The 57,671-nt window shown below is 69.1% G+C and carries 49 protein-coding genes and 1 tRNA gene (2 of these 50 cut by a window edge); 37 read left to right on the forward strand and 13 right to left on the reverse strand.

Annotation, left to right across the window (positions count from 1 at the left end):
* Together ASF30_RS16865 and ASF30_RS16870 are read left to right on the forward strand one after the other, a co-directional pair.
* Window positions 1–396, forward strand: the final stretch of a protein-coding gene (locus ASF30_RS16865) for an AMP-binding protein (RefSeq protein WP_055909338.1). 807 nt of this gene lie to the left of the window's left edge; only the last 396 of its 1,203 coding nucleotides appear in the window; the start codon falls outside the window, past its left edge; its stop codon occupies window positions 394–396.
* Between the two features lie 120 nt (window positions 397–516).
* Entirely contained in the window at window positions 517–1,530 is a 1,014-nt protein-coding gene (locus ASF30_RS16870; RefSeq protein WP_055909341.1) for a 1,4-dihydroxy-2-naphthoate polyprenyltransferase, read from the forward strand.
* Here ASF30_RS16870 and ASF30_RS16875 read toward each other — a convergent pair.
* Window positions 1,507–1,848, reverse strand: coding sequence for a DUF4229 domain-containing protein (locus ASF30_RS16875; RefSeq protein ID WP_082467989.1), 342 nt, complete (start codon window positions 1,846–1,848; stop codon window positions 1,507–1,509). The two genes, ASF30_RS16870 and ASF30_RS16875, sit on opposite strands and share 24 nt — an antisense overlap.
* Window positions 1,849–1,969: 121 nt before the next feature.
* Here ASF30_RS16875 and ASF30_RS16880 point away from each other — a divergent pair, with 121 nt between their 5' ends.
* The 3 genes from ASF30_RS16880 to ASF30_RS16890 all read left to right on the forward strand — a co-directional run bounded on the left by ASF30_RS16880 (window position 1,970) and on the right by ASF30_RS16890 (window position 5,066).
* A complete protein-coding gene (locus ASF30_RS16880) occupies window positions 1,970–2,374 on the forward strand; it encodes a PLD nuclease N-terminal domain-containing protein (RefSeq protein WP_055909347.1) in 405 nt (134 codons plus the stop codon).
* Window positions 2,367–4,112, forward strand: a complete 1,746-nt coding sequence (menD, locus tag ASF30_RS16885; protein ID WP_055909348.1) for a 2-succinyl-5-enolpyruvyl-6-hydroxy-3-cyclohexene-1-carboxylic-acid synthase — start codon at window positions 2,367–2,369, stop codon at window positions 4,110–4,112. Before ASF30_RS16880 ends, menD begins: the two co-directional genes overlap by 8 nt.
* Window positions 4,113–4,178: 66 nt before the next feature.
* Window positions 4,179–5,066, forward strand: coding sequence for a PPK2 family polyphosphate kinase (locus ASF30_RS16890; RefSeq protein ID WP_055909350.1), 888 nt, complete (start codon window positions 4,179–4,181; stop codon window positions 5,064–5,066).
* Between the two features lie 27 nt (window positions 5,067–5,093).
* Here ASF30_RS16890 and ASF30_RS16895 read toward each other — a convergent pair whose 3' ends face one another.
* Window positions 5,094–6,362, reverse strand: a complete 1,269-nt coding sequence (locus ASF30_RS16895; protein WP_235480373.1) for an isochorismate synthase — start codon at window positions 6,360–6,362, stop codon at window positions 5,094–5,096.
* Window positions 6,363–6,481: 119 nt separating this feature from the next.
* Window positions 6,482–6,769, reverse strand: coding sequence for a DUF427 domain-containing protein (locus ASF30_RS16900; protein ID WP_055909354.1), 288 nt, complete (start codon window positions 6,767–6,769; stop codon window positions 6,482–6,484).
* Between the two features lie 138 nt (window positions 6,770–6,907).
* Here ASF30_RS16900 and ASF30_RS16905 point away from each other — a divergent pair, with 138 nt between their 5' ends.
* The 3 genes from ASF30_RS16905 to ASF30_RS16915 all read left to right on the forward strand — a co-directional run bounded on the left by ASF30_RS16905 (window position 6,908) and on the right by ASF30_RS16915 (window position 10,135).
* A complete protein-coding gene (locus ASF30_RS16905) occupies window positions 6,908–7,618 on the forward strand; it encodes a class I SAM-dependent methyltransferase (protein ID WP_055909357.1) in 711 nt (236 codons plus the stop codon).
* Window positions 7,619–7,690: 72 nt separating this feature from the next.
* On the forward strand, window positions 7,691–8,752 hold the full coding sequence (locus ASF30_RS16910) for a polyprenyl synthetase family protein (RefSeq protein WP_055910416.1): 1,062 nt from the start codon (window positions 7,691–7,693) through the stop codon (window positions 8,750–8,752).
* 15 nt (window positions 8,753–8,767) lie between these two features.
* Entirely contained in the window at window positions 8,768–10,135 is a 1,368-nt protein-coding gene (locus ASF30_RS16915) for an FAD-dependent oxidoreductase (RefSeq protein WP_055909359.1), read from the forward strand.
* On the opposite strand, the gene ASF30_RS16920 is transcribed toward ASF30_RS16915, so the two are convergent.
* Entirely contained in the window at window positions 10,132–11,490 is a 1,359-nt protein-coding gene (locus tag ASF30_RS16920) for a transaminase (protein ID WP_055909360.1), read from the reverse strand. The genes ASF30_RS16915 and ASF30_RS16920 overlap by 4 nt on opposite strands.
* A 79-nt stretch (window positions 11,491–11,569) precedes the next feature.
* Between ASF30_RS16920 and ASF30_RS16925 the strand changes: the two genes are divergently transcribed.
* Window positions 11,570–12,568 carry an alpha/beta hydrolase gene (locus ASF30_RS16925; RefSeq protein WP_055909363.1) on the forward strand — a complete coding sequence of 333 codons (999 nt, stop codon included), beginning with the start codon at window positions 11,570–11,572 and terminating at the stop codon, window positions 12,566–12,568.
* 160 nt (window positions 12,569–12,728) lie between these two features.
* Here the strand turns inward: ASF30_RS16925 and ASF30_RS16930 are convergent, their stop codons facing one another.
* The 3 genes from ASF30_RS16930 to ASF30_RS16940 all read right to left on the reverse strand — a co-directional run bounded on the left by ASF30_RS16930 (window position 12,729) and on the right by ASF30_RS16940 (window position 15,059).
* Complete coding sequence (locus ASF30_RS16930; protein WP_055909364.1) at window positions 12,729–13,427, reverse strand: NUDIX domain-containing protein; 699 nt, start codon at window positions 13,425–13,427, stop codon at window positions 12,729–12,731.
* A 4-nt stretch (window positions 13,428–13,431) separates the two neighbouring features.
* Window positions 13,432–13,920 carry a YajQ family cyclic di-GMP-binding protein gene (locus tag ASF30_RS16935; RefSeq protein ID WP_055909368.1) on the reverse strand — a complete coding sequence of 163 codons (489 nt, stop codon included), beginning with the start codon at window positions 13,918–13,920 and terminating at the stop codon, window positions 13,432–13,434.
* A 122-nt stretch (window positions 13,921–14,042) separates the two neighbouring features.
* Window positions 14,043–15,059, reverse strand: a complete 1,017-nt coding sequence (locus tag ASF30_RS16940) for a LacI family DNA-binding transcriptional regulator (protein ID WP_055909370.1) — start codon at window positions 15,057–15,059, stop codon at window positions 14,043–14,045.
* Between the two features lie 179 nt (window positions 15,060–15,238).
* Between ASF30_RS16940 and ASF30_RS16945 the strand changes: the two genes are divergently transcribed.
* A tRNA-Tyr gene (locus tag ASF30_RS16945) sits at window positions 15,239–15,323 on the forward strand.
* A 102-nt stretch (window positions 15,324–15,425) separates the two neighbouring features.
* On the opposite strand, the gene ASF30_RS16950 is transcribed toward ASF30_RS16945, so the two are convergent.
* Window positions 15,426–16,127, reverse strand: coding sequence for a helix-turn-helix domain-containing protein (locus ASF30_RS16950; protein WP_055909374.1), 702 nt, complete (start codon window positions 16,125–16,127; stop codon window positions 15,426–15,428).
* Window positions 16,128–16,201: 74 nt separating this feature from the next.
* On the opposite strand from ASF30_RS16950, the gene ASF30_RS16955 reads away from it, so the two are divergent.
* Window positions 16,202–17,659, forward strand: coding sequence for an MFS transporter (locus ASF30_RS16955; RefSeq protein ID WP_055909378.1), 1,458 nt, complete (start codon window positions 16,202–16,204; stop codon window positions 17,657–17,659).
* Window positions 17,660–17,704: 45 nt separating this feature from the next.
* Here ASF30_RS16955 and ASF30_RS16960 read toward each other — a convergent pair whose 3' ends face one another.
* Complete coding sequence (locus tag ASF30_RS16960; RefSeq protein WP_055909381.1) at window positions 17,705–18,103, reverse strand: winged helix-turn-helix transcriptional regulator; 399 nt, start codon at window positions 18,101–18,103, stop codon at window positions 17,705–17,707.
* 110 nt (window positions 18,104–18,213) lie between these two features.
* On the opposite strand from ASF30_RS16960, the gene ASF30_RS16965 reads away from it, so the two are divergent.
* The 4 genes from ASF30_RS16965 to ASF30_RS16980 all read left to right on the forward strand — a co-directional run bounded on the left by ASF30_RS16965 (window position 18,214) and on the right by ASF30_RS16980 (window position 22,595).
* Complete coding sequence (locus ASF30_RS16965; protein WP_055909385.1) at window positions 18,214–19,089, forward strand: SDR family oxidoreductase; 876 nt, start codon at window positions 18,214–18,216, stop codon at window positions 19,087–19,089.
* Window positions 19,090–19,215: 126 nt separating this feature from the next.
* Window positions 19,216–20,031, forward strand: a complete 816-nt coding sequence (locus ASF30_RS16970; RefSeq protein ID WP_055909389.1) for an inositol monophosphatase family protein — start codon at window positions 19,216–19,218, stop codon at window positions 20,029–20,031.
* 224 nt (window positions 20,032–20,255) lie between these two features.
* On the forward strand, window positions 20,256–21,491 hold the full coding sequence (locus tag ASF30_RS16975) for a M23 family metallopeptidase (RefSeq protein ID WP_157497481.1): 1,236 nt from the start codon (window positions 20,256–20,258) through the stop codon (window positions 21,489–21,491).
* Between the two features lie 195 nt (window positions 21,492–21,686).
* Window positions 21,687–22,595, forward strand: a complete 909-nt coding sequence (locus ASF30_RS16980) for an endonuclease domain-containing protein (RefSeq protein WP_055909395.1) — start codon at window positions 21,687–21,689, stop codon at window positions 22,593–22,595.
* 95 nt (window positions 22,596–22,690) lie between these two features.
* On the opposite strand, the gene ASF30_RS16985 is transcribed toward ASF30_RS16980, so the two are convergent.
* The gene (locus ASF30_RS16985; protein WP_055909399.1) at window positions 22,691–24,433 is read right to left on the reverse strand and encodes a glycoside hydrolase family 13 protein; all 1,743 of its coding nucleotides are present in this window, start codon (window positions 24,431–24,433) and stop codon (window positions 22,691–22,693) included.
* Between the two features lie 230 nt (window positions 24,434–24,663).
* Between ASF30_RS16985 and ASF30_RS16990 the strand changes: the two genes are divergently transcribed.
* The 4 genes from ASF30_RS16990 (at window position 24,664) to ASF30_RS17005 (ending at window position 30,741) form a co-directional block, all read left to right on the forward strand.
* Window positions 24,664–25,899, forward strand: coding sequence for a sugar ABC transporter substrate-binding protein (locus ASF30_RS16990; protein WP_055909403.1), 1,236 nt, complete (start codon window positions 24,664–24,666; stop codon window positions 25,897–25,899).
* 91 nt (window positions 25,900–25,990) lie between these two features.
* Window positions 25,991–27,610, forward strand: coding sequence for a maltose ABC transporter permease MalF (gene malF / locus ASF30_RS16995; RefSeq protein ID WP_055909406.1), 1,620 nt, complete (start codon window positions 25,991–25,993; stop codon window positions 27,608–27,610).
* Window positions 27,610–28,584 (forward strand): sugar ABC transporter permease, encoded by a 975-nt coding sequence (locus ASF30_RS17000; RefSeq protein WP_082467993.1) that lies wholly within the window; start codon window positions 27,610–27,612, stop codon window positions 28,582–28,584. Before malF ends, ASF30_RS17000 begins: the two co-directional genes overlap by 1 nt.
* 150 nt (window positions 28,585–28,734) lie before the next feature.
* Window positions 28,735–30,741: a glycoside hydrolase family 13 protein gene (locus ASF30_RS17005; protein ID WP_055909409.1), complete on the forward strand. Its 2,007-nt coding sequence runs from the start codon at window positions 28,735–28,737 to the stop codon at window positions 30,739–30,741.
* Window positions 30,742–30,828: 87 nt separating this feature from the next.
* On the opposite strand, the gene ASF30_RS17010 is transcribed toward ASF30_RS17005, so the two are convergent.
* Together ASF30_RS17010 and ASF30_RS17015 are read right to left on the reverse strand one after the other, a co-directional pair.
* Window positions 30,829–31,146 (reverse strand): PAAR domain-containing protein, encoded by a 318-nt coding sequence (locus ASF30_RS17010; protein ID WP_055909412.1) that lies wholly within the window; start codon window positions 31,144–31,146, stop codon window positions 30,829–30,831.
* Window positions 31,146–32,411, reverse strand: coding sequence for a COG1470 family protein (locus ASF30_RS17015; RefSeq protein ID WP_055909415.1), 1,266 nt, complete (start codon window positions 32,409–32,411; stop codon window positions 31,146–31,148). Before ASF30_RS17015 ends, ASF30_RS17010 begins: the two co-directional genes overlap by 1 nt.
* Window positions 32,412–32,580: 169 nt before the next feature.
* On the opposite strand from ASF30_RS17015, the gene ASF30_RS17020 reads away from it, so the two are divergent.
* The 18 genes from ASF30_RS17020 to ASF30_RS17100 all read left to right on the forward strand — a co-directional run bounded on the left by ASF30_RS17020 (window position 32,581) and on the right by ASF30_RS17100 (window position 56,004).
* Window positions 32,581–33,204: a response regulator transcription factor gene (locus ASF30_RS17020; RefSeq protein WP_055910422.1), complete on the forward strand. Its 624-nt coding sequence runs from the start codon at window positions 32,581–32,583 to the stop codon at window positions 33,202–33,204.
* A 163-nt stretch (window positions 33,205–33,367) separates the two neighbouring features.
* Window positions 33,368–36,622, forward strand: coding sequence for a hypothetical protein (locus ASF30_RS17025; protein ID WP_055909418.1), 3,255 nt, complete (start codon window positions 33,368–33,370; stop codon window positions 36,620–36,622).
* Entirely contained in the window at window positions 36,619–37,239 is a 621-nt protein-coding gene (locus ASF30_RS17030) for a DUF4255 domain-containing protein (protein WP_055909421.1), read from the forward strand. The genes ASF30_RS17025 and ASF30_RS17030 overlap by 4 nt, the downstream gene beginning before the upstream one ends.
* A 3-nt stretch (window positions 37,240–37,242) precedes the next feature.
* Window positions 37,243–39,294, forward strand: a complete 2,052-nt coding sequence (locus ASF30_RS17035; protein WP_055909425.1) for an ATP-binding protein — start codon at window positions 37,243–37,245, stop codon at window positions 39,292–39,294.
* Between the two features lie 106 nt (window positions 39,295–39,400).
* Window positions 39,401–40,156, forward strand: coding sequence for an eCIS core domain-containing protein (locus ASF30_RS17040; RefSeq protein WP_055909428.1), 756 nt, complete (start codon window positions 39,401–39,403; stop codon window positions 40,154–40,156).
* 15 nt (window positions 40,157–40,171) lie between these two features.
* The gene (locus tag ASF30_RS17045) at window positions 40,172–43,567 is read left to right on the forward strand and encodes a hypothetical protein (RefSeq protein WP_055909431.1); all 3,396 of its coding nucleotides are present in this window, start codon (window positions 40,172–40,174) and stop codon (window positions 43,565–43,567) included.
* Between the two features lie 117 nt (window positions 43,568–43,684).
* Window positions 43,685–45,241, forward strand: coding sequence for a phage tail sheath family protein (locus ASF30_RS17050; protein ID WP_055909434.1), 1,557 nt, complete (start codon window positions 43,685–43,687; stop codon window positions 45,239–45,241).
* Window positions 45,242–45,298: 57 nt separating this feature from the next.
* Entirely contained in the window at window positions 45,299–45,742 is a 444-nt protein-coding gene (locus ASF30_RS17055) for a phage tail protein (protein ID WP_055909437.1), read from the forward strand.
* The gene (locus ASF30_RS17060) at window positions 45,742–46,179 is read left to right on the forward strand and encodes a hypothetical protein (RefSeq protein WP_055910424.1); all 438 of its coding nucleotides are present in this window, start codon (window positions 45,742–45,744) and stop codon (window positions 46,177–46,179) included. The genes ASF30_RS17055 and ASF30_RS17060 overlap by 1 nt, the downstream gene beginning before the upstream one ends.
* Entirely contained in the window at window positions 46,176–46,334 is a 159-nt protein-coding gene (locus ASF30_RS23225) for a DUF6760 family protein (protein WP_157497483.1), read from the forward strand. Before ASF30_RS17060 ends, ASF30_RS23225 begins: the two co-directional genes overlap by 4 nt.
* A 3-nt stretch (window positions 46,335–46,337) precedes the next feature.
* On the forward strand, window positions 46,338–48,647 hold the full coding sequence (locus tag ASF30_RS17065; protein ID WP_055909440.1) for a hypothetical protein: 2,310 nt from the start codon (window positions 46,338–46,340) through the stop codon (window positions 48,645–48,647).
* Window positions 48,648–48,660: 13 nt separating this feature from the next.
* Entirely contained in the window at window positions 48,661–49,110 is a 450-nt protein-coding gene (locus ASF30_RS17070; protein ID WP_055909443.1) for a phage tail protein, read from the forward strand.
* 27 nt (window positions 49,111–49,137) lie between these two features.
* Window positions 49,138–49,890, forward strand: a complete 753-nt coding sequence (locus ASF30_RS17075; protein ID WP_055909446.1) for a CIS tube protein — start codon at window positions 49,138–49,140, stop codon at window positions 49,888–49,890.
* Entirely contained in the window at window positions 49,877–51,721 is a 1,845-nt protein-coding gene (locus ASF30_RS17080) for a VgrG-related protein (protein WP_055909447.1), read from the forward strand. The genes ASF30_RS17075 and ASF30_RS17080 overlap by 14 nt, the downstream gene beginning before the upstream one ends.
* Window positions 51,722–51,730: 9 nt before the next feature.
* Window positions 51,731–52,144 carry a GPW/gp25 family protein gene (locus ASF30_RS17085; protein WP_055909451.1) on the forward strand — a complete coding sequence of 138 codons (414 nt, stop codon included), beginning with the start codon at window positions 51,731–51,733 and terminating at the stop codon, window positions 52,142–52,144.
* A complete protein-coding gene (locus tag ASF30_RS17090) occupies window positions 52,141–54,096 on the forward strand; it encodes a putative baseplate assembly protein (RefSeq protein ID WP_055909455.1) in 1,956 nt (651 codons plus the stop codon). Before ASF30_RS17085 ends, ASF30_RS17090 begins: the two co-directional genes overlap by 4 nt.
* A 1-nt stretch (window position 54,097) precedes the next feature.
* On the forward strand, window positions 54,098–54,673 hold the full coding sequence (locus ASF30_RS17095; protein WP_055909458.1) for a phage tail protein I: 576 nt from the start codon (window positions 54,098–54,100) through the stop codon (window positions 54,671–54,673).
* Window positions 54,670–56,004, forward strand: a complete 1,335-nt coding sequence (locus tag ASF30_RS17100) for a zinc ribbon domain-containing protein (RefSeq protein WP_055909461.1) — start codon at window positions 54,670–54,672, stop codon at window positions 56,002–56,004. Before ASF30_RS17095 ends, ASF30_RS17100 begins: the two co-directional genes overlap by 4 nt.
* Window positions 56,005–56,042: 38 nt before the next feature.
* On the opposite strand, the gene ASF30_RS17105 is transcribed toward ASF30_RS17100, so the two are convergent.
* Window positions 56,043–57,671, reverse strand: partial view of an AfsR/SARP family transcriptional regulator gene (locus tag ASF30_RS17105; protein WP_055909464.1) — the 3' portion only. Its footprint extends 1,107 nt past the window's final position; the window shows 1,629 of its 2,736 coding nt (coding positions 1,108–2,736); its start codon lies beyond the right edge, outside the window — the gene reads right to left on this strand; its stop codon occupies window positions 56,043–56,045.

Here is a 57,671-nt window from a genome sequence, read left to right on the forward strand (position 1 = left end):
GAGCTCACCACCGGCGACGACGGCGGAGGCGGTACAGCAGACGGGGCGGTGCGCCTCCGCGTGCTCGGACGAGCCGACAACGTCATCATCTCGGGCGGCGTGAAGGTGTCGCTCGACGCCGTGGAACGCGCGGTGCGTTCCCTGCCCGGGCTCGAGGGAGCCGTCGTGGTCGGGGTGCGGCATCCGCTCTGGGGAGAGGTGCCCGCCGTGGCCGTCGCTGGAGACCGACAGCCGCATCCGTTCCTCGACGATGTGCGCGCGCAGGTGGGAGCAGAGCTGGGCGCCGCCGCTCGCCCTGCCGTTCTGGAGGAGCTCGACGAGTTGCCCCTCCTCGCCTCCGGCAAGCCCGATCGCCGGGCGATCATCGCGCGGCTGGGCGGCCGGATTGCAGGATGAGACGGCACAGAGCCGCGGATAGCGACTGTGTCGGCTGTGGTCCTGCATCCGTGCGCCCATTCCGCCCGTCAGCTCGAAGCGGAGGCGCCAGCAGCCCGCGCCATAGCTTCTGCCTTTAGGATGCACCTCGTGGCTCAGACTTCACGGCAGACCCCGCAGAACAACGGCGCAGCACACCCCAATGCGACGCGCTCCAACCCGTCGCGCAGCGGCAACCCCGCCAAGCGCGCCGCCGGAGTGCAGCATCCGCTCGGTCGAGTGACCTTCTCGGACTGGGTCGCTGGTGCGAGGCTGCGAACCCTCACGCTCGCGATCGGCCCCGTCGCTGCCGGAACCGGAGCCGCCGTCCTGCTCACGGACCCCGAGGTCGTGCACTGGGTGCGGGCGCTGCTCTGCCTCGCGGTGGCGCTCTGCCTGCAGATCGGCGTGAACTACGCCAACGACTACTCCGACGGCATCAGGGGAACCGACGCGCACCGTGTCGGCCCCGCGCGACTCACGGGTTCGGGCGTCGTCGAGCCCAAGCGCGTGCTCACGGTGGCGCTGGTGTTCTTCGGCCTCGCCGCCGTCGCGGGCCTGCTGCTCGTGATCGCCAGCCAGCAGTGGTGGCTGATCGCCGTCGGCGCCGTGGCCATCCTCGCCGCCTGGTTCTACACCGGGGGCAAGCGACCGTACGGCTACGCGGGTCTCGGCGAGCTCGTCGTGTTCATCTTCTTCGGACTGGTGGCCACGGCCGGCAGCACCTACGTGCAGGTGCTCGACGTGAACCTCGAGAGCTGGCTCGCCGGAGTGGCTCTCGGCCTGGTGGCCTGCGCCGTGCTCATGGTGAACAACATCCGCGACATCGCCCAGGACAAGGTCGCCGGCAAGCGCACCCTCGCGGTGCTCGTCGGTGCGCGGTGGGCGAAGGTGCTGTTCTGCGTGTTCCTGCTGGCACCGTTCGTGATCGTGGGCTTCCTCGCACTGCTCTACCCGATCGCGTGGTTCGTCCTGTTCGCGCTCCTGCTCGCCCTGCCGGCCTGCCTCATCGCCGTGACGGCCAAGACGCCTCCCGAGCTGATCCTCGCCCTGCAGCTGACCAGTTTCACCGGGCTGCTGATGGGGCTCGGACTAGGGGCGGCGTTCGCCCTCTGAGTCTGAGGCCGCCGAGCCGTAGCCGCCGGCGGGCGCAGACGGCGCGGCATCGGTCATCGCGGCATCGTCGATGGCAGCGTCCTCGCTCTCGTCGTCGGCGTTGACCAGCGGCTTCTCGCGGTGGCGGGCGTCGTAGATCGAGGTCGCCACCTGCTCACGCGGGCGGCGCAGGAAGATGTAGGAGAAGGCCAGCCCGAAGAGGGCGGCGACGATGGCCGAGACGTACCAGGGCACGTTCACCAGCATCAGCACCGCGAACGGCACGAAGAACGCGAGCAGTCGCAGGACGGTGTACGTCACCCAGGAGGAAGCCTTCACCCCCCAAGTCTACGATCGGCGGCTGGGTGCCCACTGCCTTCCGGCGTCGCCCCCGGACGGCGGTTGCGACGGAGTTCCGCGGTCCCCGGGATCCTGCAGGAAACCTGCCTAGACTTGCCCCATGACTCGTTTGCTCGTCGGCCTCGTTGTGGCGGCCGTCGTGTTCATGATCTATTCGATCATCGACTGCGCACTGTTCGACCGCCGCCGCGTTCGCGGGCTGCCAAAAGCCGTGTGGCTGATCGTCATCATCTTCGTTCCCCTCGTCGGTGGCGCGCTCTGGTTCCTGGTCGGCCGCGGCCGACGGACCTCCAGCGCACGCGGCCGTTCTCACACCGTCGCCCCTGATGACGACCCCGAGTTCCTCGGGCGCCTGAAGCGCGACGCGGCACAGGAGGAGCGCATCCGCCGGATGGAGCAGGAGCTCGCCGATCTCGATGAGCGTGCCGAGGCCGAAGACGTCGATCCCGACGTCGACCCCGACCACCGCACCGACGGCGACAAGCCCGGCCGAGCGGATGCCTGAGGCCGGAGCCCCGCACAGCCAGAGCCCGGCGTCGGATGCGGCTTTCGCGCTGCTCGGATCGTTCGCGAGCCTCGGCGTGCTCGACGTCGTCGTCTGCCCCGGATCCCGATCGCAGGCGCTCGCCCTCGCCGCAGCGGCGCTCGCCGATGAGGGAGCGCTCCGACTGCACGTGCGCCTCGATGAGCGCGGTGCCGGCTTCCACGCTCTCGGCCTCGCGGTCGAGACGGGCGTTCCCGCCCTCGTCGTGACGACCTCCGGGACCGCCGTCGCCAACCTGCATCCGGCCGTGCTCGAGGCGCACCACTCCAGGGTTCCGCTGATCGTGCTGAGCGCCGACCGGCCGGCCGAGCTCCGCGGCATCCGTTCGAATCAGACGACAGTGCAGCCCGGGATGTTCGGGGGCGCTGTCCGCCTCGACGTCGACGTGCCGGCTCCCGCCGGCCAGCACGATGAGCCAGCGAGTGCATCCGAGCTCGCTGTCCGTGCCGTGCAGGCGGCCACTGACACGGCGAATCCCGGCCCGGTGCACCTCAACCTGCAGTACCGCGAGCCGCTGTCGTCGGGCGACGTCCGCCCGGCATCGTCGTCGGCGTCGGCGTCGGCGTCGTCGTCGTCGGCAGCCGTCGTCGCGCCTGCCGTGTCGGAGCCCCGGACGACGGATGCCGCAACCGACGTCCGGTCCATTCCCCACGGCCCGCTCACCGTCGTGATCGCCGGGCACGGCGCCGGAGAGCTCGCCGAGACCACGGCCAGGGCCGGCGGCTGGCCGCTGCTCGCCGAGGTCTCGAGCGGATCCCGCTTCGGCCCCCAACTCGTGGTCTCGTATCGCGAGCTGCTCGCCGACGAGGAGTTCGGCGGCCGCATCGAGCGCGCGCTGGTGTTCGGGCATCCGACGCTCAGCCGCGAGGTTCCGGCTCTGCTCCGGCGCCCGGGGGTCGAGACCATCGTCGTGAACCCGGCGGCTGCCGAGGGCTACGACCCCGGGCGCACTGCCGTCTTCGTCACCGCTGTGAGCGTCGAGGCGCACGAACAGACTCCCGAGGAGCGCCGTTGGACCGGCCGCTGGGTGGCCGTCAGCCGCGCACTGCGTGATGCCGCGATCGAGGCCGATGCCGACGCGCTCGTGCCGCTGGGGTCGGGCGTGGATGCCCGGCGCGAGTTCCTCAAGGTCGAGCTCGCGGCCGTGAAGAAGCCGATCGACCGGCGGATGCTGGTGGAGGCCCTGTGGAACGCCACCTGGCCGCACGACAGGCTGGTGTTCGGGGCTTCGCGCCTCATCCGCGACGCCGATCGCACGGTGCCCGGCAAGCGCATCAGGGTGCACTCGAATCGCGGCCTCGCCGGCATCGACGGGACAGTCGCGACCGCCCTCGGCCTGGCCGTCGCGAGCCAGGCATCCGGAGCCCCCGGCATCACCAGGGTCCTGCTCGGCGACCTCACGCTGTTGCACGATGCAGGCTCGCTGCTGATCGACGACGGGGAGGTGCGGCCGCGGGTGCTGCTCGTGGTGGGCAACGACGGCGGCGGAACCATCTTCGACACTCTCGAGGTGGCCTCCAGTGCTCCGTCTGACGCCTTCGACCGCGTTCTCTACACACCGCAGACGGTCGACATCGCGGCACTCGCCGGCGCGTACGGATGGGAGTACCGCCGCGCCGAGACCCAGGGACGGTTGACGGATGCGCTGACAGCGCCGGTCACGGGACCGACGATCCTCGAGGTGCCACTGCCGCGCTGAGGCTTCGGCCTAAGGAGGCGGTCGCTTGCGACAACTCACCCCTGAGTCGTGACGCCGTAGGGCAGGATGGGAATCCGCGACGCAGGGAGGCATCAGTTGGCCGAGTTCGAGACGTTCTGGCGCGAGGATCCCGCGCCCCTGCTGCGCGTCGGTCCGGGGTTCGTCCTCGCCGACGCCGACCCGGCTGCGAGCCCGGGGTTCAGTGGACGCAAGCGTGATGCCGCCGAAGCCCTCGCCGACGGCGCCGGCGTGTTGTCGCGGTTGCAGGAGATGTTCTTCGCCGACAGCACGGCCGGCGGAACCCGGTCGGTGCTCCTCGTGCTCCAGGGGATGGACACGGCCGGCAAGGGCGGCATCGTGCGACACGTCGTCGGCGCCGTCGACCCCGGCGGCGTGCACTACCACGCGTTCAAGGCGCCGACCGAGGAGGAACTGGCTCACGACTTCCTCTGGCGGGTGCGGCGTGAGATCCCGCGCGCGGGCCAGGTCGGCGTGTTCGATCGCTCGCACTACGAGGACGTGCTCATCGGCTCGGTGCGCAAGCTGGCATCCGACGAGGTGATCGAGCAGCGCTTCCACGACATCGTCGCCTTCGAGGAGGAGCTGGTGGCCAACGGCACCGTCATCGTCAAGGTGATGCTGCACATCAGCTCGAAGGAGCAGAAGAAGCGGCTGGCCGATCGGCTCGAGCGACCCGACAAGCACTGGAAGTACAACCCAGGCGATGTGACGGAGCGACTGCTCTGGGACGACTACCAGGCCGCGTACCAGCGCGTCTTCGACGAGACGGCGACGACGGATGCCCCGTGGTTCGTCGTTCCGGCCGACCGCAAGTGGTACGCCCGCCTCGCCGTGCAGCACCTGCTCATCGACGCGTTGAACGCCATCGATCCGCACTGGCCGGCACCCGACTACGACATCGAGCACGAGAAGGCGCGGTTGGCGGCCAGCTAGGTGGCCAGCCGGTTTCGGCCGAACCCTCTACGCGAAGACCTCGACGATCGGCCGGAACTTGATGCGCGACTCGGCGAGCTCCTCGGCCGGCACGCTGTCCACGACTATGCCGCATCCGGCATATGCCCGGATGGAGTCGTCATCGCCCACTTGCGCGCAGCGCAGCGCGATGGCCCACTCACCGTCGCCGTTGGCGTCGATCCAGCCGACGGGCCCGGCGTAGCGACCCCGATCGAAGGGCTCGAGCTCGCCGATGATCGCGAGTGCCGCCTCGGTCGGGGTCCCGGCGACGGCGGCGGTCGGGTGCATGGCCGCCACGAGGTCGAGCGCCGTCGACCCGTCGTGGAGCACCCCCTCGACATCCGTCGCCAGATGCCACAGGTTCGGCAGCTGCAGCGTGAACGGGTGCGAGTTCTGCAGCCGTGTCGTGTGCGGCCCGAGCGTGGCGAGCACGCTCTGCACGGCGTAACCGTGCTCGGCGAGGTCCTTGGGCGACCGGGTGAGCCCTGAGGCGACCTTCTCGTCGGCCACGGCGTCGCGGCCGCGCGGAGCGGTGCCGGCGAGCACCCGGGCCGAGACCGTGCCGGCCTCCGAACGGACGAGGGTCTCGGGGCTCGAGCCGAGCATCCCGTCGACCGAGAACGTCCAGCAGTCCGGGTAGCCGAGGGCGAGCTCGGCGAGCACCCGCCGCAGGTCGCTCCCCGGCGGCACCGAGCCGACGAGATCGCGGGCGAGAACCACCTTGCGGGCATCGGATGCCGCGATGTGCCGAACGGCGGATGCGACGGCCGCCATGAAGTCCGACGGCGGCAACTCGCCAGGCCGGAAGGTCACGCGGTAGTCGTCGCCGAAGGCCGTGGCGACGGGCTCGCGGCCTGCGGCGGAGGTGGCGTCGGCGTCGACCGCGTCTGCGTCGATCCCTGACACCCGCGTCACCCAGCTGTGCGATCCGCGACGCCCCACGATGATCTCCGGCACTATGAGCACGCTCGTGGCGGCGGACTCGTCGGAGAAGCCGAAGGTGCCGAACGCAACGAGGCCAGTGCCCGGCAGCCCCACGGTGTCGTGCACCTGGGCGAGGCGGGCCACGTCGGCCCACGCTGCTGCGGCATCCGTGAACCGGGTGGGTCCGCTGAACTCCAGGCGCAGGGCCTCGCCGGCGCCGACGAAGCCCTCGCCGCGGCGCATCCACATGAGGGGAGAGCGCTGCTCGGCGAAGAAGAGGAGCGAGCGGATGCCGTCGACGGGGGTCGTCTCGATTCGCAATGCCCGCACCCGGGACTCCGTCGCCGTCACCATCTCAGCCTACGCGTCGCTCACCGCTCGCTGAGGCCCCGGCGAAGTCCGCGGTCGAAGCGCCATCTGCGCGCGCTTCGAGCGATCGTTTCGCTCGGCCCTCAGGGAGAGGTTGCGGGTCACGCGTCGACGACCTCGACTCCGCGCCAGAAGGCCACGTAGTCGGTGATGTTCTCGGCGGCAGGCAGCGGCGTCGGATAGGTCCAGGCTGCATCGGCGTTCTGGGTGCCGTCGACGGTCACGTGGAAGTAGCTGGCGGTGCCCTTCCAGGAGCACACCGTGTGGCGCTCGCTCGGGCTGAAGTACTGGGGGTCGAGGGCCGCGGCGGGGAAGTACTGGTTGCCCTCCACCTCGATGGTCTCGTCGGACTCTGCGAGGACTGCGCCGTTCCAGATGGCCTTCTTCATCACGTGCCTTTCGTCGGAGGGAGCGCTCGGTCGTGAAGCGCCATTCTCGACAACAGCATGCGAATGCATCCTGTTCCCGCCTGTCAGGGTGTTCGCAGCCCGGGACTGAACGGATCGGCCGCCGCCTAAACTCGAACCATGACGCGCGCCGATCTCCGCAAGCAGCCCGAGCAGGTCTCCGCGATGTTCGATGACGTCGCCGCGAGCTACGACCGCACCAACAACGTGCTGTCGATGGGCAACGCCGTGCTCTGGCGCCGCGCCACGACACGTGCCGTGGCGCCGGTGCGCGGTGAATCCGTGCTCGACGTCGCAGCTGGCACTGGAACGTCGAGCGCCTCGCTGGCCGCGAGCGGCGCCTACGTGACGGCCGCCGACTTCTCCCCGGGCATGATCGAGGTCGGTCGACGTCGGCAGGCCGGCGCGACCAACATCGTCTTCATCGAGGCCGATGCCACGAAGCTGCCGTTCGACGACGAATCGTTCGATGCCGTCACCATCTCCTTCGGCCTGCGCAACGTCGTGGAGCCGCAGAAGGCCATCGCCGAGTTCCTCCGCGTGACCAAGCCGGGAGGCCGGCTCGTCATCTGCGAGTTCTCGACTCCGCCGCTCGGCGTCGTGCGCTTCGGCTACGGGATCTACCAGCGCTACGTGATGCCGCCGCTGGTGAAGCTGTCGAGCTCGAACGACTCGGCCTACGACTACCTCAACGAGTCGATCAACGACTGGCCGGACCAGTCGACGCTGAGCGGCTGGCTGCGCGAGGCCGGCTACACGGATGTGGAGCACCGCAACCTCACCGCCGGCGTCGTGGCCCTGCACCGGGGCACGAAGCCCCAGACTCGCTGATGGGGCGGCGCTGAGGGGTCAACCGCCGGTTCGGCGCGATCCCCCAGCCGCACTGGGTAGGCTGAAGGGGTGATTTCCCCTGTCGTGCGCCGCGGCAGTGCGCTTGCCTCGCAGTTGGGCCTCAGCGACCGACTGCGCGCCACCCCCGCAGACCGCGACTTCTTCCGATCCGTCGAAGCCGGACTCGACGAGATCGAGCGCCGACTCAGCGAGCAGGTCGCCTTCGCCGACGAGATCGCCGACGTCACCACCCGATACCTGCTGAACGCCGGAGGCAAGCGGGTGCGTCCGATGCTCACCCTGCTCACGGCGCACCTCGGCGACGGCATCAACCGCGACGTCATCACGGCCGCCACGGCCATCGAGATCACCCATCTCGCCTCGCTCTACCACGACGACGTCATGGACGACTCCGACAAGCGCCGGGGCGTTCCGAGCGCGCAGACAGTGTGGGGCAACTCCGTCGCCATCCTCGCGGGCGACCTGCTGTTCGCGCGTGCCAGCCAGCTCATGGCCGGTCTCGGCGAAGGCGCCATCCGACTGCAGGCCACCACCTTCGAGCGCCTCGTGCTCGGGCAGCTGCACGAGACCGTGGGCCCTGACGACGGTCAGGACCCCGTCGATCACTACCTCGGGGTGCTCGCCGACAAGACAGGCTCGCTCATCGCCCTGGCCGCTCAATCCGGCGTGATCTTCTCGAACGCGCCGAGCGAGTACGAGCAGCCGATCGTCGATTACGGCGAGCGCATCGGCATCGCTTTCCAGCTCATCGACGACGTCATCGACCTGTCGCCGCAGCCCGAGGAGACCGGCAAGGTTCCCGGCACCGACCTGCGCGCCGGCGTCGTCACGCTGCCGCTGCTCCGTCTTCGTGAGGCCGCGCTGACGGATGCGGCATCCGCAGACCTCCTCCTCCGCCTCGAGGCCGGCGTCATCGGCCTGCTCGACGTCGACGAGGTCGCCGCAGACGCCCTCATCGCCGAGCTCCGCGAGCACCCCGTGACAGCGGCGACCCTCGCCGAGGCTCACCGCTGGGCGCACGAGGCCGTCGCCGGGCTCGACACCCTGCCCAACGGACCCGTCAAGAAAGCGCTCATCCGTTTCGCCGACACGATCGTCGAACGCAGCAGTTAGGAACGTCACCCCACGATGACCAAGCTCCGCCTCGCCATCGTCGGCGCCGGCCCTGCCGGAATCTACGCCGCCGACATCCTGCTCAAAGCAGAACGGAACTTCGACGTCTCGATCGACCTGTTCGATCACCTGCCCGCGCCCTACGGGCTCGTGCGCTACGGCGTCGCCCCCGACCACCCCCGCATCAAGGGCATCATCAACGCCCTGCGGGAGGTGCTCGACCGCGGCGACATCCGCATCTTCGGCAACGTGCGCTTCGGCGTCGACATCACGCTCGACGACCTCAAGAAGCACTACAACGCGGTGATCTTCGCCACCGGCGCCGTTCGCGACGCCGAGCTGCCGGTTCCCGGCGTGGAACTCGAGGGCTCGTACGGCGCCGCCGAGTTCGTCAGCTGGTTCGACGGCCACCCCGACTACCCGCGCGAGTGGCCGCTCGACGCCGAGTCCGTCGCCGTCATCGGTAACGGCAACGTGGCGCTCGACGTGGCCCGCATGCTCGCGAAGCACGCTGAAGACCTGCTGCCCACCGAGATCCCCGCGAACGTGCACGCCGGGCTCGCCGCGTCACCCGTGACCGACGTGCACGTCTTCGGTCGCCGGGGCCCGACATCGGTCAAGTTCACCCCGCTCGAACTGCGCGAGCTCGGCGAGTTGCGCGACGTCGACATGATCGTGCACGACGAGGACTTCGACTACGACGATGCCGCGCGCGCGGCCGTCAGCGGCAACAAGCAGGTCTTCGTGATCGACAAGACCCTGCAGCAGTGGCGCCAGCGCGAGGTCGGCCAGGCGTCACGACGCCTGCACCTGCACTTCTTCGCCAAGCCGCTGGAGCTCGTCGACGACGGCACCGGCCGGGTGGGCGCCATCCGTTTCGAGCGTACGGCGCCGGATGGCGAAGGCGGCGTCGTCGGCACGGGCGAGGTGCGGGAGATCCCGATCCAGGCGCTCTACCGGGCCGTCGGCTACTTCGGTTCCCCGCTACCCGGAGTGCCCTTCGACAAGAAGCGCGGAGTGATCCCGAACCACGAGGGCCAGGTGCTCGTGAAGGACGCCGAGTCTGGCCAGTCCCGGCAGATGTACGGCGTCTACGCCACGGGGTGGATCAAGCGCGGACCGGTCGGCCTCATCGGCCACACCAAGTCCGATGCGATGGAGACCATCAAGCACGTCATCAACGACCTCGGCAACTGGTGGAGCCCCGAGTCGCCGTCCGAGGAGTCGATCGTGGCCCTGCTCGACGAGCGCGGGATCGAGTACACCGATCTCGACGGCTGGCACAACCTCGACGAGCACGAGAAGGCACTCGGCGAGGCCGAGGGTCGGGTGCGCATCAAGGTCGTGCCGCGCGACGAGATGGTGCAGATCTCGAGGGGCTAGTCTCCTGAGACCAGCGGGCGGATGACGTCCCGCAGCGCGGCATGGTGCGCCGCCACGTCGTCGAGCGTCGTCGTCGGGCACATCAGCGCCATGTTGTGGAACGGCGTGAGCAGGATGCCGCGGTTGGCGAGGGCCAGGTGCAGGTAGTCCTCCAGCTCGGGGTCGGCTGCGGCTGCCGCATCCGTTCCGTTGCTCGGATACGGCGTCGCGAACCTGTACTCGGCCCGCGCACCCAGCTGGTTGATCGACCACGGCAGCTCGAACTCGGCGATGATCGCTCGGACACCGTCCGTGAAGGCCTTCGCGGTTGCGATCATTTCGTCGAAGGCGGCATCCGTCAGCACGTGCTCGAGAGTGGCTCGCATGGCCGCGACGGAGAGCGGGGAGCCCGCGAGGGTGCCGCCGACGCCGCCCATGTCGACGATGTCGAGGTCGTCGCGGTCCAGGATGCCCCGGGCGAGTTCGGCTGAGAGGCCGTAGGCGCCGCTCGGGATGCCGCCGCCGATGGCCTTGCCGATGACGACGACGTCGGGTTCGAGTCCCCAGGCCTGCGTTGCACCACCCGGCCCGGCCGAGAACGTGTGCGTCTCGTCGATGATGAGCAGGGCGCCGTACTTGCGGGTGAGCCGGCGCACCTCGTCGTGGTAGCCGGGCTCCGGCAGCACGATGCCGATGTTCGTGAGCGCCGGTTCGATGAGCACCGCCGCCACGTCGCCGTGCTTGAGCTGCTGCTTCAGTGAGCGCACGTCGTTGAACTCCGCCACGCGGCTGGTCTCGGTGACGGGCACCGGTGCGCCGACGTTGCCCGGGCGGTCCATGCCCTCGCCGTCGGGTCCGACGACGATCAGCGATTCGTCGACGCTGCCGTGGTAGCAGTAGGAGTGGAACAGGATCTTGCTGCGGCCGGTGAGTGCTCGCACGAGGCGGATGGCCCAGCGGTTGGCATCAGTCGCCGTCAGGGTGAAGCTCCACGCGTCCATGCCGAAGCGGCGGGAGAGCTCGGCGCCCACCCACTCGGCATCCGTCGTGGGCATCATCATGGTCATGCCGCCCTGTTCGTAGATGCGCCGACCGACGGCGTCGACGACGGGAGCGGGGGAGTGGCCGGCCATTGCGCCCGTATCGCCCAGCGCGAAGTCGATGTACTCGTTGCCGTCGATGTCGACCACGCGATTGCCGCGCGCGCTCTCCGCGTACAGCGGGAACGCGCCGGCCTTCTTGTTCATCCAGGTCATCGGCACGCGGCCGAACAGGTGTCCGGCATCGGCGTAGGCGGCCGCCGATCTCGGATTGCGTTCGGCGAACACGGCCGCCTCACGCTCGGACAGTCGCGCCAGTCGGCCCCGGTCGATCATGCGTGCTCCTTCGCTCGTGAGGGAACTCTACTGGCGAGGTCGGGACGCGCTCGGCAGGCCCGGCTCCTAGAGTGAAGCTGTGGTCAGATCGCACGGATGGCAGCCGGATGTGCTGGGGCGCGGGTACGAGCAGCTCACGCTGCCCCTCGCGGACGACTCCGAGGGCGAGGTCGTCGCCACCCTGGTGCGCCGCCGTGGCCTACCGCTCGAACTGCCGGGACACGGGCCGGCGCACGGCATCGACGTGCTCTACGTGCACGGCTGGTCGGACTACTTCTTCCAGACCCACCTCGCCGACTACTGGCACGACAAGGGCGCCCGCTTCTTCGCCCTCGACCTGCGCAAGTACGGCCGCAGCCTGCGCCCGCACCAGACGCCGGGGTTCGTCACCGATCTGGGCGAGTACGACGAGGACATCGAAGCGGCGCTCGCCGCCATGGGGCACTCGCCGCACGACGACCTGGGCGGGAGGTCTCTCGTGCTCATGGGCCACTCGACCGGAGGCCTGACCATGAGCCTCTGGGCGGCGCGGCATCCGCATCGCACTCGGGGCGTCGTGCTCAACAGTGCCTGGCTCGAGTTCCAGGCCAGTGCCATCGGGCGACAGGCCATCACCCCGCTCACCCGTGCCGAGGCCCGCCTCAACCCGCGCGCGCCGATGCCCAACGTCGACCTCGGGTTCTACACCCGGGCCGTCTCCAAGGCAGCCGGCGAGGGCGAGTGGGAGTACGACGACGCGTGGCGGCCGGTGCGTGGCTTCCCCGTGCACCCAGCGTGGCTGAGCGCCATCTTCTCCGGCCAGGCGCGCGTCGCAGCCGGCCTCGACATCCAGGCGCCGGTGCTCTCGATGATGTCGGACCGCTCCACCATCGCCCCGCGCTGGTCGACGGCGATGCGCTCGAGCGACTCGGTGCTGGTCGTCGACGACATCGCCGCTCGCTCGCTCAAGCTCGGCGGCACCGTGACCGTCGCGCGCGTTCCGGGCGCCCTGCACGACGTCTTCCTGTCGGCGCCGCCGGCCCGCGAGGCCGCGATGGCGGCAATCACGCGGTGGCTGAGCGGGTACGCCCCGAACTGATAGCGGCTCCGGATGCCGCGGGTCGCCCCGCGCGCCATTTCGTCGTGGACTGCACCGCCTATCGGGGGCGCGCTACCCCGCGAAATGGCGCAGGGCGGGAGGGCGCAGCCGCCGCTCATGCTGTCGCCGCTCAGGCTGTCGCCGCTCGGGCTGTCGGCGCTCAGGCCGACGGCGCGAACGGGCCGTGCAGCGCCGCCCATTGCAGCAGCATGATGGTCTTCGCGTCGATGATGTCGTCGCCGATGCGAGCCAGCGCCTCGTTGAACGGCACCTCGAGCACGGTGATGTCCTCGCCCTCATCGGCGAGGCCGCCGCCCGCTGCGCGGTCGGCATCGTACGGCGCAGCGTAGAAGTGCAGCTTCTCGGTGACCGAGCCCGGACTCATGTACACGTCGAAGACATGCTCGACGGCGCCGACCTGCACGCCGCTCTCCTCCTCGGCCTCGCGACGGATGGCGGTCTCGGCGTCATCGTCGTCGAGCAGACCGCCGACGGTCTCGATGAGGTTGCCGTCCTCATGCCCGTTCACGTAGGCCGGGAAGCGGAACTGGCTGGTCAGGAGCACAGTGCGATCCGCGCTGTTGTACAGCAGGATGGTCGCGCCGTCGCCGCGGTCGTAGGTCTCCCGCTCCTGGGTCGACCACGTTCCGTCGCTGTGCTGGAAGTCGAAGGACGTGACCCGGGTGACGTACCAGTTCGAGGTGAGCAGTCGCACGTCGCGGATGCGCACCCGCGGGTTGCCGGAGAGGTCGAGCCCCACCCGGTCGAGTCCGGTGCGCCCGCGGCGGTCGGGGGCATCGACGCCGGGCACGCCGAGGATGCCGGCATCGGGCCCGGCGCCGGCTGCGGCATCCGTCATCGAGTCAGCGGAAGTTGACGAACTGGAGGGCGACCTCGAGGTCCTTGCCCTTGAGCAGGGCCATGGTGGCCTGCAGGTCGTCGCGGCTCTTGGACGAGACGCGCAGCTCATCGCCCTGGATCTGGCTCTTGACGCTCTTGGGAGCCTCGTCGCGGATGATCTTCGAGACCTTCTTGGCGTTCTCGCTGTCGATGCCGTTCTTCAGGGCGATCTCGATGCGGAACTCCTTGCCGGACGGGTACGGTTCGCCGGTGTCGAGCGAGCGCAGTGTGATGCCGCGCTTGATGAACTTCGACTCGACCACCTCGAGCACGGCCTTGACGCGCTCGTCGGTGGCGGCCTTCAGCAGGATCTTCTCGCCGCTCCATTCGACCGAGGCGCCGACGTTCTTGAAGTCGTAGCGCTGCTCGACCTCTTTGCGCGCCTGGTTGACGGCGTTCTCCGCCTCCATCTTGTCGACCTTGGAAACGATGTCAAACGTGGAATCAGCCATGCTGCCAGCCTACCGATCCCTGCTCCCGCTGATCGAGTAGTGCCCGACGAAGTCGGCCACGTATCGAGATCCGGTCGGCGGGGCCCATGCGCGTCGCCGGCGGCGGCGCCACTCGATCGAGGTCAGGTCGACGGCCGCGCCGTGCTGGAGCGCACCTTCAGGGCGAACGGCAGCGGCGTCGTCGCCGGCAGCTCCGCGAGCGGCGAGGGCGCCAGTTCTTCCATGAGCATCTCGGCGGCCTTCTCGCCCTGTCCGCGTGGGAACTGGGCGACGGTGGTGAGGCCGAAGAAGTCCGACAGGTCGTGGTCGTCGATGCCGACGATCGACACGTCGCGCGGCACGACCAGGCCGAGGTCGCGGGCCGCCAGCAGCGAGCCCATCGCCATCTCGTCCGACGCGGCGAAGATCGCGGTCGGCCTGTCGTGCGGAACGCCCAGCAGCTGCTTCGCCGCGTGGTAACCACCCTTGATGGTGAAGTCGGCCGGCGCGAACAGCGACGGGTCGATCTCGACCCCGGCATCCGTCAGCGCATGCTCGTAGCCGAGACGCCGGTTCGTGGGCAGGTGGAAGTCGAGGTCGAACTCGAGGGTGCCGCCGATGTGGGCGATGCGGGTGTGCCCCAGCCCGAGGAGGTGCTCGGTGGCCAGGCGTGCGACGGCCGTGTCGTCGACGGTGAGGGTGCGCACGCCGGGGATCGGGCCGCCGACGCCCACGAGGGGCTTCCGCAACGCGTGCAGTCGCGTCACCTCGCTCTCGGTGAGCTCGAGGGAGATGGCGATCACCGCATCCACCCGCTGGCGCAGCAGGAAGTGCTCGAACACACTGCGCCTCTCGTCGCCGTCTCCGGAGAGGTTGTACAGGGTGAGGTCGTAGCCGTGACGCAGGAGCGACTGCTGGGCGCCTTCGAGCACCGAGGAGAAGAACCACCGGTTGAGGAACGGCACCACGACGCCGATGTTCCGGGTGCGACCGGATGCCAGGCTCGAGGCATTCGACGACACCACGTAGTCGAGCTCGAGGGCCGCGGCCTCCACCTTGAGACGGGTGGCAGGAGAGACGTGAGCGTTGCCGCTGAGGGCGCGCGAGACGGTGGCTGTCGAGACCCCGGCGAGCCGGGCGACCTCTTCGATGCCGGCCATGAACGTGCCCTTCGATTCGTCTGCCCGTGAATCCTATCGGCGTACGGCACGCCCGGGCCGACAGGGCGTCCGGGCAACCCGCCCTGCGGCGGCATCCGTCGATTTCACGACTGGCGATCTGCCGGTTATCCTTGTCACGCGTCTTCGGTCATGTGGTTGCATGTGGTCGGGTGCGCTTCGGCGAGTTACCCAAGCGGCCAAAGGGATCTGACTGTAAATCAGACTGCTCAGCATTCGGGGGTTCGAATCCCTCACTCGCCACCAGAAGCCCCGGCGGATCCTCGGATCCGGCCGGGGCTTTCTCGTGCTGCCGGATGCCGTTTCTCGTGCTGCCGGATGCCGCGGGGCGTCGGGCTGGATGGCCCGTCAGTCGTGCCAGGTGCCCATCCACTCGTCCCAGTGCGGTCCTCGGCCCAGGGAGTCGCCCGACTGCGCCTGCTCGTGCAGTCCGCGCATGGCGAACCCGAGGTAGCGGAGGTGGAGTGCGTCGGCATGCGCCCGGGGGAACGGGAGCGCCGGGCGCAGGTGCAGCAGGAGCTGCATCACGTCGGCCGTCGTGAAACCGTCGGGCACCATGCCATCGGCGCGATCACGCTCGACCAGTGCTTCGAGGTTGGTGCGTAGATCCTCCGATGCCGCGGCGAGCTGCGGCGAGATCGGCCCCCCGCCACCCGGCGGCTGCAGGATGGGACCCGTGGCGCCGGCGATCTGCCGTGCGAGGAAGGTGCCGACGGCTCCAGCCGGCATGGCGCCGGGCTCGTCGCCGGCCTCTTCAGTGGAGGAGTGGACGGGCACGCCGTCGGCTGCAAGCCGAACCTCGCGGGCCAGGGCAGCGGCTTCGGTGACGGCGTGAACGCGGAGCGCCTCGACCAGCGCCTCCTTCGTCGGGTAGCGCCGATAGATGGAACCGACACCGACACCGGCGTGGCGGGCGATCTCGGCCATCGATGCGTCGTGACCGCGGGCGGAGAAGACCTCGCGGGCCGCCGTGAGCACGGCGGAATCGTTCGATCGGGCCTCCCGCTGCCGCCCGGGCAGGGGGCGGTCGGTGGCTGCGGGGTCCGGCATGACCTCAGTGTAGATGAATGCTATTCTGAAACGGAACGGAGATTCCGTTCCGTTTCATTTCGAGAGCGAGCACCATGTCCACCGCGAACATCGCCACGGTTCCGGCCGCGAGAATCACCGACGCCACGAGGGCCGACCCCGTCGTCACCGACACTGCCGGACCGAGCCGTCCCGGCCGCTTCACCTTCGCGCTCAGCGCTGCGGTCTTCGCGTTCTCGCTCATGCAGACCCTCGTGGTTCCCGCCCTGCCGACCATCGGGCGCGACCTCGGCGCGACGAGCCTGGGCACCGGATGGATCCTCACGGCCTTCCTCCTGGCCGGTGCGGTCTTCTCGCCCGTCGTCGGCAATCTCGGCGACAGGTTCGGCCACCGCAAGGTCATGCTCACGGCGATGCTGGTCTTCGCGGCATCGACCATCGTGGCTGCGGCCGCGCCGAACCTGGGCGTGCTGCTCGCTGCCCGGGTGGTGCAGGGCGTCAGTACGGCGACCTTCCCGCTCGCCCTCGCGCTCACCCGCTCGAATCTCACGGGACGTCGGCTCGCGGCGGCCTTCGGCTGGATCCCGGGGATGATCGGTCTCGGTGCCGGTCTCGCCCTCGTGGTCGGCGGAGTCGTCGTCGACGCCCTGTCGTGGCGCTGGGTCTTCATCATCGGCGCCATCCTCATCCTCGTGTCCATCGCGATGGTGCTCGCCTGGGTTCCCCGCGGAGCCGCGCCCACCACCAGTGGCGCCACGGACTGGCCCGGCATCCTGCTGTTCGCCGGCGGACTCGTCGGCGTGCTGCTCGCGGTCTCACAGGGAGGCGCATGGGGCTGGGCATCGCCATTGACCATCGGCGTCGGCGCGGCCGGCATCCTGCTTCTCCTGGCCCTCGTCTTCGTCGAGCTGCGCAGCAGTTCCCCCGTGGTCGACGTGCGCACCTTCAGGCACGGCCCGATCGCGCTCCTCAGCCTCCTGACTGTCGTCGTCGGCTTCGTCCCCTACGTCTGCTACGTCGCCCTTCCCCTGTTGCTCCAGGCTCCGGCGAGCACTGGCTACGGGCACGGCATGAGCGTGACGGTCTCGGCGCTGGCGATGCTCCCGAGCGCGGTCCTGGTCTTCCTGGGCGGCCGGATGACCCCTGTGCTCGTCGCCCGGGTGAGCAGTGGCGGCACCGCTGTGATCGCCGCGGCTGTGATGGGCATCGGAGCCGTCGCCCTCGCGGTCTGGCCCGGCAGCCCCCTGGCCGTGATCCTCGGCTTCGCCGTGCTCGGCCTCGGAAACGGCATCGGCTACGCGATCTGTGCCCAGTTGGTCGTGACCTCGTCGCCGGCGAACGAGACCGGTGCTGCGACCGGGCTGAACGGCGTCGTGCGCACGATCGGTTCTGCAGCAGCCGCGCCGGTCGTGACGGCGTTGCTGGCCGCTGGAGCCGTCGCGGGCTTCGACCCGGCGTTCGCGTTCTCCCTCGCCTTCTGGGTGGCGGCTGTCGCCAGCGCCGTCGGAACGGTCGTCGCCGTCGTCCTCGCAGCCAGGGCGCGTCGCGCCTGACGCTCGACCGGTGGTGTCAGCCCGAAGCGGCGTGGCGGCGGAGCGTCAGGCGCGAGCTCGCTCCGCTGACCGCGCCTCGTCCACGATCTCGTCGGCGTTGTCGGCGATCCATCCCATGAGCGGGATGAGGCGGTCGGCGAGGTCGCGGCCGCGGTCGGTCAGGCTGTAGTCGACGCGGGGCGGGATGACGGGCTGGGCCTCGCGCAGGACGAAGCCGTCGGCCTCGAGGGTGCGCAGGGTCTGCGCCAGCATCTTCTCGCTGATGCCCTCGATGGTGCGACGCAGCTCGCCCCACCGCAGGCCTCCGGCCGACAGGGTGAGCAGCACGAGCACGCCCCATTTGCTGGTGACGTGGTCGAGCACGGTGCGGCTGCTGCATGCCGCCGGGAATCGCCCGCCGCTGAAGCCGGGGAGGGCGTCGAGCCGACTGTCACTTACCGTCATGTGGCTACCTTACCAAAAAGTGGGTACCACCCAGCGGGAAGTAATCCGGACGCGCCTCCGTTGGCACCCCTGTACGCAGACAGCATCATCCCTCTGGGAAAGGACCCATCATGCCCATCGTCGTCACCGGAGCCACCGGCCACCTCGGACGCCTCGCCGTCGAATCCCTGCTCGCCCGTGGTGTCGCCGCCGACACCATCGTCGCCGGCGGCCGCTCGATCGAGAAGCTCGCCGACCTCGCCGACCGCGGGGTGCGCACAGCGCGCATCGACTACACGGATGCCGCCTCCGTGGCCGCAGCCCTCGACGGTGCCGACGCCGTGCTTCTCGTCTCGGGCAGCGAGGTGGGGCAGCGCGTCGAACAGCACCGCATCGTCATCGATGCCGCGGTCGCGGCCGGAGTCGGACGCATCGTCTACACGAGCGCCCCGCAGGCCACGACCTCGCCGCTCATCCTCGCGCCCGAGCACAAGGCGACGGAGGAGCTGCTGCAGGCATCGGGGCTCGCCGTCACCATCCTGCGCAACGGCTGGTACACCGAGAACTACGTCAGGATCGTGACGGATGCCGCCGGCACCGGCGTCATCGCGGCCTCCGTCGGCGACGGGCGCGTCTCCAGCGCCAGCCGCGCCGACTACGCCGAGGCGGCAGCGGCCGTGCTCACGACCGAGGGCCATGAGGGTGCCGTGTACGAGTTGAGCGGCGACGTCGCCTGGAACTTCGCGGAGCTCGCCGATGCAGCATCCGAGCTGCTGGGCACTCCCGTGAGCTTCCAGTCGCTCAGCCCCGAGGAGCACCTCGCGGCGTTGGCGGCCGCCGGCCTCGACGAGGGAACAGCCGGCTTCGTCGTCGCGCTCGACGGCAACATCCGCGACGGTCTGCTCGACGGCACCAGCGGTGAGCTCGCGCGGCTGATCGGTCGACCGACGACTCCCCTCATCGACGGCCTGCGTGCTGCGAGTGTCACGGCTGCCGTCGCAGTCTGACGGCATCCGACAGTCGACAGCTCTGACTGCGCATGCCATCGACCGCGCGGACCGCGGATGCCGTCGCCCCCGTGGCGGCATCCGCGGGCCGTGGCGGCATCCGCGGTCCGGAGTAGCGTGGCCGTCATGACCGACGCCGTGAACTCCGAGCTGCTCACCCTCGCCCACGACATCGCGACGCGGGCCGGAGCCCTCGCCCTGCAGCGCCGACGGGAGGGGGTCGATGTCGCGGCCACCAAGTCGGGGCCGACCGACATCGTGACCCAGGCGGATCGCGAGACCGAGGCGTTGATCCGATCGCTCATCGCCGACGCTCGCCCGAACGACGGCTTCTTCGGGGAGGAATCGGATGCCTCAGGCGGAACGAGCGGCCTCACCTGGGTGGTCGATCCCATCGACGGCACTGTGAACTTCCTCTACGGACTGCCGGCGTGGGCCGTGAGCGTCGCCGTTGTCGAGGGCGACCCCGACCCCGCCAGCTGGACGGCGCTCGCCGGAGTGGTCGTCGGCCCTGCCGCAGGCGAGACCTACCGCGCGAGCGCCGGGGGAGGAGCGTGGCTCGGCGACACCCGCCTCGCGGTCAACCAGGGCGTCGAGCTGCCGTACGCCCTCGTGGCCACGGGGTTCTCCTACTCGTCGGAGACGCGGGCCGTGCAGGCCGACATCCTGCGGACGGTCCTGCCGCGCGTGCGCGACATCCGTCGCATCGGCTCGGCCGCACTCGATCTGAGCTACCTCGCGGCGGGCCGACTCGACGTGCACTTCGAGCGTGGGCTCAATCCGTGGGATCACGCGGCCGGAGGGCTCATCGCCCGGGAGGCCGGCGCGAAGGTCGGGGGAGTGGGCGGCGCCGCCGAGGGCACGGCCATGACCATCGCTGCCGAGCCGAATCTCTTCGACGCATTCGAAGCGCTCCTGATCGAGGCCGGATACACGGCTTGACCTGCGGTACTCCTCCACAGTCACGGGCGATTCAGCTGCCATCCCGCGAGCGCGGGCGGGCGGTTCGCGGGTGGTCGCGTGGTTAGGATGGATGTGACTCGTGCGGGGGTGATTCCACTCGCATACATAGAAATATCAGGTGGGCTTCGTTAGCCTTTACCAATCCGTTACCGGTATCCCCTGGCCGGTGGCGCCCTGTTCCTCCCTGTGCCGAAGGTATCGTTTTGCATTCATCCCCCCTGACTCCAGCCTCGTCTGGCGTTGGAGGGTCCCCGGATGCACCTCTCACCAGGCGTGAACTGCGGGAGCTGGAACGTGCGCGTGAGCTGGCGGCCGAGCTCGCGGCCGAGGCGACGGTCGCCCCGGCTGCGCCTGTCGAGATCGACGTGCCCTCGGTGGCGAACGTGCCGCACGACTTGGACGTGTCAGACGACACCGCCGACGAGGCTGTCACCGGTCCGTCGACAGCGGTCCTCTCCACGGTCGACACCGTCGACATCGCCTCCACGACGATCCCGGCCCGCGATCGGGCGGCCCTCAGGGTCGAGCTTCCCGCGGCCGATCTTCCCCCGACTCCGGCCCAGCCGTCGTCACGACGCGAGGCCCGCACCGCCGACGCCGACGAAGTGACTCCGCCTTCGCGCGGTCGCCGCGCAGCCCCCGCCGGCTCGCTGCCGGAACGTGGCAGTGTCCCCACGGCGGCGGTCCCCGTCGCGGCCCAGGCATCGGTCTCCCGCCGTGTCTCGAGGCATCTCGCCGCCAAGGGCATGGCCGGTCTCGTCATCGTCGTCGTCGCCCTGCTCGCAGTCGCGACGACCACCCCGGCCAACGCCCTCCTCTCAGCCGCCGATGTGCAGGCGGCCGCGGCCGTCGCCGCAGCGACCGGAACCGACAGCGGCGAGGCGCAGACCGTGACCGTCGGCGACGACGTGACGGCCGACTCCGTGCAGCGCGACGGCTACGACACCTCGACTGTGGCTCAGGTCGCAGCTGAGAGCGGCATCCGTCTCGAGGCGTCCTTCACCAACGACCCGAACGGCACGGTGCAGTGGCCGTTCCGGGTCGGAGTGCACATCGGCGATCGCTTCGGCAGCCGCGACTGTGCCGGATGCTCCTCCAACCACCACGGCCAGGACTTCAACCCCGGCCTCGGTGCTCCCATCCAGGCCATCGCCGACGGCGTCGTGAGCTACGTCGAAGACGGCGACGGCGACCTGGGCGTCCACATGATGATCGACCACGTCATCAACGGCGAGGTCGTCACCAGCGTGTACGCGCACATGATCCACGGATCGATGCTCTTCAAGGAGGGCGACACCGTGAAGGTCGGCGACGTGATCGGCAAGACCGGCGACACCGGCATGTCGACGGGCCCGCACCTGCACTTCGAGATCCGCCTCGGCGGCAAGGACGGCCCCTGGACCGATCCCCTCGAGTGGCTCTACGCCAACACCAACTGACGCGGCGGTCCCGCCTGGTGTCGTTCAGCCTGCGATTGCAGGACTGAGCCGGACACGGCTGCGATAAGCGCCTGTGTCGCGTGTGGTCCTGCATTCGGCGGGGTGCTTCTCCTCCCCAAGTAGCGGTGCTCGGGCTCCGTCCACAGCTGAGCGATCGGCAGATCCAGTGATCCTCGCGGCGATGACGCTGGGGGCATGGACGAGATTCAGCGGTTCGTTGCAAGCGTCGGAGGAGTGGCCGACTACCGGGCACTGGATGAGTTCGGTGCTTCGCGGGCGAGCGTCAGAGCGGCCGTGAAGGCCGGGGCGCTCAGTGTAGTGAGGAACCGATGGTTCGCGATCACTGAGGCGGATGCAGACGTCGTCAGGGCCGTGCGCGTGGGCGGCGTGCTGACAGGGGCTTCGGTGGCTCGGATACGAGGGCTCTGGACTCTCTCGGACGACCTCCTGCACGTACGGGTGAAGTCGACGGCGAGCCGGCTGACGTCGCCCGACGACAGGGCTGTTCCCCTCGACAGCGCCAACCACGGGGTGTGCGTGCACTACTCCCCATCGTCCGAGCGCTCAGTCTGCGTCGACTCGATCGCCGACGCGATCGTCGAGATGTTCCGGTGCGGCGACGGGCGATCGGCCTTGGCGGCTCTGGACTCGGCCCTGAACAAGCGACTGCTGGGGCGCAGAGATCTCGCTGCCATGCGACCGCGGATTCCGGCCGGCAAGGCATGGATCTTCGACAGAGCCGACGCCGGAGCGCAATCCGGGCTGGAGTCCCTCGTGCGACTGCTCTTGGCGACGACGCGAGTGAAGTACCAAACGCAGGTGTGGATCGCTCCCGCCGGCCGAGTCGACATCCTCATCGGCGACAGGCTGGTGCTCGAACTCGACGGACGAACCTTCCACACCGGACAAGCCTTCGAGGAGGATCGCCGGCGAGACTTCGCGCTGACGATGCAGGGCTATCTGGTGCTCAGGCTCAGCTATCGGATGGTCATCGAGCACTGGGATGAGGTCGCGGCCGGCATCCTGCATCTCGTCCGCCGGAACGAGCACCGCTGGGGTCGATCGCGCGCGGCTGGGCCCACTCAGTTCAGGTTTGCAGGATGAGCAGCGACACGGCTGCGATATGCAGCCAAGTCGGCGCTCATCCTGCAAACGCAGCCGAGTACAGGCGCGGGGCGGGCGGCGCGCGGCGGGCAGCCTTACGCGGCGAGCCAGACCGTGGTGTCGGCGGGCAGGCTGCGATCCGTGAGCGGCGCGCTGGCGAGAAGCACCTCGCCCGCGGGCAGCTCGACCGGGGTCGAGCCGGTGTTGGCGACAACGATCACGTCCCCGTTGCGCCCGACGAGAACGTCGGCGCTCGGGGCGTCGCTCCAGTCCAGGGCACCCGACGCGAGAGCGTGCTCCCGTCGCAGCTTCAGGGCGCTCCTGTAGAGCTCCAACGTCGATCCCTCGACACCGACCTGCACATCGCGCGCGTACTCCGCCCACACGGCCGGCTGCGGCAGCCAGGATGCGGTCGACGGGCCGAAGCCGTAGGACGGGCCGCCGGTCTCCCAGGGGATGGGCACGCGGCATCCGTCTCGCCCGTAACGCTCGCCGTTGGTACGGAACCAGGTCGGGTCCTCGCGGGCGTCGTCGGGCAGGTCGATGACCTCGGGCAGGCCGAGCTCCTCGCCCTGGTACAGGTACGCGGAGCCGGGGAGGGCGAGCATGAGCGCCGTGGCCGCGCGGGCACGGCGCAGGCCGACCTCGGGGTCGGGCAGGCCCACGGTCTTCGGACCGATGCCGTGTCCCTGCAGGTTCTCGGCGGTGAGCGCGAGGCGGGAGGCGTGACGCACCACGTCGTGGTTGGACAGCACCCAGGTCGACGGCGCCCCCACGGCGGCGAACGCGGCGAGCGACTCGTCGATGACAGAGCGCAATGCCGCTGCGTTCCACGGCGTCTCGAGGTAGGCGAAGTTGAAAGCCTGGTGCATCTCGTCGGGGCGAACCCAGTTGGCCATGCGCGCGAGCGGGTCGACCCAGGCCTCGGCGGCCAGGATGCGCTCGCCCGGGTAGGTGTCGAGCAGCTCGCGCCAGTCGCGGTAGATGTCGTGCACGCCGTCCTGGCCCCAGTACGGCGGCAGGTCGGGCAGCTCGGTGCTGATGGCGGGCTCGAGGGTGGCCATGCCACCGCCCATGCTTCCGGTGCCCTCGGCCGGCGTGTAGTCGGGCAGGCCCGGCTTCTTGACCATGCCGTGCGCTACGTCCACGCGGAATCCGTCGACGCCGCGGTCGAGCCAGAAGCGCAGGATGTCACGGAACTGCTCGCGCACCCATGGGTCGTCCCAGTTGAGGTCGGGCTGCGAGGAGTCGAACAGGTGCAGGTACCACTGGCCCGGCGTGCCGTCGGTCTCGGTGACCCTGGTCCATGCGGCGCCGCCGAAGACCGATTCCCAGTTGTTGGGCGGCAGTTCGCCGCTCTCTCCGCGGCCGTCACGGAACATGTAGTGCTCGCGCTCGACGCTGCCGGCCGGCGCGGCAAGCGCTGCCTGGAACCAGGCGTGATCGCTGGACGAGTGGTTCGGGACCAGATCGACGATCACACGGATGCCGAGCTCGTGCGCGGCATCCTTCATCCGGTCGAAGTCCGCGAGGGTTCCGAACAGCGGGTCGATGTCGCAATAGTCGGCGACGTCGTAGCCGGCATCGCGCTGCGGCGAGGTGTAGAACGGCGAGAGCCAGATGGCGTCGACGCCGAGGTCGGAGAGCGCCGGAAGGCGGTGGGTGATGCCGGCGAGATCGCCCATGCCGTCACCGTTCGCATCGGCGAACGAGCGCGGGTAGATCTGGTAGATGACGGCGGTTCTCCACCATTCCGAGGCCGGCTTCGCCTCGGCGGATGCGCCACCGGTGGCGCTCGCTGAGCGCGCCTCGTCGGCCACGGTGCTCTCTGTACTCATGGCGACACCATACGCGAATTCGAAGGAATGCAAGCGATTGCATGTTTCGGGCAGGTATCCGAGGTCACAACCGCGTATCGGTTCTGCACGCGCAGTTTGGCGGATGACGGTCCAGCGGGTATACATGTAATCGCTTGCATTCAGCAGGCACGTCGAGAGAACGACCTTTCGCGCCTCACGCGGTGAAGGAATTTCTCTCACATCAGCGTTCATAACGAGAGGCGACACCAATGATGGTGAAGAAGAAGGGTCTTGTGGGGCTCGGAGCCGTTGCGCTCACGGCCGCCGTGGTTCTGTCGGGTTGCTCGACCAGCTCCAGCGGTTCCGACGACACGAAGGCGAGCGGCAGCACGAGCTCGCTGACCGTCTGGGTGGACTCCGAGCGCGTTGACGCGCTGAAGGGCGCCGCCGCGGACTACAGCGAGAAGACCGGCATCGACGTGAAGCTCGTCGGCAAGGACACGTCGACCATCAAGGACGACTTCATCCAGCAGGTTCCGACCGGCAAGGGCCCCGACATCGTCATGGGCGCTCACGACTGGCTGGGCGAGCTCTCCACCAACGGTGTCGTGGCTCCGCTCGAGCTCGGTGACGCTGCCGGTGACTACCTTCCGGTCGCCATCGACGCCGCCACCTACGAGGGCACGACCTACATGCTGCCCTACGCCGTCGAGAACATCGCCGTGCTGCGCAACGCCGACATCATCCCCGAGCCGGCCGCGAACTTCGACGACATGATCGCCAAGGGCAAGGCCGCCGGCCTCGACCAGCCGTTCGTCGTGCAGCAGGGCGCCGAGGGCGACCCGTACCACCTGTACCCGTTCCAGACCGCATTCGGCGCCCCCGTCTTCGGCACGAACGACCAGGGCTACGACGCGAGCGACCTCCAGCTCGGCAGCGCCGGCGGCGAGCAGTTCGCCACCTGGCTCGGCAGCCAGGGCAAGAACGGCACCGGCGTCTTCAACACCGACATCGATGGCGACATCGCCAAGCAGGCCTTCCTCGACGGCAAGGCGGCCTTCTGGCTGACCGGCCCGTGGAACGTGGGTGCGGCGACGGATGCCGGCATCAACGTGGCGATCGACCCGATCCCGAGCCCGACCGCCGATGTGGCGAAGCCGTTCGCCGGCGTCAAGGGCTTCTTCCTCAGCGCCGAGTCGAAGAACAAGGTCGCAGCGACCGACTTCCTCGTCAACTACATCGGCACCGAGGCCGTGCAGCTCGAGCTGTTCAAGGCCGGAAACGTGCTCCCCGCGCTGACCGCCGCCGCTGAGACGGCGTCGAAGGACCCGATCATCAAGGGCTTCGAGACCGTCGGCCAGGACGCCGTTCCGATGCCGGCCATCCCGGCCATGGGCTCGGTCTGGCAGTACTGGGGCATCGCAGAGGCCGCCATCATCAACGGGGCCGACCCGGTGACGACGTGGCAGAAGCTGGCCAGCGACGTGCAGGCAGCCATCAAGTAACAACCCATCGACCCGGTGCGGATGCCGAACGCATCCGCACCGGGTCTTCGGTGTTCGTCGGGGCGACCGGGCGACGAGAACGAGGACGTACATGAGCACCATCACCGACGATGTCCACGCTGAGACGACTCCGCCGCCGACGAGGAACCAGAAGCGAGCCGCCAGGGTCGCCGAGGCGGCATCCGTCGGCACGAAGATGCTGCTGCTCAAGATCGTGGTGCTCGGCGTCGTCGACGCCATCGCCCTGTACGCGCTGTTCATCCTCGTCGGACACGAGCAGTGGCTCGTCGCCGCGATCGTCGTCGCCGTGACCGCCCTGTTCAACTGGATCTACTTCTCGCGCCGCAATCTCCCGGCCAAGTACCTGGCCCCCGGAGTGCTCTTCCTCGTCGTGTTCCAGATCTTCACGCTGGTCTACACCGGCTACGTGGCGTTCACGAACTACGGCACCGGTCACAACGGCACGCAGGAGCAGGCCGTCTCGTCGCTGATGAGCTCGGCGCTCGAGCGCGTGCCGGACTCCCCGACCTACGCCGTCACGATCATCGATCAGGGCGGCACCCTCGGCATGCTGGTCACGGACCCCGACGGCACGGTCAGCGTCGGGAACGACGAGACGCCGCTGCACGAGGTCGACGATGCCACCATGGACGGCGGGCTCGCCGTCGCCGTGCCCGGGGCCGAGAGCCTGGATTTCGCACAGGTGATCGCGCGCACCGACGAGATCACGGAGCTCGCGGTTCCGTTCTCCGAGGACCCGAACGACGGCGCCCTCCGCACGCAGGACGGCCGCTCGGCCTACCTCTACACCTCGACGCTCGAGTACGACGAGGCCGCCGGCACCATGACCGACACCAAGACGGGCACCGTCTACTCGGATGTCGGAACCGGCGCCTTCACCGCCGAGGACGGCACAGAGCTGCTGCCCGGCTGGCAGGTGAACGTGGGCTTCGACAACTTCGTGCGCGCCTTCACCGACGAGCGCATCCGTGGTCCGCTCATCTACGTGACGATCTGGACCTTCGTGTTCGCGATCCTCTCGGTGGCCACGACCTTCTTCCTCGGGCTGTTCCTCGCCATCGTCTTCAACGACGTACGGATGAAGGGACGCCGGTACTACCGCCTGATCATGATCCTGCCGTACGCCTTCCCGGCGTTCCTGACGGCCCTGGTCTGGTCGGGGATGATGAACGAGACCTTCGGATTCATCAACCAGGTGATCTTCGGCGGAGCGGCGATACCGTGGCTCACCGATCCGACCCTGGCCAAGGTCTCGATCCTCATCGTGAACCTGTGGCTCGGCTTCCCGTACATGTTCCTGGTGTGCACCGGCGCCCTGCAGGCGATCCCCGAGGACATCACCGAGGCCGCGACGGTCGACGGTGCCAAGCCGTGGGCCATCTTCCGGCTCATCAAGCTGCCGTTGCTGCTGGTGACGCTGGCGCCCCTGCTCATCGCGTCGTTCGCGTTCAACTTCAACAACTTCAACCTGATCTACCTGCTCACCAACGGCGGACCGCGCGACTCCAATGCGCCGATCCCCGTCGGATTCACCGACATCCTGATCTCGATGGTCTACAAGGTGGCCTTCACGGGCCAGACCCGTGACTACGGCCTGGCGAGCGCGTTCGCGATCATCATCTTCATCATCGTGGCGGCGATAGCCATATTCAGTTTCCGCAAGACCAAGGCGCTGGAGGATCTCAACTGATGAATGCGCACACTCCCGTTCCCGGCACCGGCGTCGGCCTCACGGAAGCCCTGATCCTCGAGGCGGATGCCGCTGCGGAGACCCCGCACCTGCGCGGGCCGGTGGGCCGCCGTCGCCCGTTCAACTTCGGCCGCTGGTTCGGCGCCACAGGCTGGCGCCACCTCGTCGGCGTGATCGTGAGCATCTTCGCGCTGTTCCCGCTCGTCTTCGTGCTGTCGTCGTCGCTCAACCCCAAGGGCACCCTCACCGGATCGAACGCGCTGTTCTCGAAGTTCGGCCTCGACAGCTACACGCGCATCCTCACCGACCCGCAGGTGCCCTACGTGCCGTGGTACGTGAACACCCTCATCATCGCGAGCATCACCGCCGTCGCGACGGTGTTCCTGGGGGCTCTCGCCGCCTACTCGTTCTCGCGGATGCGGTTCACCGGCCGTCGCTTCGGCCTCGTCACGATCGTCGTCGTGCAGATGTTCCCGCAGATGCTCGCCGTCGTCGCGATCTTCCTGCTGCTGAACTCCATCGGCGACCTGTTCCCGGCGATCGGCCTCAACACCCACGTCGGCCTCATCATGGTCTACCTCGGTGGAGCTCTCGGCGTGAACACCTTCCTCATGTACGGCTTCTTCAACACGATCCCGGCCTCCATCGACGAAGCCGCCAAGATCGACGGAGCCGGCCACGCGCGCATCTTCTTCACGATCATCCTGCGGTTGGTCGCGCCGATCCTCGCCGTCGTTGCGCTGCTCTCGTTCATCGCCACCTTCGGCGACTACGTGATCGCCAGCGTCGTGCTCATCGATCCCGACAAGCAGACCCTCGCCGTCGGCCTGGTGAAGCTGGTCTCCAACCCGCGCTACGCGGACTGGAGCGCCTTCTCCGCCGGAGCGATCATGGCGGCCCTGCCCGTGGTGGTGCTGTTCCTGCTCCTGCAGAAGTACATCGTGGGCGGGCTCACCGCCGGAGCCGTGAAGTAGGCCCTTTCTGTCTGCGCTCGGCTCGGTGCGACCTTCGTCGCGCGGTTCCGCGTCGAATGCAGGACCACGCCAGCCCTGGGCGCGATATGCAGCCAGGGCGAGCCTGGTCCTGCATACCTGCCCGTAACATCCGCCCGATAACGTCGACGAATGGATGACGCCGTGCCCCTCGCCCAGCTTCCGCACCACGACGGTTCGCCCCTCTATATAGAGGAGCAGCATCCGTCCCTCGGACAGGACCTGGTGATGCGGATGCGCGTGCCGGCGACCTTCGGCACCGTGGCCAGCGTGCACGTGCGGTCGAACCCGAACCGTGAGCCCCGATTCGCCGAGGCGACCTTGGTCGCGAGCGCCGACGGCTGGGACTGGTGGGAGGCCACGGTGGAGGTCGAGAACCCGGTGCACCACTATCGCTGGCTGATCGTGACGGATGACGGCCGGCAGCACTGGCTCAACGCCCGCGGCCTGTCGCGGGTCGAGACCCTCGACAGTGAGGACTTCAGGCTGGTCGCGGGCAGCGACGCGCCCGATTGGGCAGCCGAGAGCGTGCTGTACCAGGTCTTCCCCGACCGTTTCGCGCGCTCGGATGCCGCCGACTCCCGCGCGACGCCGGACTGGGCGATCGCCGCCGATTGGGCGGATCCCGTCGACACGCAGCCGCCCGGGCGTTCGAAGCAGTTCTATGGCGGCGACCTCGACGGCGTGCGCGACAAGCTCGACCACCTCGTCGGACTCGGCGTGAACCTGCTCTACCTCACCCCGGTCTTCCCCGGCCGGTCCAACCACCGCTACGACGCATCGAGCTTCGCCGAGGTCGATGAGCTCCTGGGCGGCGACGAGGCGCTCGTGCGCTTGGTCGGCGCGGCGCATGAGCGCGGCATCCGTGTGATCGGCGACCTCACGTCGAACCACTCCGGCGACGGCCACGAGTGGTTCGCGTCGGCGCTGGCAGACCCCGAGGCCGAGGAGGCGGCGTTCTACTACTGGCTCGATGCCGTGCAGGCCGAGCTCGCTCCCGAGGAGACGGCGTCCTCGGCCGACGCCGTCGATGCCAGCTACGCCGTGACGGATGCCGCACCTGACGCCCCTGACGCTCCTGCTGCCGGCGCAGCTCCCGCTCCCGCTGATGGGCCAGCCGCGCCCCGCCGCTCCTACGTCTCCTGGCTCGGCGTGCCCAGCCTCCCCAAGTTCAACTGGAACTCCGAGGTGCTGCGTCGCCGTTTCATCGAGGGCGAGGAGTCCGTGGTGGCGCGCTGGTTGCGTCCGCCGTTCAACCTCGACGGCTGGCGCATCGACGTGGCCAACATGACGGGGCGCTACCTCGACGAGGACCACAATGCCGAGGTGCGCCGCATCATCCGCCGGACCATGAACGAGGTGAACCCCGACACCATCCTGCTCGGCGAGTCGACCAACGACGCCGCCGGCGACTTCCAGGGCGACGCCTGGCACGGCGCCATGACCTACGCCAACTTCACGCGTCCGCTGTGGTCGTGGCTGCTGGTGCCGGGCAGCACGGCCTTCGGCGGCCTCGGCTTCGCCCTCGGCATGGTGCCGGACTTCACGGGGCGTCAGTTCGTCGAGGCTCACACGCAGTTCGCCGCCGGCTTCCCGTGGCGCACCCGCCTCGGAGCCATGAACGCCCTCGACACCCACGACACCCCGCGTTTCGCCACCTGGGCCCGGCCCGGTGTCACTCCCGTGGCACTCGGACTCTCGGTGACGCTGCCCGGCATCCCCGTGGTGTTCGCCGGAGACGAGTTCGGACTCGCCGGTGAGGACGGCGAAGCCTCGCGCACCCCGATGCCGTGGGGCACGATCGGCGAAGCTGACGTCTCAGCGCGCATCGACCTCTACACGGACCTCATCGGGCTGCGCCGCGCGCACCTCGCGCTGTCGACCGGAAGCATGCGCTGGCTGCACGTCGGCGACGACGTGCTCGTCTACGTGCGCGAGTCCCCGTCGGAGTCGGTGCTCTGCGTCGCGGCGCGGGCGGACTACGACGTCACCCTCCCCTCGGTCGCAGTCGCGGGGGCGGATGCCGCGACGCCGGCGTTCGGAGACGGCAGGCTGGCGGCATCCGACGACGGCATCAGCCTGGCCGGCAGCGGCCCCTCCTTCTCCGTCTGGGTGCTTCCCGGCGTGAACCCGGCCTGACGTCGGTTCGAGCTGCCAGCTTCAGGGGGTGCCGGCGGGGCCCGACCCCTCCGAGTCGGCAACTCGACCGGGAAGGTGCGAGCCGGTCTACCCGCCGATGATCACCGTCGGGCAGCCAGGGCCCGGGGCGACGGGCGTGCCGTGCATCGACAGGTCACCGACGCGGGCAGCCGGGAATCCGCCGATCAGCACGGTCATGCTGCCCATCGCGATGCCATTGGGTGCGGGCGAGATGCAGACGATGCCGCCGGGCAGGGCGTTGGCGACGGCAGCAGGCATGCCGCCGATGAGCACGGTGGGAGCCGAGGCGGCCGGGGTGATCGGCCCGCCGCCGTGCGGCTTCGGCCCGTCGAACAGGGGACAGAGGGCCGTGTCGCCGGCGCGGAGTGCTGGACCTGTCGGCATCAGCGCTGGGTGATGAGCTGGGCCGTGACGAGCACGGAGTCCGAGCACTCGGGAAGCGGAGTTGTCCCGGCCCCGACACCTGGAGCGCCGCAGGCCATCCCCGCGAAGAGTTCGTCGCCGGCAGTCAGCTCGATCGGCGTCACGAAGTGGAAGTCGAGGTCACGGAAGTTCTCGAGGCCCGACGTGAAGATGGGCGCCTCGACGTCCTTATTCTCCACGGTGAGAGTTCCGGAATCGCCCTGCGGGTTGCTGAGGACGACATCCGTGATCCGAAGCACCGAGTTCGTCGGAACCGTGAAGCGCTCGCTCTCGTGCCCCGGACCGAGTCCCGAGACCTCGAGACGGATCGTGAGGTTCGCCCTCGTGCTCGTCGCGACGGGAACCACGGGTGGCGGCGTCTCGCCGGCCAGCTCCTTCGCCTCGTTCGCCGTCGTCGCGGCCTGGTCGGCCTGCTCCGATGCGGCCTCAGCCTGTTGGCTCGCGTCGGCGATGGGGCCGTCGATCGCATCCTGAGCCGTCGCCTCGATGGCGGGCTTGAGCAGCAGGAACCACAGCGCGATGAGGGCGGCGATGAGCAGGAGCAGTGCGAGCAGCGCCTTCCACAGCCAGCGCGGGAACACCCTCTCCTGGTTGTACGTTCCGGTGAGCTCGATCGGTGGCTGGTCGTTCTCGGGGATGACCGTGATCCCGAACTGATGCGCTATCGCGGCCCCCTTCCAGACCCGCTTGCGTGGCACCAGGTCGACGTCGACGAACAGGGCTCGACCCTCACCCACCTCGATCTCGGGCGTCGAACTCGCGATGCCCAGGTCCTCGGAACTGGTGCCGGCGATCGACGCGAGCAGCGGAACGTTGCCCTGGTTGTCGACGGCGACGCGCACCCGTCGACGGCCGCGCCCCCGGGAGATGCGGGGGATGAGTTCGGCATCCGCCACCGAGAACGGCGTAAGAGTGATGGTCGCCTCGGCGCTCGCCGACATCTCGGGCTGTTCGTTCGCGATCGCACGGATGCCGACGGCGATGTCACCGGGGATCGACTCGGCAGCGCGTGGGGGCAGAACCGTGACGACGGCGCGCTCGCTCTTGCCGGGGTAGATGGTGAGCGCGGCGGGCTCGATGGTGGTCCACGCTGCGGCCGGGCCGACGGCCTGCAGAGTGTAGGACTCCACGATGAGGCTGTCGTTCAGCACGGTGAAGGAGTAGACCGCCGGGCTGCCCGGCGTGACCGAGAGCGCGGTCGGGTCGAGGTTCGCAGTCGTAGCCATGTCGCAACCGTAGGAGCGGGCCTCTCCTCCGGTCGTGGCCTCCCGTGCCGCCGTTGGTGCAGAATTCCTGCCCGTTGAGTCAGCGTTTACTGCGCGAGGAGTGCAGGGGTTCAGACTGCTCCTGTCTCACCCGAAGACCGAAGGGGCCCGAACCCCACTGGAGGACATGATGACCCGAACAACAGTTCGCGTGTACGCACGCGATCCCATCTCCGAAGCCGGCGTCTCGAGCCAGCTGCGACCCAGACCCGAGGTACGCGTCGTCGGCCCTGACGAGATCGACGCTCCCGAGGTCGTGCTCGTCATCGTCGATGCCGTCGACGACGAGGCTCTCAACACCCTGCGATTCCTGCGCCGCAACGGCGACTCCGCCGTCATCCTGGTCTCGTCGCATCTCGACGACAAGGACCTCGTGCGCGCGATCGAATCCGGTGTCGTCGGGCTCGTGCGTCGGGCCGAGGCGACGCCCGATCGCCTCGTCTCGGTGATCGCTGCGGCATCCCTCGGCGAGGGCACTGTGCCGCCCGACCTTCTGGGCAGACTTCTCGACCAGGTCGGACGCCTGCAGCGCACAGTGCTCGATCCGCGCGGCATCGCCTTCACCGGTCTCGCAGCCCGAGAGGTCGAGGTGCTCAAGCTCGTGGCCGAGGGATGGGACACGGCGCAGATCGCCACGAAGCTCGCCTACTCCGAGCGCACGGTCAAGAACGTGCTGCACGACGTGACGACGCGCCTGCAGCTGCGCAACCGCTCGCACGCCGTGGCTTACGCCCTGCGCGAGGGTCTCATCTAGCTCGCTGGCCGTACGGATGCCGCCGCCTGGCGTCCGGCGCCCCGGGTCGGCCACGACGCGAATTGCCCGAGAGGGTAAACCGGCGTGCCCTCATCGGTGCCCGGCGTCGGTGCGTGGCCGGCATCCGTTCCCCGCACAGTGAAGTGGTATCGAGAGGAGCATCGTGAAGCTCGTGCGCGCATCCGTGTCGGCACTGCTGACGCTTGCCCTCGTGGCGGCTGGGCTCGTGGTCGCGACGGCGGCCAGCGCCGGCGTGCCGGCCGACGACGCCTCCGCGCCGAACTTCGCAGTCGAGGTGGGCCTCTCTCCGATCTCTGTCGCCGGTGGCGAATCCCTTCAGGTGTCGGTCACAGTCTCGAACACCGGAGCCGGGGGCTACGGTCCAGGGCGCATCGGAGTCCAGGTGTCGTGGCCGACATCGAGCTTCAGCTTCGACAGCGGGACGGCGCACGCTCCCGCCGGATGCCTCACCCTCGCCTCCATCCCGGGTCCCAACTCCGGGATCTCGTCGCGCGAGTGCGCGATGAGCACGCTCGCACTCGATCAAGCGGGCAGCGGGCAGTTCACCTTCTGGCTGCGCGCCGTCGGCATCCCGCCGACGTCGGATGTCGTAGCCGCGACTGTGGCGCACGGGCTCGTCCCGGGCATCGTATCCTCAGGCGACGGCATCGTGCCGCTGGCTCCGGGTGACGTCGTCACTGCACAGGCGTTCACCAGCCTGAAGCCGGTTTTCGCCCTCGACGTGAGCGTGGACAGGGAATACGGATCGGCCAGAGGGGCCTCGATCACGGCGACCTTCACCGTGACGCATGAACCGGGTGCGGCGCCGGCGATGGATGCATCGGTCGTGCAGGTCGAGGCGACCTGGCCGCAGTTCCTCACCTTGCTGACGGACCCGAAGACGATCACCGCCTGCGGCCCGACAGGACTGGTCAACGGCTTCTGCACCATCACCGAGACGACGTCAGTGCGCAAGACGACGAGCTTCAGCCTGGACTTCGGCATGCCCCCGTCGGGTGGAGGTTCCGGCTCGATCTCGTTCTACGGGATGGGCGGCTCCTACACTCCGCATTCGGTGATCAAGCTGGCCTCGGCACCGGCAACCGATGCCGTGATCCACACGGCCTCTTTGCGAACGGGGGTGAGCGCGACTGTCGAGTCGCCTGACATGGAGGCGGCCGCCGCATCGAACGACATACCCACCACCTGGATGGGGATCGATTCCGCGCCAGTGTGGGTCGCCGACCTGCCGTTCCCGATCGACGTCGACATCGATCCCGATGCGAGCTGGCCGGGCGGGGACGCTATGGTCGCGACGATCACCGTCTCCCACGGCGAAGGCGCACCGTTCTCGCTACCGGGACTCAAGCTCGCCATCCAGTTGACCTGGCCGGACTTCCTGAAGACGGCGTTGGAGCCGCCATCCGGATGCGAGGCGATCGACAGCGGAACCTGCGTGGTCGCTGGACTCGACGAGCCGGGGTCGTCGGTCACGATCACCCAACCCTTCCAGCCGCCAGGCGACACCGGTTTCGGCAGCGCCTCGGCGATCGAATCGGCCGCCTACCTGGTGTCCGACAGCGATGTCGTCGATCTCCCCACCGAGTGGCTCTCGGAGTCCGAGGCGGATGCCGTCGTCGATGCCGGGCTCTTCGTCACCCACGTGTCCGTCGACAGGCCGTCGGGCTGGGTCGCTGGTCCTGATGTCGGTGTGACCGTCGCCGTGAGATTCGACCACGCACCTCTGCGCGAAACCGACGACCCCTTCGTCGGACTGAGGTTCGCGTGGCCGAATGGAATGAGCCTTGAGGAGTCCTCCGTGGACGGGTGCTCGGAGTTCGAGGACGACGTCTGCACCATCACCGGTTTCGACGAACCGGGGGACGTCGAGTACGTGACCTTCCGGCTGCGGATGCCGACGACGGGGGGAGCATCCAGCGGCTCCGTCGACGCCACCGCCGCCTTCGTCCAGAATGGCGTGCCCGGTGATTCCACAGACCTGCCGACGGCGTGGCTGGTGTCGGGCTCCGCACCGTTCCGCGTCGATGTCGCGGCACTCCCGGTCGACGTCAGTCTCAGCAGTCCGAGCGGTCACATCGGTGGCTCGCCACTGGTCGCGACGGTCCGCGTGACGTTCGCCGATGGGCCGAAGACCATCGCAGGGTTGGAGGCGGGGCTGAAGCTCACCTGGCCCGAATTCCTGCAGAGCAGTGCTGAACCGGTCGTCGACGGCTGCGCGAGCTTCGTCGACTCCGTCTGCCGGCTGGACGGCCCCACGACTCTCGGGGAGACGAAAGTCGTCACCATCACCTTCGCGATGCCGGAGCGAGAGGTGGGAATCGGGGATATAGCTGCGACCTCTGCGTTCCTTCGCTACGACGGCGGACGGAAGCGGATCGTCGATCTCCCCACGGCCTGGCTCGGCTCGGACGCGGAGACCTTCTCCGTGATCGACGCGTCGTTCCCGATCGACCTGAAACTCGATCGCACCGTCGGCTACACCGGCGGCAAGCAGATCACGGCCACGACGACCATCACCCACAACGCGACGGTGCCGCCGGATGCCGCCGGATTCGATGCCGCGCTGTCCGGCCTGCGGATCACGCTGACATTCGATTGGCCGGGGCTCATCGCCCTGTCATCGAGGTCGGGCTGCGACGCGGTGGTGGGCACGAAGACCTGCATCATCGACGGACTCGATGCTCCCGGCAGCAAGCGGATCGTGACGATGACCTTCGCCATGGCGCCGACCACGCCGGGTGCTCCGGTCACCCCGCCTCGGACCGGACCCGTGAGCGTCGTCGGCACCAAGCTCAGCTATCTGCCGCCGTCGGCCGTCACCCCTGCTCCGCCGGTGGTCCCTGACCCGGAACCCGATCCCGATCCGACGGCGGAGCCCACGGCGCCGCCCTGCGACGGCGAGCTCTGCCCGACCCCGACGGCCACACCGACCCCGACGGCCACACCGACGCCGACGCCCACGCCGAGCGCGACTCCGACGCCTGACCCTGCGCCCGCACCCAACCCCGTGCGGATCAAGCTCCCCACGTCCTGGATCGGATCCGACCAGGAGCGGTTCACCCTCTTCACGCCGAGCATCCGATTCCTCTCGACGATCGCGAAGCCGGGAGACGTGGTGGCCGCAGTCGCCCAGGACTTCCCTCCCGGTGCGGCCGTCGTGGTGGAGTGGCGACTTCCCGACGGAGACGTGGCGGGCAGCGTACCTGTGACTGGCTTCGCCTCGGGATCGGGCGTGGCTCGGTGGCCGACCCCGGTGCTGCGCTGGGTCATCCCCGGCCAGCGCTTTCTGAGCGTGCACAGCGCAGACAGCCAGTTCGGCGACGTCACGCCGCCCCGCAACCTCCTCGTCGTTCCCCGCACTTCCGTGGGGCCGAAGCTGATCGGCCGGGGCGGATGATCGGCGAGATCGACGACGCCATGCGCTCGCTCGTGCGAAACGCACAGGGCATCGGCAAGGACATCGACGTGGTGCTCGACGCCCCGACGACGGAGTGGGCCGCGCGCCGCAACGCTCCGACGGTGAACCTGTTCCTCTACGACATCCGCGAGGACACCCGCAAGCGCGAGACGGGCTTCCTCGAGGAGCGCGACGAGAAGGGCATCGTGATCTCGCGCACCCCGGCCCCGCGCTACTACAAGCTCTCGTACCTCGTCACGGCGTGGACGCAGCGGCCAGACGACGAGCACAGGCTGCTCGACGCGCTCATCCGCTGCTTCCTGCGATACGACGCCATCCCCGAGGCACTGGTCGTCGAGACCCTCGCCGAGACCGGGCTGCAGGCGTCGATGTCCGTGGCCCTGCCGCCGCCGGAGGATCGCGCCTTCGCGGACGTGTGGTCGTCGCTCGGTGGTGAGCTCAAGCCATCGCTCGACGTCGTCGTGACGGCGCCCATCTCCACGGGCATCGTCTATCGCGTGGGTCCGCCGGTGACGGGCGGTGTCTCCTCCGACTTCGAGTGGATGGGCGTCGGTGCTGCCGAGAACCGCGTCGGCCCGACAGTGCGAGAGGGCTGAGCGATGATCGACGACCCGAGCATCACCCACCTGCTCGGCCGCATCGGAGCCGTCGAGGACCGCATCCGTCAGCTCGTCACGGTGCGACGCGATGCCGACCCGCAGCCCGACGACCCGTTCCGGGGGCTCTACCTCAGCGACGAGATGGTCGACAGGCTGCTCGGCGGCGTTCCGAGCATTGCCGACTGGCCGGATGCCTCTGCTCGACTGACGGCCTGTGAGCAGTCCGCCGACATGGCCGAGGCGGCAGGACGCACCCTGAGGCTCAGGAGACTCGCCGAGACCTTCAGCCTCAGCGAGATCGACATCGACCTGCTCGTGATCGCCCTGGCAGCCGACCTCGACCCGCGGTTCGAGCGCTTCTTCGGGTACCTCAACGACGACGTCGGGCGCCGACGGCCCTCGGTCGCCGTCGCGCTCGAACTGTGCGGTGTGCCGCTCACGTCCGCCGCCAACCGGTCGCGGCTCGTCGACGGACCGCTCGTGACCGGCGGGCTGCTCATCGTCGAGGATCTCGATCGCCCGCTGCCCAGCCGCTCCATCCGGGTGCCCGACCGCGTGGTCGGTCACCTGCTCGGCGACGACTCCAGCGATCGAGCGCTCGACGGCGTGCTGCGCGAGCCGACGGCGGTGGCCTGGGGCGACGAGCGCAGCGTCGTACGGGCCTTGAGTGCCGGCATCGGTCTCGTCTACCTGCGGGAGCCGTCGACCGGATCGGGGGAGGCCGTCGCCGTGCGTGCCCTGCGTGCCCACGGCCTCGACGCCCTGCACCTCGACCTCGCCCGCATCGGCTCGGGCGCCGAAGCCATCGTGCTCGCGCGGCTCGCAGCGCGCGAGGCCCGACTGCGGCGGTGCGGCCTGATCGCGGCATCCGTAACCGCGGATGCCGCCCCGGCCCTGCTCGAGGCCATGGATGCCGCTCCGCAGCCCACGATCCTGATCGGGGCGTCGAGCTGGGACCCGGCGTGGACACCGGAGCTGCCGGCCATCGAGGAGGTGCCTCCCTCGACCGCCGAGGAGCGAGCCGCGCTGTGGGGCGTGGCGCTCGGCGGATCGGCCGCGGGCGTCGACGTGGCCGGCGCGACGGCGCAGTTCCGCCTGCGCCCGGAGCAGGTCCAGCGTGCAGCCGGAACGGCCCGCACGCAGGCCGCTCTGTCGATCTCGGGCGACATCACCGCCGACCACCTCGCGGCGGGAGCCAGGGCTGAGAACGGATCGGCCCTCGACCGCCTCGCCCGCCAGGTGAAGCCCGGAGTCGGCTGGAACGACCTCGTACTGCCTGGTCCGACGATCGGCGCCCTGCGAGAGATCGGCCTGCGTGCGCGCCATCGCGAGCAGGTGCTCGGCGACTGGGGCATGCGCCCGGGTGGCGGGCGCGGCCACGGCGTCGTGGCTCTCTTCGCCGGCGATTCCGGCACGGGCAAGACCATGTCGGCCGAGGTCGTGGCCGGGGAGTTGGGCCTCGACCTCTACGTTGTCGACCTCTCCACGGTGGTCGACAAGTACATCGGCGAGACCGAGAAGAACCTCGAGCGCATCTTCACGGCCGCGGCCGGCACCAACGCCGTGCTGCTGTTCGATGAGGCAGACGCGGTGTTCGGCAAGCGCAGCGAGGTCAAGGACGCGCACGACCGCTACGCGAACGTCGAGAGCGCCTTCCTGCTCCAGCGCATGGAGACCTTCGACGGCCTCGCGATCCTCGCAACCAACCTGCGCTCCAACATCGACGAGGCGTTCACGCGTCGACTCGACGTGATCGTCGACTTCCCGATGCCGGATGCCGAACACCGGGCCGCGCTCTGGAATCGGTGCCTCGGCTCACGGGTGCGGCGCGCAGACGACATCGACCTGGAGTTCCTCGGGCGATCCTTCGAGCTGGCCGGGGGAGCCATCCGCTCGGCCGCTGTGACCGCGGCCTATCTGGCGGCAGCCGAGGACGGGACAGTGTCGATGAATCACCTCGTCGTGGCGGTTCAGCGGGAGTACCGCAAGCTCGGCCGGCTCGTGATCGAGAGCGAGTTCGGCGCGTTCTGGCCGGAGGTCGCCGCAGGATGAGCGTCATCGTGCCCGGAAGGGTTGCCGTTCCTGCCCGATCGGGCAGGAACAGTGCGGATGACGCCACGGAGGCGTGCAATGGAAGCGGGTCGATCGGAGGTGGATCATGCACGCGCATGACTACGAGACTGTAGAGGCCGACGCGGTACGCCGCGGACGCGAGGGGGAACACGAGCGCGAGGCTCCGCTGCTGGGACTGCGTGAGCGACGGCCCGACGTGCTCGGCGGCTCGGCACTGCTGCGGCTGCAGCGCGTCGCCGGCAACGGAGCCGTGAGCGGACTCGTCGAAGAGGACCGGTCGCCGGTGCTCGACGTGGTGAACTCCGGCGGCGGGCGAGCTCTCGAACCCGGTCTCCGCAGCGACATGGAGGGGCGCCTCGGTGCCGACTTCAGCGATGTGAAAGTACATACCGGGGCGGATGCGCATGCGTCAGCGGCATCCGTCGGGGCGCACGCCTACACGGTGGGCAGCAACATCGTGTTCCAACGCGACGCCTACGACCCGAGTTCGCTGGCCGGCCAGACCACGATCGCCCACGAGCTGACCCACGTGGTGCAGCAGCGCTCGGGCCCGGTGGACGGCACGCCGACCGGTGGAGGGGTGAGCGTGAGCAGCCCGTCCGACCGCTTCGAGCGCGCCGCCGCCGACAACGCGTCGCGCGTCATGTCGGCGCCTGCTCCGGCGGCCGCCGTGCAGCGAGAGGATGAGGCGCAGATCCAACGCGAGGTCGACGGGACCGTGGTGCAGCGCGTTGCCGTGCAGCGCGAGGAGGAGGAAGAGGAGCCCGTGCAGGGACTCTTCGTGCAGCGCGAGGATGTCGTGCAGCGCGAGCAAGAGGAGGACGAGGGTGAGGCCGGGTAGCCGGGAGGCGCTCTCGTGACCCGGGCCCTCGAGGTCCAGGAGACGACAGGACGGCACTCCCCTGGAAGCGCCCATCGGCAGGCCGGCCCCGACGTCGGCCTGATGTCGCTGCACGCGAGTGCCGGCAATGCGGCTGTATCCGCCGCCATCCAGCGGCTGCAATCGGAGCCTGCCCGCCCCACGCCACTCAGCCCGCATTCCGATCCACGCTTCGCCGCCCTCACGAAGCAGATCGGATCGCGCGCCGGAGCCGCACGGGCGCATCCGAAACCGAAAGCAGAGGCTGCCAAGGGGCAGGGAGCCGCTGTCGCCCCAGTCGGCGACAAGGAGGCCCAGGCCAAAGAGGCCCAGTCGGCTGAAATGGATGCCGCGAAGCCGGGCGGCTTCGACAAGGCCGGGTTCATCGCCGCGGTGAAGGCCGCGATCGCGGCGCAGGCACCGAAGAACCTCGAGGAGGCCGACGAGTTCGGCACCTCGGGCAAGGCCGAGAACGTGAAGACCCAGGTGGCCGGGCGCGTGGGGGAGGGCCGTGCCGCTGCGGCAGGTGGCATCGCCGGTGCCACGACGCGGACGCCCGACGAGAGCCGCGCCACCGAGAAGCCTGTGACGCCTCTGCGTCCGGAGCCCACGCCGGCGATGCCGCCGGTGAACGCGGCCGGTGGCATGCCGCAGCGCGCGCCGGCCGAGCAGACCGACTTCAGCGGAGGGCAGCGCGAGACCGACGGCGCCATGGCCGATGCCGACGTCACCGAGCAGCAGTTGGCCTCCAGCAACGAACCCGACTTCACCGGTGCGGTGGCGGCCAAGAAGGAGGGCGAGCAGCACTCGGCCGTAGCGCCCGCGCAGGTGCGCGCCGTGGAACAGGAGAAACTGCAGAGTTCGGAGAAGGGAGCCCAATCCGCTGGAGGCTCAGGGCTCGCCGGTCTTCTCGGCGCGAAGTCGGGCGCTCTCAGCAAGGCCGCAGCAGGCAAGACGGCGACGAAGACGAAGGATGAAGCGGCGCGGCTGGCCGTGACGAGCGAGATCAAGCGCCTGTTCGACGCGACGAAGACCGAGGTCACCGGCATCCTGACTGCCCTCGACGGTGCCGTCAACGAGAAGTTCACGGTGGGGGAGAAGGAGGCGAGGGCCGCTTTCACCACGCAGCACAAGACCGAGATGGAGAAGTACAAGGACGCCCGATACAGCGGAATCAGCGGAGCGGCGGCCTGGGTCGCCGACAAGCTCACCTCGCTGCCGAAGGAAGCCGACGACATCTTCGTGCGGGCGAAGAAGGTCTACGAGGACCGGATGAGCGCGCTGATCTCGAGCGTGGCCGACTTCATCGGCGGCGAGCTCACCAAGGCGAAGGAGCGCATCGCCCGCGGACGTGCCGAGATCAAGGCCTTCGTCGACAAGCAGCCCAAAGACCTCGCGAAGGTCGGCAAGGATGCTGCGGCCGAGTTCGAAGGACAGTTCGAGCAACTCGAGGGCGACGTCGACAGCAAGAAGGACAGCCTCGTCGAGGACCTCGCCGCCAAGTACGTCGAGGCGAAGGGCGCTGTCGACGAGGAGATCACGGCGGCCCAAGACGAGAACAAGGGCCTCTGGGACAAGGCCAAGGATGCGATCGGCGGGGCGATCAAGACGATCATGCAGCTGAAGGACATGCTGCTCGGCGTTCTGGCCCGCGCGGCGGCTTCAGTGTCGAAGATCATCAAGGACCCGATCGGCTTCCTCGGCAACTTCGTGAACGCCGTGAAGGCTGGCGTGCAGGGCTTCCTGACGCGCATCGGGACGCACCTGAAAGAGGGGCTGAAGGGTTGGCTCTTCGGTGCCCTCGGTGAGGCCGGGATCGAGGTGCCCGAGCAGTTCGACCTGAAGGGCATCATCAAGATGGTGCTGTCGCTGCTCGGCCTGACCTGGTCGAGCATCCGGGCCCGGATCACCAAGCAGATTCCGGAACCCGTGATGCAGAAGATCGAACAGACGGTCGACGTCATCAAGATCCTCGCGTCGGAGGGCGTCGGCGGCCTCTGGAAGATGATCGCTGCGAAGCTCTCCGATCTCAAGGAGACCGTGATGGGCAAGGTGCAGGACTTCATCGAGAGCAAGGTGATCACTGCAGGCATCACGTGGCTGATCTCGTTGCTTAATCCTGCAGCCGCCTTCATCAAGGCCTGCAAGATGATCTACGACGCCGTGATGTGGTTCGTCGAGAACGCTCAGCGGATGAAGGAGTTCGTCGACTCGATCCTCGATTCCGTCGAGTCGATCGTGTCGGGTGGCGTCGGAGCGGTCGCTGGGATGATCGAGGCGACCATGGCGAAGACGGTGCCGATGATCATCAGCGGCATGGCGTCGCTGCTCGGCCTCGGCGGGATCGCCGAGAAGGTCAAGGGCATCATCCAGAGCGTGCAGAAGCCCGTCAACAAGGTCCTCGACGGCATCATCGGCGGTGTCGTCAAGGCAGCCGGGCCGTTGGTACGTGCGTTCAAGAAGGGCGCGGGCTTCGTCAAGGGCAAGATCGCCGCCGGCAAGGCCTTCGTGAAGGACAAAGCCCTGAAAGTGGCAGAGAAGCTCGGGATCATCCGGAAGCCTGTGCGAACCAAGACTGAGTCGCACACCATCAGCTACGACGACCGTCGTGGAGTGTTCCTGATGGCATCAGCGAACGAGGGAGAGATCAAGGCGAAGATCCATGCACGCATTGCAGCAATCGAAGCGGCGATCGGCCCGCTCCCGGGCACGGTCAAGTCGAAGGAACAGGCGTTTCTCGCGCTGTGCAACGACCTTCAGGCGGCGATCAAGCGTGCTCCGGATGTCGGTACGAAGACCAGGCTCGCTGCTTCAGCGCTTGATCAGATCGGTGACGACCTTCTCGTTGCCTTGATCGACGAGACCTCCGCGAAGAAGTCGAAGGGCAAGACGCCAGAACGCCTCGGTGATGTCGACACGTACGCCGGACTCAAGAAGCGTCCACCGGTGGATGAGCCGTTGCGTCGTACATGGGCGGAGCATGTCATCCCTGGAAGCTTCTTCAGCAGCTACTTCATAGCCCGAGGAGGATCGGCAATATCGAATCAGGAGTATGACTCGATTCACACAGTGCTGATCTACGAACTGGCCTCAAAAGCCAAGGACTCAGGCAAGTCTGGAGACCAGGCTCTCATCCGGAAGTACAAGGCGGAGATCGCCAAGAAGGGAAAGGCGAAGTCCGGGGTCGACGATCTCGGTATCTTCCAGTTCCTTGCATCCAACGCGGTCGATCGCGTCCTTACCTCTGTGCGTGCGGATCACCTCGTCCACAAGGCGGCTCGGGGTGAGGCGGAGCCGCAGCTGCCCTCTGATACGAACATCATCGCTGCCTATAACGCGGCGATCGAGGATTTCCAACGCATCAGCGCCAGCCGGGCGGGTGCCTCGCGCTGACCAGTGCCCCATCGTGCAACGGGATCTACCCGCGCGCACGTCCGGGCGGACCGGCCCCCGGGGCATCCGTGGATCGATGCTGAATGCAGTGATGCAATCCATCGAAGGAGCCAACGGATGCCTACCTACCTTTCGCCCGGTGTGTACGTGCAGGAGATCGACGCCGCGACGCGGCCGATCGAGGGCGTCGGCACCGCCGTCGCCGCATTCATCGGCCTGGCGCCCAAGGGGCCGGAGAACAGCCCGACCCTGGTGTCGAACTGGACCCAGTACGTCGACCTGTTCGGTGACCTCTATCCGGGGTCGTACCTCGCCTATGCCGTCTACGGCTACTTCCTGAACGGCGGCGGCAACTGCTTCATCGTGCGCATCGGCACGGCCGCGGCCAGCGCCAAGGGCAACAAGCGCGAACCCAAGGCGGTCGCCGCCGCACAGACCGTGACCATCGGCAACTACGTGATCACGGCGAAGAACGCCAACGCCACGAAGCCGATCAAGGTCGAGATCGACGATGCCGGCGGCGAGAGCCCGGCCGACGACCAGTTCAAGATCGTGATCATCGCCGACGGCCGTTCGCCCGAGGTCTGGGACAACGTCTCGGCCAAGTCGGGCAGCCCCGACTACGTCGTGACCAAGCTTCTCGCCGAGTCGAAGATCGTCACCGTCGAGGAGGTCGACCCCGCGAACAGCCCGTCGAAGCCCTCGAAGGGCACCTTCGATCTGGTCGTTCCCGAGCCCGAGCTGCAACCCCTCGCACTCGAGAACCTGTCGGCCGCGAACTACATCGGCGACGCCTCCGACCGCACGGGCTTCAGCGGCCTCGAGGAGGTCGACGAGGTCACCATGGTGGCCGTGCCCGATCTGCTCGGCGCGTATGAGCAGGGTGCGATCGACCTCGAGACCGTCAAGGCCGTGCAGTTGGCGATCATCGCCCACTGCGAGCTGATGGGCGACCGGATGGCGATCCTCGATCCGCCGCCGAGTCTGAACGCCCAGGAGATGGTCAACTGGACCAAGAACGTGGCCGGCTACGACTCGAAGTTCGCCACCGTCTACTACCCCTGGATCAAAGTGCTGGATCCGGCATCCGGAACCAACCGCTTCGTGCCGCCGTCGGGCCACATCGCCGGCATCTGGGCCCGCAGCGACAACGAGCGCGGGGTGCACAAGGCGCCGGCGAACGAGGTCATCAGGGGCGCCGTCGAGCTGCAGACCCGGCTCACCCGCACCGAGCAGGAGCTGTTGAACCCCATCGGGGCGAACGCGCTCATGAGCTTCCCGGGCCGCGGCGTGCGCGTCTGGGGTGCACGCACCCTCTCGAGCGACCCGGCATGGCGCTACGTGAACATCCGCCGCTACTTCAACTACCTCGAGAAGTCCATCCTCAACGCCACCCAGTTCGCGGTGTTCGAGCCCAACGACCAGGCCCTGTGGGGCAAGCTGCGGCGCTCCATCTCGGCATTCCTCGTCGGGGAGTGGCGGCAGGGCGCACTGTTCGGCCGCACGCCCGACGAGGCCTACTTCGTCAAGTGCGACGAGGAGACGAACCCCGCCGACGTGATCGATGCCGGGCAGGTGGTCTGCCAGATCGGCATCGCCCCCGTGAAGCCCGCGGAGTTCGTGATCTTCCAGCTGTCGCAGTTCTCGGGCGGCGTGAGCGCCGTCACCGAGTGACGGGCATCCGTCTCCGACCGGCATCCGTCATCGACACAACCATAGAAGGAGCACACCATGTCCATGGACCCACTCGACAGTGCGGCCGCCAACGGATTCAGCGTCTCGATCGACGGCATCGAGATGCCGAAGGTCATCGAGGTGAGCGGGGTGAAGAGCGAGGTCGACAAGATCGATTCGAAGCAGCAGACCGCCGACGGCAAGTTCATCGCCCGTCAGCTGATCGGACGGGTGAAGCCTGGGGAGTTCAGCATCACCCGCGGTCTCACCGAGTCGAAGGCCATCACCGACTGGCTGAAGAACGTGATGGACGGCGACCTGGCCGGCGCACGCAAGACGGCGGTCGTGAACGTGCTCGACTACACGGGCGCCACCATCAAGTCGTTCGAGTTCAAGAACTGCTGGGTGCGCAGCGTCGAGGTCAACTCGCTGAAGGCGGGCGCGGCCGAGCAGGCGACCGAGAAGTTCACGGTCTGCTTCGATGAGTCGACGGTGAAGTGATGCAACGCGTCGTCGCCACCCACCCGAGCTCGGCGGACGCGCCCGGCGGCCTGCTCGACGACGGTGTCATGCGCACGGAGTTCGCGTTCGAGCTGCCGCGCGGCTACCTCGGCCCGGATGGGCGGGTGCACCGTCGAGGCGTGATGCGCCTGGCCACAGCCCGCGACGAACTGCTGCCGCTGTACGACGCCCGCGTGCTCGAGAACGCCGCCTACACGACGGTGGTGCTGCTGGCGCGCGTCGTCACCTCGCTCGGAACGCTCTCGACCATCGACGCCGGCGTCATCGAGAACATGTTCGCCTCCGATGTGGCTTTCCTGCAGGACTTCTACCGCCGCATCAATGCTGAGGGCCACACCCGCATCGCGGTGACCTGCCCCGAGTGCTCCCACCAGTTCACGGCCGATCTCGCGGGTGGTCGCCTGGGGGAATCATGACGTACGCGACAGACCGAATCCATGAGGAGGTCGCGTACGTCGCCTATCACTTCCACTGGTCGCTCGACGACATCCTCGACATGGAGCACGCTCAGCGACTGCGCTACGTGCACGAGATCGCCGCGATCAACACCCGTCTCTCCGAGGAGCGCTGAGTCATGCGCTGGCCATGGCAGAAGGACGACGGGGCGGGCGAGCGGGCCGATTCCCCGCATCGCTCGTCGGTGGATGCCGCGGAGCATCCGTCGCCGTCCGGATGGGCGTTCCTGCCACCGCTGCAGCGTCAGTTGACGACCCCGCCCGCCACCATGCCGCCGGGCTTCATCTCCACGATCCCGACCCGTACGAATCCGACGTTCCTCGGAACCATGGGTCATCTGCTCGACCCGGCAGCCCCGGCCGGCACCGTGGCAGCGAGCACGACGGCCCTCGACGTTCCGGTGCAGCGGGCGGATGCGGCGGAGCTCGCCCTGCACGCGCCAACGCCCGCGCGCTCGACGAGTGGTTCGCCGCGTGCGGCGACGCCCACCGTGCAGCGCATCGAGTCACCCGCCGGGTCAGACCTGCCCGCGTCCTCGGTTCCGGATGCCGCCACCGGGTGGAGCACGGACGAGCTGGGCACCGTCGGGAGCACCGTCGAGGCCCCGGATGCGGTCGATACAGCAGCCACCGCACTCACGGTGCTTGCGCCGCCGACCGAGTCGACCGCCGCCGCAGAGTCGACAGCGGCAAAGTCCCCGAGCCTGCCGGTGGCCCAGCGGAGCCTCAGCGCCGAAGAACCGTTGGCGTCGATGTTCGAGCGGCCCGAGCCGTCGCAGTCGCCACCCCCGTCGCAGAGCGCCAGCGAAGCGCGCCCGGAGAGCTCGGCGACGACCAGCGCAGCGGGCAGCGCGGCCCCGTCGACCTCGACTCCCGACTCGGGGCTTCGGAGCACGCCGGCGATGCCCGTGCAGCGGTCGACGATGCGCCTCGAACCGCAGCGCCTCGGCCTCGGGGCACCCCTCGCGCCGTCGGCCGCAGCAGCGGCGCTCGCCGGGGCTCGCAGCGATCCGAGCGCTCCAGACGCGTCTCGTGCCGCCGCCGCAGACGCCGCAGACGCCTCAGACGCCTCAGTGCCCGAGCCGGGCAGTGTCACGCGCACCGGCACCGGCACCGGCACCAGCCCCGACGTCGACCCTGGCTCTTCTGAACCAGCGGGCGCCTCCGAGGCCGCGACCTCGACGATCCTTCCGGTCCTCGGCTCCGACGCCGTCCCAGGTCTCGGCGCAACCGAGACGTCGCTGCAGCGGTTGACCGACCACCCCGACTCGTCTCCTCCGCACGTCGGCTTGGGCATGCCGTTGCACTCCGACCACGGCGGGGCGCTGCACGCCCCCACGGGTTCAGCCCCCGACGATTCCGGCGACGGAGCGCTGTCGGGAGCGGCATCGGCGTCAGCGTCAGCACCGGATGAGCCCGTCGAGCAAGGGACAGGGAGCAGCACGCCGGAACCATCGACCGCGGTCGATCTCACGTTCGCGAATCCCCTCGGGTCGGCATCCGTGCAACGAGCTGTCGGCACCGAGCCGTCCAGCGATGCCTGGTCGGCCCCCGACGCGCATGACGCGCAGGCGGCACCCCGGGACCCGCGGCTCGCTGGATCTGCGGCCGCGGCGACGTCCGCTGACGCCGGTCCACTGCCGCTGCAGCGCTACGCTTCTGCGCCGGCGCGGCCCGTCGTCCAACGATCGGTCCCGATCGGAGCCGGACGGCTCGTGACGCTGGCGCCGTCCATCGGCATCGGCGCGCCAGCGGGGTCCACAGCGATTCAGCGTGCGACGGCCTCATCGTCGATGGCGACGCAGGGCGCCCGCACGCGAGGCCCGGTCGTCGCCGCGCGGGTGCTCGCGCCGGATACGCCATCCGACGTCACCTCGGCCCGGCACCTGCAGCTACTGCCCGCGACGAACGGCGGGAGCGGTTCCGGTCCCTTCGGGGTGGCCGAGTCCACGCAACGGCACGCCGGCTCGCCGGCGTCGCCCTCCGCGGCCGTGATGTCGCTGTCGGACTCTGCGATCTCGTCGTCCAGCGCCGGAGCACCATCCATCCAGAGGGTTACGGCTGCGAACGGCCCGACGAACATCGGCGACTCCGCACAGCATCCGCTCGCGAACTCCGGTGCGTCGACCCGTTCAACCACCGGGTCGGATGCCGCGACCACGGCATCAGCCGGCCTGGGCGACGCCGTCGAGTTCAACGTGCAGCGCGCGGAGTCGGAGGCCACGCCTGCCGCAGTGCCGCCGGTGCCGGCGCCCGGTTCGGCACAGTCCGCCCCATCGGCGGTCGCCCCGGCGGCGGCATCCGGAGCCGGCACGCCGGAAGAGCTCGAGAAGCTCGCGGGCAGGCTCTACTCACCACTGATCCGACGCATCAAGGCCGAGCTGCTGCTCGATCGCGAACGTCGCGGCGTCCGCATCGACGGACTGTAGAGGGGACGAGGACATGGCCGTACTCGAAGACACCAAGACCGCCGTCGGCGTGCAGTACATCGTGCAGCTCGACGATGCCAAGCTCGGAGCGTTCGCCAGCTGTGAGGGTCTCGGCGTCGAGGTGGTGCTCGAGAGCAGGGAGGAGGGCGGCAACAACTCCTTCGTCTGGCAGTTCCCGACGCGGCTCAAGTATCCGAACATCAAGCTCAGCCGCCCGATCGGCCCCGACACCTCGAACAACATCCTCAGCTGGATCCTCTCGGTGACCGACGGCTTCTCCCGCGGCACCGGCAAGATCGTCGCCAAGACCGCCAAGGGCGACACCATCGCGGAGTGGGCCCTGCAGGACGTCATCCCCGTGCGCTGGACCGGTCCGTCGCTGACGCCGGACCAGCCGAAGGTCCTCACCGAGACCCTCGAGATCGCCCACCACGGCTTCACCCCGACTCACACCACCTACTGACACGCATCCGAGCAGCAACGAGCCATCATGCCCATCACCAAGACCGCAGCCGACACGGCGAAGCTCGTGCACGCCACGCTCGAGCTGCATGAGCCGGGCAAGGAACTCGGATCGGTCGGCCCGCTGCTGAAGACGCTGGCCTTCCAGATGAATCCGAAGGAGCTCACCCTCGCCAAGACGGCGAAGTGGGAGACCAAGAGCCAGAACAAGTCATCGTCGGCGCCGCCATCCGTCTACCTCGGCCCGGAGCCGGCGAAGATGACCGTCGAGATGTTCTTCGACGCCACCCGCGCCCACGACAACGCCGTCGTCGAGAACGTCGAAGCGCTGTTCACAGCGTGCACTCCGACGAAGAAGTCGAAGAACGACAAGCCGTCAGCCCCGTGGGTCCTGTTCAAGTGGGGTTCGCTGACAGGCTTCGTCGGCTACATCAAGAGCGTCTCCGCCAAGTACACGATGTTCGCCCCGTCGGGCCAGCCGCTGCGGGCCATCTGCACTGTCGCCCTCGAGGAGCTCGCCCTCGAGCCCGGCAAGCAGAACCCCACCTCGGGCGGTCTCCAGCCGCGGCGCGTTCACACCCTGAGCGAGGGCGATACCCTGCCGGCCATAGCCTTCCGCGAGTACGGCTCGGCCGCCCTCTGGCGAGCCGTCGCCGACGTGAACGGTATCGACGACCCCATGCGCCTGCGCCCGGGATCCCCGGTGTTCCTGCCCACGGCCGAGGAACTCGTCGGTTCCCGCGATGCCACGAGAACGGAGCTCGCCCGTGCCATCCGCTGACACCTATACCAGCCTGCTCCTGGTCAGCGTGGCTGGTCGCCCGCTCGACGCCCAGGTCGCCGCCCGTCTGGAACACGGACGGGTGACGGATGCGGCCAACCTGCCGGACTCCTTCGAGCTCGAGTTCAGCGACACCACCGGCGACGTCATCACGAAGTCCGGCTTCTCCATCGGCGCCGCCGTCAAGGTCTCGGTGTCGGAGAACGGGCCGGGAGCTCCCATCGTGCTGCTCGACGGCGAAGTGACGGCCCTCGATCGCGAGGCCATCGGCGGAGCGCTGCGCACCCGGGTGCGCGGCCTGGACCGCTCGCATCGCCTGTTCCGGGGCCGCCGGGTGCGCGCCTTCGTCGACAGCACCATCTCCGACGTGGTTCAGAAGGTCGCGCAGACGGCGAACCTGCGCACGGGCACCATAGCCTCGCAATCGCAGGTCTTCGAGAAGCTCACGCAGGACAATGTGAGCGACTGGGTGTTCCTCAAGCGTCTCGCCGATCTCAGTGGTGCGACGTTCTCCGTGACTGACGGGGTCCTGAATTTCGGACCGCCGACAGATGCGACGGATGCGCCATCCGGTTCGGCCGGAGCCCGCTCCGACCCTGTCGTCATCGAGCACGGTCTCAACACCCTCTACCTGCACGCGACGGTCACGAGCAGCGAACAGGTTCCCGAGGTGGAGGTGCGCGGCTGGGATGTCTCGGCGAAGAAGGCCGTCATCTCCACGGCTCCGGCCAAGACCCGGAGCGCCGAGCTTCCGTCGACCGATCCGGCGAAGATCGCAGGCACCTTCAGCAGTCCGCACTACGTGTCGAGCGTGGGGGACGGAGTTCCGAAGACGCAGGAGGCCCTGGCCAAGGCGACAGCCGAGCGCATCGCCGGCGGGTTCGCCGAAGTGGAGGCGCTCCTGCTCGGGAACGCCCACATCCGCTCGGGAACCGCGGTGAGCCTCAAGGGCTTCGGCGAGCCCTTCGACGGACGCTACAGCGTCACCGAGACCATCCACGATTTCAGCTCCGACGTCGGCTACACGACCAAGGCGATCGTGAGCAACGCCTCCGACCGCTCGCTCTACGGCATCGCCTCGGGAGCGGATGCCGTCACTGGTGGCCGCCTCATGTCCGGGGTGCTCAGCGGCCTGGTGACAGCACTGGGAGATGCCGAACACGAGGGGCTCATCCACCTGAAGTTCCCGACTCTCGCCGACGACTACGAGAGCAGCTGGGCCCGGACCGTGCAGCCGGGTGCCGGCAAGGATCGCGGTGCCGCCGTCATGCCGGAGGTGGGCGATGAGGTTCTCGTGGCGTTCGAGGGCGGCAGCCTCGATCGCCCGTACGTCCTCGGCGGGCTCTACAACGGCGAGGATCGTCCGAAAGGCGGATGGGGCGAGACCGTCGAGTCCGGCAACCCGGTTCGGCGTTCGTTCACCTCGCGCACCGGCATGATCGTCGAGCTCGCCGAGAAGTCGGGCGAGGAGTGCCTGCGGGTGTCGACGAACGACGGCTCGCAGCAGGTGAAGCTGTTGCAGACCGGCGGCAAGGGCATCGAGATCATCTCGGAGGGTCCAGTGCAGGTCACGGCGAAGACCGATGCCACTGTCACGGCCGACTCCGGCAAGATCCTGCTCTCCGGCGACAATGTCGAGATCTCGGCCAAGACCAAGCTGAAGCTCTCGGGCGGCAGTGAGGTGGCCGTCGACGGCGTGAGCATCAAGCTCGCCGCGTCGAACGCCGCCGAGGTCACCGGCGCGACCCTCTCGCTCAAGGCGCAGGCGACGGCGGAGCTCGCTGGCAACGCGATGACCACCATCACCGGTGGCATGGTCAAGATCAACTGAGGACGAGCAATGGCACAGGAATTCGTCGGACGCGGGTGGTCCTTCCCCGTGCGAGCCGACCACACGGGTCGCATCTCGCTGTCGAGCAGTGAACGCGACATCGAGGAGAGCATCCGGCTCATCCTGGCGACGTCGCCGGGGGAGCGGCCGATGCGTCCGGAGTTCGGCTGTGCCGTGCACGAGTACGTCTTCGCCCCGGCGGATGCCACCACTGCTGGTGCCATCGGAACCGCGGTCCGGGCGGCGCTCGCGTTCTGGGAGCCCCGTATCGAGGTGACGGAGGTCGCCGTCAGCTTCGACGGGCGCGACGTCGGAATCCTGCTCATCGACATCGGCTACGTGATCCTCGGCACCAACGATCCACGCAACCTGGTCTTCCCGTTCTACGTCATTCCACGCCACGACTCGGAGGTCAGCGCATGACCCTGCCCGTACCGAACCTCGACGATCGCCGCTTCCAGGACCTGGTCGACGACGCCAAGCGGCTCGTCGCACTGCGCTGCCCGGAGTGGTCGGATCACAACGTCTCGGACCCCGGCGTCACCCTCATCGAGACCTTCGCCTTCATGACGGATGAACTCTTCTACAGGCTCAACCGCGTGCCGGACAAGCTGTACGTGAGCTTCCTCGAACTGCTCGGCGTGCAGCTCTTCCCGCCGACGCCGGCCACCGCCGAGGTGCTGTTCCGGCTCTCGGCCCCGCGCACCGAGACCATCGTCGTGCCCGCGCACACCGAGGTGGGCACCCGGCGCACCGAGGACGTCTCGTCGATAGTGTTCTCGACCATCGCCGAGGTCTCGCTCCCTCCGCGCAGGCTCGAGGCCGTGGGCAACAGGCCGCACGACGGTGAGCCCTACGTGCGTTCATCGCGGCTCTCCGAGACCGACACCCTCGACGCCTTCTCGTCGGAGCCCGGCGTCGGCGACGGCTTCCTGCTGGGCCTCGACGACGCATCACCGGGGCTCGCCATCGAACTGAAGCTGGACTGCGCCGTCCGCGGCGTCGGCGTCGACCCCCTCGACCCTCCGCTGGCCTGGGAGGCCTGGAACGGATCCGACTGGAGTGCCTGCGACGTTGTGTCAGACGGCACCGGCGGACTGAACAAGGCGGGCGACGTCGTGCTGATAGTGCCGCGCGACCATGTTGCATCCGTCATCGCCGGGTCGCGCGCCGGATGGCTGCGGTGCCGCCTCACCGAGGTCGCCGAGGGCACGCCGACGTACAGCGCGTCGCCGCTGGTACGCAGCGCCGAGGCCGCGACCGTCGGCGGCGTGACGTCGGCCGTGCACGCCGCCACGGTCGACGACGAGGTCATCGGCCTCTCGGAGGGAGTACCCGGACAGCAGTTCGCCCTCGCCGCGCATCCCGTGCTCGTCGATGGGAACGCCTTCGTGGTCGAGGTGGGCAACGGCAGCGGCTGGGAGGAATGGACGGAGACCGACTCGTTCGCATCCGCCCACTCCGACGACAGGGTGGTGCAGGTCGACCGCACCCGCGGCGTGGTGGCGTTCCCGCCGGCCGTTCGCGACGCCGATGGAACCATGAGGCACTACGGCGCGGTTCCGCCCAAGGGTGCTCCGCTGCGGGTTCCGCGGTACCGGATCGGCGGCGGCGCCGCCGGCAACGTCTCGCCGGGAGCCCTGAGCGTCCTGCGCTCGACAGTGCCCTTCGTGAGCAGCGTGGTGAACCGGGCGGCATCACACGACGGCACCGATGGTGAGGGGATCGAGGAGGCCAAGTTGCGAGGGCCGCTCGCGCTGCGCACCCGAGATCGCGCCGTCACCGCCGACGACTACGAGCAGCTCGCCAAGCGCGCCTCTCCCGGCATAGCGCGAGCCCAGTGCGTGGCTGCTGTGACGGATGCCGGCTCCGCCCCCGGCGTCAGGCTGCTGGTCGTGCCCTCCGTCGCCGTGGGTGCGGATGGGCGCACCGCCTTCGCCGACCTGATCCCATCGGAGGAGATGCTCACGGCCATAGCCGATGACCTCGACGGACGCCGGCCCGTCGGCACCCGACTGATCATCGAGCCACCGCTCTACCAGGGAGTCACCGTGGTGGCCAAGCTCATCGCCCGCTCCCGAGTCGCCGTCGACACGCTCAAGTCGCAGGCGCTCGAGGCGCTGTACCGACACTTCGACCCCGTGCGCGGCGGGGCCGACGGGAAAGGCTGGCCGTTCGGGCGGCCGGTCCTCGCCGGCGAGGTCTACGCGGTGCTGCAGGCCCTGCCCGGCACCGAACTCGTCGACGAGGTCCTCCTCTTCGGCGCCGATCCGGTGACGGGGAAGCGCGGCGAGCCCACCCAGCGCATCGTGCTCGACCCGAACTCCCTGGTGTTCAGCTTCGAGCACCGCATCAGGGTCGCGGCGGGGGTCTGACATGCGCGGCATCGTTCCCGGTCTCGGCACTCCGTCGCCGCTGATCACGCGGCTTCCGGCCATCCTGCAGGAGGACGATTTCCTGCAACGGATGCTGCCGGCCTTCGACGACTCCATCGCGCCGGTGTACTCCGTGCTCGACAACCTGTCGGCCTACATCGACCCGCATCTCACACCGGCAGACTTCCTCGGCTGGCTCGCGGGGTGGGTAGACATCGAGGTCGACGAGGCCTGGTCGCTCGAGCAGCGCCGCGACATCATCGCGGGAGCTGCGGCCATGCACCGCCGCTCGGGCACGGCCTCGGGCATCCGTGACGCCGTGCATCTGGCCGCCGGCCCCGGAACGACGGTCGAGGTGACTGAATCGGGTGGGACGACGTGGTCGTCGACCAGCGGCGGAACACTGCCCGGCGACGAGGTCGTCGGCGTGCGCATCGCGGTCGGCGGAGTGACCGGTGACCTCGATGCGGTGACGCGGCGCCTGGAGCGCGTGGCCGCGCGCCAGGTTCCCGCCCACGTTCCCTGCACCATGGTCGTGACCTCGCCGGGCGGCGGGAGCGGTGGTGCCGAGTCATGAGCGATACGGCCCTGATCTGCCCGGAGTGCGGTGCTCGCAACACCCCCGACGATGACTTCTGCGGCGAGTGCGGCGCGTACCTCGCCTGGGACCAGGCGACGGATGGCGCAGCCGGCGGCACCGCACGAGAGCTGCCGCCGGACTTCTTCGACGATGAGCCGCCGGTGGCGGGGCCTGAGCGAGCGGAGGACGAGTCGGAGCCCGAGGTGCCGGTCGTCGATGGCCGGACCGAGTCCCCGGTCGAAGCGCCCCAGGAGGCGAAGGTGTCGCTTGTTCCCGCGGGGCCGCCCGAGACCGCGCCTCGAACGGCACCGGGGGGGGAGGATCGCCCAGCGACGCGGGAGCCGGCGTCGGAGCCCGAGGTTCCGCCGGCCGACGCCGGGACTGAGCCCGCGGTCGACGATGCGCCCGCAGGGGTGCCGCCGGTCGAGGACGCGCGCTCGGAGGAGCCGCCAGACGAGGACGCGGCTCGGACACCGGCTTCGCCGGATCCCCAGCGGGCTGAGGCGGCGCAACCCGCTCCGGTGCCGCCCGCCGAGGCCCGGCAGCCCGCAGCCAGCCAGCCCGCAGCCGCCCCCCGCAAACCGCAACGGCCCCAGGTGCGCGCCGAGGACGCGCCGAAGCCCGGCGACGTCGTGTGCCCGACCTGCGGTGCCGGTAACGCCCCCGGGCGCAACTACTGCCGACGCTGCGCCACCCAGCTCACAGCGACGCAGAACCGCTCGCTCGACCCCTCCGCGCAGCCCAAGGCTGGCGCGCGCCCCGTCGCGAAGCGCAGCCGCGTGCGGCCGGCGTTCGTCGTGGTGCCGATCCTGCTTCTCGTGCTGCTCGGCGTGGGCTGGCTCAGTCGTGACTGGCTGGCCTCGGCGGCGGCATCCGTCATCGACAAGGTCGCAGCCTCAACACCGGTGCGCCCTGTGTCGGTTGCGGCGTCGAGCTCCGCCGACGGCCGCGGCCCCGAGCTCGCCTTCGACGGCTTCTCGAACACCTCGTGGGCTCCAGGTCCTGCGGGTGCTGGCGCCGGGGAGTTCCTCGAGGCGACGTTCGCGAAGCCGTTCCGCCTGGTCTACCTGCAGATGATCCCGGGCGCATCGTCGAAGCCGGCCGACTTCCTGGCCGACGGCCGGCCCGACACCATGCTGCTCACCATGACCCTCGCCGACGGCAGCACGGTCGAGAAGACCGTCACGGTCGCCGACAAGCCCGGCAACCAGCAGTTCGACGTGGGCATCGACGACGTGAGCGCGGTCCGCTTCACCATCGGAACAGGTCACGGGGTGACCGACGCGACCCGGGTCGCGGTGGCGGAGGTCGAGTTCCGCAGTCGCTGAGGAGCGGAGTCAGGAGCGGAGCCGCTCCACGAGCGGAGTCACTCCACGCCGAGCTCGACGCGCATGCGGTGGTAGGCACGCTCGGCTCGCTGCGATGCGACGACGTCTCCCGATGACCGATGGACGGCCACCAGCGTGCGCCACGAGTCGTCGAGCCACGGATCGATCTCGACCGATCTCTCAGCGGCGACGACAGCGGCGCGGGTGTCATGGCGACGCAGTTCGAGGTGGGCGAGCGAGGAGGCCGCGCCGGCTGCCCGCAGTCGGTAACGGTCGCGGGCGCCGATGGCCCACTCCGCCGGGCCGTCCTCGGGGAGGACCTCGCCGGTGTAGAGCGCCACGGCGCCGTTCAGTGCCTCCGCCGCGCTGTCGAGATCGTGGTGGAGGTTCGCCTCCGTCGCACGCGCGAGGCGCTTGTCGAACTCGACCAGGTCGCAGCTGCGGCGCTCGCCGAGGGTGAGGGCGTAGGCCTCGCCGCGGCGCTCCAGGATCTCGGCGGGCAGTGACCCCGTGTCGGCGCTGAGGGCACGGCGCAGGCTCGAGATGCTCACGTGCAGCGCGTGCACGGCGGAGGAGCTGCCGAGGCCACCCCAGAGGATCCCGGCGATGAGCTCGCGGTGCACCGGGGAGCCGGCGTTCAGTGCCAGCATGCGCAGCAGCGCCCGTGCCTGAGGCCGCACCGCGCGCAGGTCGATGTCTGCGCCGTCGACCCGCATCCGGAAGCCGCCGAAGCAGATCACCATGAGGCGGGGTTGACGGGCAGCGATCACGACGGGTGCAGGTTCGCGCCGCAGTGACCCCCGACGCGCAGCGGGCGCGCGAGTGTCGCCGAAGCCGATCGCCAGGGGGAGGCGAGGCAGCCCGGCCGCGAGAGCGGCTCGGCGCGCGTCTCGCAGCAGCTCGTCGTCCGCCTCCAGGATGCTCCGCGCGGCGTCGATCATGGGACGCAGAGCCGGAAGGGCCTCCCGGATGCCGGAGGATTCGGCCGCCGTCACGTGTGCCCGTGCGTCAGGGAGCCGGTGGTCGGCGGCGAGCACGGCGGCAGCGGCTTCGGCCCACGCAGAGGCCGCACCCTCCCCGATGGCGATGAGGCGGGCGGAGAGCTCACCGGCCGCGGCGGCGGTTGCGCGACCGCTTCTCATCCGCGTCAGAAACGCGATGCCGCCGAGCAGGGCAGCACCGGCGTCGTCGGCGCGGTCCTCGCACTCGGCCGCGATCTCCGCGGATCCGTCGGCGGTCGAGAGGGCGGCGAGCACGCCTCGGGCGATTCGAGCCAGCCCCGTGAGCCCGTGGATCTGCGCCTCGCCCTCGATCGCACACACCTGAGCGGAGGTCTCGCTCGGGGGCGTGACCGCGGAGCGCATCACCGAGATGGCCAATCTGGCACCGAGGGTCGATGCGCGGCTGGAGCCCGGCGCGTGGAGACTGCGGACGAGCAGCGGCACGGCCTCGGTGACGGCGCCGGCCCTCAGCCGCTGCGCTGCCGCCTCGATGAGACCGCGGGCGTCGCGTACTCTCCGCGGCTCGGCACCGGGCCGCACGACGGAGCGCGCCGTCCCGGTGGAGTCGATCTCGGAGAGCAGCGAGCGTCGGGCGGATGCGGCATCCGGATCGTCGTCGCCGATCGAGAGCAGCACCTCGCGGGCGGAGTCGACGGAGCGGTCGTC

This window comes from Leifsonia sp. Leaf264 (assembly GCF_001422325.1).
Lineage (GTDB): Bacteria > Actinomycetota > Actinomycetes > Actinomycetales > Microbacteriaceae > Orlajensenia.

Coding starts and splice junctions, on each gene's coding strand:
- ASF30_RS17100 (WP_055909461.1), top strand. CDS start 54,670: ATGAGCGATACGGCCCTGATCTGCCCGGAGTGCGGTGCTCGCAACACC.
- ASF30_RS16915 (WP_055909359.1), top strand. CDS start 8,768: ATGACCAAGCTCCGCCTCGCCATCGTCGGCGCCGGCCCTGCCGGAATC.
- ASF30_RS16930 (WP_055909364.1), bottom strand. CDS start 13,427: ATGACGGATGCCGCAGCCGGCGCCGGGCCCGATGCCGGCATCCTCGGC.
- ASF30_RS17090 (WP_055909455.1), top strand. CDS start 52,141: ATGACCCTGCCCGTACCGAACCTCGACGATCGCCGCTTCCAGGACCTG.
- ASF30_RS17000 (WP_082467993.1), top strand. CDS start 27,610: ATGAATGCGCACACTCCCGTTCCCGGCACCGGCGTCGGCCTCACGGAA.
- ASF30_RS17010 (WP_055909412.1), bottom strand. CDS start 31,146: ATGCCGACAGGTCCAGCACTCCGCGCCGGCGACACGGCCCTCTGTCCC.
- ASF30_RS17070 (WP_055909443.1), top strand. CDS start 48,661: ATGGCCGTACTCGAAGACACCAAGACCGCCGTCGGCGTGCAGTACATC.
- malF (WP_055909406.1), top strand. CDS start 25,991: ATGAGCACCATCACCGACGATGTCCACGCTGAGACGACTCCGCCGCCG.
- ASF30_RS16970 (WP_055909389.1), top strand. CDS start 19,216: ATGACCGACGCCGTGAACTCCGAGCTGCTCACCCTCGCCCACGACATC.
- ASF30_RS17040 (WP_055909428.1), top strand. CDS start 39,401: ATGCACGCGCATGACTACGAGACTGTAGAGGCCGACGCGGTACGCCGC.
- ASF30_RS17015 (WP_055909415.1), bottom strand. CDS start 32,411: ATGGCTACGACTGCGAACCTCGACCCGACCGCGCTCTCGGTCACGCCG.
- ASF30_RS16905 (WP_055909357.1), top strand. CDS start 6,908: ATGACGCGCGCCGATCTCCGCAAGCAGCCCGAGCAGGTCTCCGCGATG.
- ASF30_RS16965 (WP_055909385.1), top strand. CDS start 18,214: ATGCCCATCGTCGTCACCGGAGCCACCGGCCACCTCGGACGCCTCGCC.
- ASF30_RS23225 (WP_157497483.1), top strand. CDS start 46,176: ATGACGTACGCGACAGACCGAATCCATGAGGAGGTCGCGTACGTCGCC.
- ASF30_RS16955 (WP_055909378.1), top strand. CDS start 16,202: ATGTCCACCGCGAACATCGCCACGGTTCCGGCCGCGAGAATCACCGAC.
- menD (WP_055909348.1), top strand. CDS start 2,367: ATGCCTGAGGCCGGAGCCCCGCACAGCCAGAGCCCGGCGTCGGATGCG.
- ASF30_RS17005 (WP_055909409.1), top strand. CDS start 28,735: ATGGATGACGCCGTGCCCCTCGCCCAGCTTCCGCACCACGACGGTTCG.
- ASF30_RS16880 (WP_055909347.1), top strand. CDS start 1,970: ATGACTCGTTTGCTCGTCGGCCTCGTTGTGGCGGCCGTCGTGTTCATG.
- ASF30_RS16980 (WP_055909395.1), top strand. CDS start 21,687: ATGGACGAGATTCAGCGGTTCGTTGCAAGCGTCGGAGGAGTGGCCGAC.
- ASF30_RS17030 (WP_055909421.1), top strand. CDS start 36,619: ATGATCGGCGAGATCGACGACGCCATGCGCTCGCTCGTGCGAAACGCA.
- ASF30_RS16935 (WP_055909368.1), bottom strand. CDS start 13,920: ATGGCTGATTCCACGTTTGACATCGTTTCCAAGGTCGACAAGATGGAG.
- ASF30_RS16900 (WP_055909354.1), bottom strand. CDS start 6,769: ATGAAGAAGGCCATCTGGAACGGCGCAGTCCTCGCAGAGTCCGACGAG.
- ASF30_RS17065 (WP_055909440.1), top strand. CDS start 46,338: ATGCGCTGGCCATGGCAGAAGGACGACGGGGCGGGCGAGCGGGCCGAT.
- ASF30_RS16950 (WP_055909374.1), bottom strand. CDS start 16,127: ATGCCGGACCCCGCAGCCACCGACCGCCCCCTGCCCGGGCGGCAGCGG.
- ASF30_RS16940 (WP_055909370.1), bottom strand. CDS start 15,059: ATGGCCGGCATCGAAGAGGTCGCCCGGCTCGCCGGGGTCTCGACAGCC.
- ASF30_RS16985 (WP_055909399.1), bottom strand. CDS start 24,433: ATGAGTACAGAGAGCACCGTGGCCGACGAGGCGCGCTCAGCGAGCGCC.
- ASF30_RS17020 (WP_055910422.1), top strand. CDS start 32,581: ATGACCCGAACAACAGTTCGCGTGTACGCACGCGATCCCATCTCCGAA.
- ASF30_RS16890 (WP_055909350.1), top strand. CDS start 4,179: ATGGGAATCCGCGACGCAGGGAGGCATCAGTTGGCCGAGTTCGAGACG.
- ASF30_RS17050 (WP_055909434.1), top strand. CDS start 43,685: ATGCCTACCTACCTTTCGCCCGGTGTGTACGTGCAGGAGATCGACGCC.
- ASF30_RS17035 (WP_055909425.1), top strand. CDS start 37,243: ATGATCGACGACCCGAGCATCACCCACCTGCTCGGCCGCATCGGAGCC.
- ASF30_RS16960 (WP_055909381.1), bottom strand. CDS start 18,103: ATGACGGTAAGTGACAGTCGGCTCGACGCCCTCCCCGGCTTCAGCGGC.
- ASF30_RS16870 (WP_055909341.1), top strand. CDS start 517: ATGCACCTCGTGGCTCAGACTTCACGGCAGACCCCGCAGAACAACGGC.
- ASF30_RS16920 (WP_055909360.1), bottom strand. CDS start 11,490: ATGATCGACCGGGGCCGACTGGCGCGACTGTCCGAGCGTGAGGCGGCC.
- ASF30_RS16990 (WP_055909403.1), top strand. CDS start 24,664: ATGATGGTGAAGAAGAAGGGTCTTGTGGGGCTCGGAGCCGTTGCGCTC.
- ASF30_RS17075 (WP_055909446.1), top strand. CDS start 49,138: ATGCCCATCACCAAGACCGCAGCCGACACGGCGAAGCTCGTGCACGCC.
- ASF30_RS17055 (WP_055909437.1), top strand. CDS start 45,299: ATGTCCATGGACCCACTCGACAGTGCGGCCGCCAACGGATTCAGCGTC.
- ASF30_RS17060 (WP_055910424.1), top strand. CDS start 45,742: ATGCAACGCGTCGTCGCCACCCACCCGAGCTCGGCGGACGCGCCCGGC.
- ASF30_RS17085 (WP_055909451.1), top strand. CDS start 51,731: ATGGCACAGGAATTCGTCGGACGCGGGTGGTCCTTCCCCGTGCGAGCC.
- ASF30_RS17095 (WP_055909458.1), top strand. CDS start 54,098: ATGCGCGGCATCGTTCCCGGTCTCGGCACTCCGTCGCCGCTGATCACG.